This is a genomic window from Gemmobacter nanjingensis, assembly GCF_014652195.1.
In the GTDB taxonomy this organism is placed as follows: domain Bacteria; phylum Pseudomonadota; class Alphaproteobacteria; order Rhodobacterales; family Rhodobacteraceae; genus Gemmobacter; species Gemmobacter caeni.
The window spans coordinates 1-56,354 of the sequence record NZ_BMYI01000020.1 but is presented as its reverse complement, the minus strand read 5'-3'; the positions used below and the strand labels follow the sequence as shown (position 1 = coordinate 56,354).

At 64.6% G+C, this 56,354-nt stretch carries 56 protein-coding genes, 1 tRNA gene and 1 pseudogene (1 of these 58 running past the window's edge); 45 read left to right on the top strand and 13 right to left on the bottom strand.

The features are described from left to right. The 3 genes from IE126_RS21575 to IE126_RS21565 all read left to right on the top strand — a co-directional run. A protein-coding gene (locus IE126_RS21575; protein WP_155065521.1) for a trans-sulfuration enzyme family protein crosses the window boundary here: on the top strand, positions 1–104 show its final stretch. It extends 1,081 nt beyond the left edge of the window; 104 of the gene's 1,185 nt are visible here — the last part of the coding sequence; its start codon lies off the left edge, out of view; the stop codon is at positions 102–104. A 14-nt stretch (positions 105–118) separates the two neighbouring features. Then, positions 119–781, top strand: coding sequence for a pyridoxamine 5'-phosphate oxidase family protein (locus IE126_RS21570; protein WP_155065522.1), 663 nt, complete (start codon positions 119–121; stop codon positions 779–781). Positions 782–993: 212 nt separating this feature from the next. Next, complete coding sequence (locus tag IE126_RS21565; protein WP_229825773.1) at positions 994–2,094, top strand: Fic family protein; 1,101 nt, start codon at positions 994–996, stop codon at positions 2,092–2,094. 447 nt (positions 2,095–2,541) lie between these two features. Here the strand turns inward: IE126_RS21565 and IE126_RS21560 are convergent, their stop codons facing one another. The 3 genes from IE126_RS21560 to IE126_RS21550 are packed head-to-tail and all read right to left on the bottom strand — an operon-like array spanning position 2,542 to position 6,290. Then, on the bottom strand, positions 2,542–4,749 hold the full coding sequence (locus tag IE126_RS21560) for a hypothetical protein (protein ID WP_189382210.1): 2,208 nt from the start codon (positions 4,747–4,749) through the stop codon (positions 2,542–2,544). Further along, the gene (locus tag IE126_RS21555; protein ID WP_189382209.1) at positions 4,742–5,803 is read right to left on the bottom strand and encodes a hypothetical protein; all 1,062 of its coding nucleotides are present in this window, start codon (positions 5,801–5,803) and stop codon (positions 4,742–4,744) included. The genes IE126_RS21560 and IE126_RS21555 overlap by 8 nt, the downstream gene beginning before the upstream one ends. Beyond that, positions 5,784–6,290 carry a hypothetical protein gene (locus tag IE126_RS21550; protein WP_189382208.1) on the bottom strand — a complete coding sequence of 169 codons (507 nt, stop codon included), beginning with the start codon at positions 6,288–6,290 and terminating at the stop codon, positions 5,784–5,786. The genes IE126_RS21555 and IE126_RS21550 overlap by 20 nt, the downstream gene beginning before the upstream one ends. 1,020 nt (positions 6,291–7,310) lie before the next feature. Between IE126_RS21550 and IE126_RS21545 the strand changes: the two genes are divergently transcribed. Beyond that, entirely contained in the window at positions 7,311–7,910 is a 600-nt protein-coding gene (locus tag IE126_RS21545) for a hypothetical protein (protein ID WP_189382207.1), read from the top strand. 25 nt (positions 7,911–7,935) lie between these two features. On the opposite strand, the gene IE126_RS21540 is transcribed toward IE126_RS21545, so the two are convergent. After that, the gene (locus IE126_RS21540) at positions 7,936–9,201 is read right to left on the bottom strand and encodes a tyrosine-type recombinase/integrase (protein WP_189382206.1); all 1,266 of its coding nucleotides are present in this window, start codon (positions 9,199–9,201) and stop codon (positions 7,936–7,938) included. A 573-nt stretch (positions 9,202–9,774) separates the two neighbouring features. Here IE126_RS21540 and IE126_RS21535 point away from each other — a divergent pair. From IE126_RS21535 to IE126_RS21470, 15 genes and pseudogenes are all read left to right on the top strand, one after another. Next, a complete protein-coding gene (locus tag IE126_RS21535) occupies positions 9,775–10,035 on the top strand; it encodes a helix-turn-helix transcriptional regulator (RefSeq protein WP_189382205.1) in 261 nt (86 codons plus the stop codon). Beyond that, positions 10,032–10,271 (top strand): hypothetical protein, encoded by a 240-nt coding sequence (locus IE126_RS21530; RefSeq protein ID WP_189382204.1) that lies wholly within the window; start codon positions 10,032–10,034, stop codon positions 10,269–10,271. The genes IE126_RS21535 and IE126_RS21530 overlap by 4 nt, the downstream gene beginning before the upstream one ends. After that, the gene (locus IE126_RS21525; protein ID WP_189382203.1) at positions 10,268–10,663 is read left to right on the top strand and encodes a VRR-NUC domain-containing protein; all 396 of its coding nucleotides are present in this window, start codon (positions 10,268–10,270) and stop codon (positions 10,661–10,663) included. Before IE126_RS21530 ends, IE126_RS21525 begins: the two co-directional genes overlap by 4 nt. Next, positions 10,660–11,667 carry a helix-turn-helix domain-containing protein gene (locus IE126_RS21520; RefSeq protein ID WP_189382202.1) on the top strand — a complete coding sequence of 336 codons (1,008 nt, stop codon included), beginning with the start codon at positions 10,660–10,662 and terminating at the stop codon, positions 11,665–11,667. The genes IE126_RS21525 and IE126_RS21520 overlap by 4 nt, the downstream gene beginning before the upstream one ends. A 5-nt stretch (positions 11,668–11,672) precedes the next feature. After that, positions 11,673–12,131: pseudogene (locus tag IE126_RS26105) on the top strand (DNA cytosine methyltransferase); the annotation flags it as partial. 52 nt (positions 12,132–12,183) lie between these two features. Next, positions 12,184–12,756 carry a DNA methyltransferase gene (locus IE126_RS26100; RefSeq protein WP_229825771.1) on the top strand — a complete coding sequence of 191 codons (573 nt, stop codon included), beginning with the start codon at positions 12,184–12,186 and terminating at the stop codon, positions 12,754–12,756. Continuing rightward, positions 12,753–13,433, top strand: a complete 681-nt coding sequence (locus IE126_RS21510; RefSeq protein WP_189382200.1) for a hypothetical protein — start codon at positions 12,753–12,755, stop codon at positions 13,431–13,433. Before IE126_RS26100 ends, IE126_RS21510 begins: the two co-directional genes overlap by 4 nt. A gap of 66 nt (positions 13,434–13,499) precedes the next feature. After that, complete coding sequence (locus IE126_RS21505) at positions 13,500–15,038, top strand: class I SAM-dependent DNA methyltransferase (protein ID WP_189382199.1); 1,539 nt, start codon at positions 13,500–13,502, stop codon at positions 15,036–15,038. Continuing rightward, the gene (locus IE126_RS21500) at positions 15,035–16,312 is read left to right on the top strand and encodes a restriction endonuclease subunit S (RefSeq protein ID WP_189382198.1); all 1,278 of its coding nucleotides are present in this window, start codon (positions 15,035–15,037) and stop codon (positions 16,310–16,312) included. The genes IE126_RS21505 and IE126_RS21500 overlap by 4 nt, the downstream gene beginning before the upstream one ends. After that, positions 16,312–16,887, top strand: coding sequence for a hypothetical protein (locus IE126_RS21495; protein ID WP_189382197.1), 576 nt, complete (start codon positions 16,312–16,314; stop codon positions 16,885–16,887). The genes IE126_RS21500 and IE126_RS21495 overlap by 1 nt, the downstream gene beginning before the upstream one ends. A 57-nt stretch (positions 16,888–16,944) precedes the next feature. After that, a complete protein-coding gene (locus IE126_RS21490) occupies positions 16,945–17,376 on the top strand; it encodes a hypothetical protein (RefSeq protein WP_189382196.1) in 432 nt (143 codons plus the stop codon). Beyond that, on the top strand, positions 17,373–17,522 hold the full coding sequence (locus IE126_RS21485) for a hypothetical protein (RefSeq protein ID WP_189382195.1): 150 nt from the start codon (positions 17,373–17,375) through the stop codon (positions 17,520–17,522). The genes IE126_RS21490 and IE126_RS21485 overlap by 4 nt, the downstream gene beginning before the upstream one ends. Before the next feature lie 157 nt (positions 17,523–17,679). Next, positions 17,680–18,306, top strand: a complete 627-nt coding sequence (locus IE126_RS21480; RefSeq protein WP_028030966.1) for an NYN domain-containing protein — start codon at positions 17,680–17,682, stop codon at positions 18,304–18,306. A 9-nt stretch (positions 18,307–18,315) separates the two neighbouring features. Next, positions 18,316–21,450 (top strand): type I restriction endonuclease subunit R, encoded by a 3,135-nt coding sequence (locus IE126_RS21475; RefSeq protein WP_189382194.1) that lies wholly within the window; start codon positions 18,316–18,318, stop codon positions 21,448–21,450. Between the two features lie 3 nt (positions 21,451–21,453). Further along, on the top strand, positions 21,454–21,846 hold the full coding sequence (locus IE126_RS21470; protein WP_229825770.1) for a hypothetical protein: 393 nt from the start codon (positions 21,454–21,456) through the stop codon (positions 21,844–21,846). 308 nt (positions 21,847–22,154) lie between these two features. Here the strand turns inward: IE126_RS21470 and IE126_RS21465 are convergent, their stop codons facing one another. Then, positions 22,155–22,775, bottom strand: coding sequence for a helix-turn-helix transcriptional regulator (locus IE126_RS21465; RefSeq protein ID WP_189382193.1), 621 nt, complete (start codon positions 22,773–22,775; stop codon positions 22,155–22,157). A 303-nt stretch (positions 22,776–23,078) separates the two neighbouring features. Here IE126_RS21465 and IE126_RS21460 point away from each other — a divergent pair, with 303 nt between their 5' ends. From IE126_RS21460 to IE126_RS21445, 4 genes are all read left to right on the top strand, one after another. Further along, on the top strand, positions 23,079–24,341 hold the full coding sequence (locus tag IE126_RS21460; protein ID WP_189382192.1) for a site-specific DNA-methyltransferase: 1,263 nt from the start codon (positions 23,079–23,081) through the stop codon (positions 24,339–24,341). Then, complete coding sequence (locus IE126_RS21455) at positions 24,338–25,669, top strand: site-specific DNA-methyltransferase (protein ID WP_189382191.1); 1,332 nt, start codon at positions 24,338–24,340, stop codon at positions 25,667–25,669. The genes IE126_RS21460 and IE126_RS21455 overlap by 4 nt, the downstream gene beginning before the upstream one ends. A gap of 67 nt (positions 25,670–25,736) precedes the next feature. Beyond that, positions 25,737–26,255 (top strand): hypothetical protein, encoded by a 519-nt coding sequence (locus IE126_RS21450; protein WP_189382190.1) that lies wholly within the window; start codon positions 25,737–25,739, stop codon positions 26,253–26,255. Between the two features lie 17 nt (positions 26,256–26,272). Beyond that, positions 26,273–26,470, top strand: a complete 198-nt coding sequence (locus IE126_RS21445; RefSeq protein WP_074556146.1) for a hypothetical protein — start codon at positions 26,273–26,275, stop codon at positions 26,468–26,470. A 51-nt stretch (positions 26,471–26,521) separates the two neighbouring features. Here the strand turns inward: IE126_RS21445 and IE126_RS21440 are convergent, their stop codons facing one another. Both IE126_RS21440 and IE126_RS21435 read right to left on the bottom strand, forming a co-directional pair. Beyond that, complete coding sequence (locus IE126_RS21440; protein WP_189382189.1) at positions 26,522–27,085, bottom strand: DUF3489 domain-containing protein; 564 nt, start codon at positions 27,083–27,085, stop codon at positions 26,522–26,524. 95 nt (positions 27,086–27,180) lie between these two features. Continuing rightward, a complete protein-coding gene (locus IE126_RS21435; RefSeq protein WP_189382188.1) occupies positions 27,181–27,405 on the bottom strand; it encodes a hypothetical protein in 225 nt (74 codons plus the stop codon). A 117-nt stretch (positions 27,406–27,522) separates the two neighbouring features. On the opposite strand from IE126_RS21435, the gene IE126_RS21430 reads away from it, so the two are divergent. Genes IE126_RS21430 through IE126_RS21390 form a run of 9 tightly spaced genes read left to right on the top strand, consistent with a single transcriptional unit; the run spans position 27,523 to position 35,518 of the window. Next, positions 27,523–28,059: a hypothetical protein gene (locus IE126_RS21430; protein WP_189382187.1), complete on the top strand. Its 537-nt coding sequence runs from the start codon at positions 27,523–27,525 to the stop codon at positions 28,057–28,059. Continuing rightward, positions 28,007–30,055: a phage terminase large subunit family protein gene (locus IE126_RS21425; protein ID WP_189382186.1), complete on the top strand. Its 2,049-nt coding sequence runs from the start codon at positions 28,007–28,009 to the stop codon at positions 30,053–30,055. The genes IE126_RS21430 and IE126_RS21425 overlap by 53 nt, the downstream gene beginning before the upstream one ends. Beyond that, positions 30,055–30,267, top strand: coding sequence for a phage head-tail joining protein (locus tag IE126_RS21420; RefSeq protein WP_036706918.1), 213 nt, complete (start codon positions 30,055–30,057; stop codon positions 30,265–30,267). The genes IE126_RS21425 and IE126_RS21420 overlap by 1 nt, the downstream gene beginning before the upstream one ends. Positions 30,268–30,269: 2 nt before the next feature. Then, positions 30,270–31,775, top strand: a complete 1,506-nt coding sequence (locus IE126_RS21415) for a phage portal protein (RefSeq protein WP_189382185.1) — start codon at positions 30,270–30,272, stop codon at positions 31,773–31,775. Next, positions 31,775–33,073, top strand: a complete 1,299-nt coding sequence (locus IE126_RS21410) for a S49 family peptidase (RefSeq protein ID WP_189382214.1) — start codon at positions 31,775–31,777, stop codon at positions 33,071–33,073. The genes IE126_RS21415 and IE126_RS21410 overlap by 1 nt, the downstream gene beginning before the upstream one ends. Before the next feature lie 53 nt (positions 33,074–33,126). Then, on the top strand, positions 33,127–33,507 hold the full coding sequence (locus IE126_RS21405) for a head decoration protein (RefSeq protein ID WP_189382184.1): 381 nt from the start codon (positions 33,127–33,129) through the stop codon (positions 33,505–33,507). A gap of 27 nt (positions 33,508–33,534) precedes the next feature. Continuing rightward, positions 33,535–34,560 carry a major capsid protein gene (locus IE126_RS21400; RefSeq protein WP_189382183.1) on the top strand — a complete coding sequence of 342 codons (1,026 nt, stop codon included), beginning with the start codon at positions 33,535–33,537 and terminating at the stop codon, positions 34,558–34,560. Between the two features lie 11 nt (positions 34,561–34,571). Continuing rightward, on the top strand, positions 34,572–34,886 hold the full coding sequence (locus IE126_RS21395) for a head-tail joining protein (protein WP_189382182.1): 315 nt from the start codon (positions 34,572–34,574) through the stop codon (positions 34,884–34,886). Continuing rightward, entirely contained in the window at positions 34,883–35,518 is a 636-nt protein-coding gene (locus IE126_RS21390) for a DUF6441 family protein (RefSeq protein WP_189382181.1), read from the top strand. The genes IE126_RS21395 and IE126_RS21390 overlap by 4 nt, the downstream gene beginning before the upstream one ends. Before the next feature lie 25 nt (positions 35,519–35,543). On the opposite strand, the gene IE126_RS21385 is transcribed toward IE126_RS21390, so the two are convergent. From IE126_RS21385 to IE126_RS21375, 3 genes are read right to left on the bottom strand one after another with little or no spacing between them, the layout of a single operon-like run. Continuing rightward, on the bottom strand, positions 35,544–36,038 hold the full coding sequence (locus IE126_RS21385; RefSeq protein WP_189382180.1) for a hypothetical protein: 495 nt from the start codon (positions 36,036–36,038) through the stop codon (positions 35,544–35,546). 12 nt (positions 36,039–36,050) lie between these two features. Then, a complete protein-coding gene (locus IE126_RS21380; protein ID WP_189382179.1) occupies positions 36,051–37,196 on the bottom strand; it encodes a HigA family addiction module antitoxin in 1,146 nt (381 codons plus the stop codon). Next, entirely contained in the window at positions 37,196–37,492 is a 297-nt protein-coding gene (locus IE126_RS21375; RefSeq protein ID WP_189382178.1) for a type II toxin-antitoxin system RelE/ParE family toxin, read from the bottom strand. The genes IE126_RS21380 and IE126_RS21375 overlap by 1 nt, the downstream gene beginning before the upstream one ends. Before the next feature lie 104 nt (positions 37,493–37,596). Here IE126_RS21375 and IE126_RS21370 point away from each other — a divergent pair, with 104 nt between their 5' ends. The 13 genes from IE126_RS21370 to IE126_RS21310 all read left to right on the top strand — a co-directional run bounded on the left by IE126_RS21370 (position 37,597) and on the right by IE126_RS21310 (position 51,325). Next, complete coding sequence (locus IE126_RS21370; RefSeq protein WP_189382177.1) at positions 37,597–38,019, top strand: acyl-CoA transferase; 423 nt, start codon at positions 37,597–37,599, stop codon at positions 38,017–38,019. 23 nt (positions 38,020–38,042) lie between these two features. Then, positions 38,043–38,981, top strand: coding sequence for a phage tail tube protein (locus IE126_RS21365; RefSeq protein ID WP_189382176.1), 939 nt, complete (start codon positions 38,043–38,045; stop codon positions 38,979–38,981). Between the two features lie 2 nt (positions 38,982–38,983). Then, positions 38,984–39,415, top strand: coding sequence for a hypothetical protein (locus tag IE126_RS21360; RefSeq protein ID WP_189382175.1), 432 nt, complete (start codon positions 38,984–38,986; stop codon positions 39,413–39,415). Next, a complete protein-coding gene (locus tag IE126_RS26570; protein WP_456071388.1) occupies positions 39,331–39,651 on the top strand; it encodes a DUF7697 family protein in 321 nt (106 codons plus the stop codon). The genes IE126_RS21360 and IE126_RS26570 overlap by 85 nt, the downstream gene beginning before the upstream one ends. Beyond that, positions 39,644–42,106, top strand: coding sequence for a phage tail tape measure C-terminal domain-containing protein (locus tag IE126_RS21350; protein ID WP_189382174.1), 2,463 nt, complete (start codon positions 39,644–39,646; stop codon positions 42,104–42,106). Before IE126_RS26570 ends, IE126_RS21350 begins: the two co-directional genes overlap by 8 nt. Continuing rightward, entirely contained in the window at positions 42,106–42,732 is a 627-nt protein-coding gene (locus tag IE126_RS21345; RefSeq protein WP_189382173.1) for a DUF2460 domain-containing protein, read from the top strand. The genes IE126_RS21350 and IE126_RS21345 overlap by 1 nt, the downstream gene beginning before the upstream one ends. Then, positions 42,729–43,613: a DUF2163 domain-containing protein gene (locus tag IE126_RS21340; RefSeq protein ID WP_189382172.1), complete on the top strand. Its 885-nt coding sequence runs from the start codon at positions 42,729–42,731 to the stop codon at positions 43,611–43,613. The genes IE126_RS21345 and IE126_RS21340 overlap by 4 nt, the downstream gene beginning before the upstream one ends. Continuing rightward, positions 43,610–44,044, top strand: a complete 435-nt coding sequence (locus IE126_RS21335) for an NlpC/P60 family protein (protein ID WP_189382171.1) — start codon at positions 43,610–43,612, stop codon at positions 44,042–44,044. Before IE126_RS21340 ends, IE126_RS21335 begins: the two co-directional genes overlap by 4 nt. A 9-nt stretch (positions 44,045–44,053) precedes the next feature. Then, positions 44,054–48,052 carry a baseplate multidomain protein megatron gene (locus IE126_RS21330; RefSeq protein ID WP_189382170.1) on the top strand — a complete coding sequence of 1,333 codons (3,999 nt, stop codon included), beginning with the start codon at positions 44,054–44,056 and terminating at the stop codon, positions 48,050–48,052. 21 nt (positions 48,053–48,073) lie between these two features. Then, positions 48,074–49,999, top strand: a complete 1,926-nt coding sequence (locus IE126_RS21325; protein WP_189382169.1) for a DUF2793 domain-containing protein — start codon at positions 48,074–48,076, stop codon at positions 49,997–49,999. Between the two features lie 32 nt (positions 50,000–50,031). Then, a complete protein-coding gene (locus IE126_RS21320) occupies positions 50,032–50,340 on the top strand; it encodes a hypothetical protein (protein WP_189382212.1) in 309 nt (102 codons plus the stop codon). A 68-nt stretch (positions 50,341–50,408) separates the two neighbouring features. Continuing rightward, entirely contained in the window at positions 50,409–51,083 is a 675-nt protein-coding gene (locus tag IE126_RS21315) for a YcbK family protein (protein ID WP_189382168.1), read from the top strand. Beyond that, on the top strand, positions 51,080–51,325 hold the full coding sequence (locus tag IE126_RS21310) for a hypothetical protein (protein ID WP_189382167.1): 246 nt from the start codon (positions 51,080–51,082) through the stop codon (positions 51,323–51,325). The genes IE126_RS21315 and IE126_RS21310 overlap by 4 nt, the downstream gene beginning before the upstream one ends. A 353-nt stretch (positions 51,326–51,678) precedes the next feature. On the opposite strand, the gene IE126_RS21305 is transcribed toward IE126_RS21310, so the two are convergent. The 3 genes from IE126_RS21305 to IE126_RS21295 form a co-directional block, all read right to left on the bottom strand. Continuing rightward, a complete protein-coding gene (locus IE126_RS21305) occupies positions 51,679–52,995 on the bottom strand; it encodes an McrC family protein (protein ID WP_189382166.1) in 1,317 nt (438 codons plus the stop codon). Continuing rightward, positions 52,995–55,973: an McrB family protein gene (locus IE126_RS26095; protein ID WP_229825767.1), complete on the bottom strand. Its 2,979-nt coding sequence runs from the start codon at positions 55,971–55,973 to the stop codon at positions 52,995–52,997. Before IE126_RS26095 ends, IE126_RS21305 begins: the two co-directional genes overlap by 1 nt. A 280-nt stretch (positions 55,974–56,253) precedes the next feature. Next, positions 56,254–56,330: transfer RNA gene (locus IE126_RS21295), tRNA-Met, on the bottom strand. Between the last annotated feature and the right edge of the window lie 24 nt (positions 56,331–56,354).

The following is a 56,354-nucleotide window of genomic DNA, read 5'->3' as shown; positions in this document are numbered from 1 at the left end:
CCGAGGCGCGGTTCCGTGCGCTTACGGGGCGGGGCATCTTCCGCCTGTCGGTCGGGCTGGAACACCCCGACGACATCTGCGCCGATCTGGCCCGCTGCCTGTGACCGGAGCGCTGAAGATGACCGAAACTCTCCCCCTGACCGACCGCAGCCGCCTCCGCCGTATGCATGACCTCGGCAGGTTCGACGTCGCCACCATCCACGCCATCCTCGATGCCCAACCGCTCTGCACCGTGGCCTACGTCCGCGACGGCAAGCCCTACCTCACCCCGACGCTGCAATGGCGCGAGGGGGATCGGGTCTACTGGCACGGCTCTTCCGCCAGCCACGCCCTGCGCGCAGGGAAGGGGCAGGATGTCTGTATGAACGTGACGATCCTCGACGGCTTCGTCCTCGCCCGTTCCGGCTTCAACCATTCGGTCAATACGCGCTCCGTCACGCTGTTCGGCATTGCCGAGGTGGTGCCAGAGGAGGAAAAGGCCGCGCACCTCACCGCGATGATCGAGGGCCTCTGGCCGGGCCGCAGCGCGCTCTTGCGTCCGATGTTGCCGCAGGAGGTGAAGGCTACAACGATCCTCTCGCTGCCCATCACCGAAGGCAGCGCCAAGATCCGATCTGGCCCGCCCACGGACGAACCCGACGACTACGATCTGCCGATCTGGGCCGGTGTCTTGCCCGCATCTGTCACGCTGGGTGCTCCCATCGCCGACCCACGCAACAAGGATGGTGCCGATACGCCGGACCATGCAAAGGGAGTTGCTCGCATAGCCGGGCAAGCCTGAGCGCGACCGGCGGTTTTATTTACCTGAACGTCCGCTTTGGGCCGAGAGAAGTCGTTGCAGCGCGACGGGCCAATGGCCGCGCCTGGCGTCAGGTCCCCGACTTATCAAGCTCATGCGGAGATTAGCGTCCATATTCTCCGCAAGTTCTGCGTCGCTTAGTCTTGCATATGCGGAGAATGCAGCCCACAATCGCCGCACCTAGCGCGGAGAATATGATGTACATCTGGGAGCAACCAGACTGGCCAAGGCTGACCTGGCAGGATGGCAGCATCGCCGCGCCCCTAGCTGCCGTGCGTCACGACCAGGGGCGACTGATCGGCCGGATGGAAGCGCTGGGCTTCAAGCTGCGCGAAGAGGCGGTCCTTCAGACGCTGACCCAGGATGTCGTCAAGACGAGCGAGATCGAGGGCGAGCAGCTGGACGCCACACAGGTGCGGTCATCCCTCGCGCGAAGGCTTGGCATAGACATCGGCGCCCTGCCCCCCACAGATCGCAATGTGGAAGGCATCGTCGAGGTGATGCTGGACGCGACGCGGAACTATCAGGCCGCGCTTACAGCCGAGCGCCTTTTCGGGTGGCATGCGGCGTTGTTCCCGACCGGCCGCAGCGGCATGACGAAGATCATCGTCGGGGACTGGCGCGATGACAGTACCGGCCCGATGCAGGTAGTGTCTGGGCCCTACGGCCGAGAGAAGGTTCATTACTCGGCGCCCCCGGCTCCGCGGGTCGCGGCGGAGATGGAAGCCTTTCTCGCCTGGTTCAACGCGCCCTTGACCACCGATCCGGTGGTCAAGGCGGCACTGGCACATTTTTGGTTCGTCACGATCCACCCCTTCGAGGACGGCAATGGCCGCATCGCTCGCGCCATCGCCGACCTGGCACTTGCCCGGTCGGAGGGGAGCTCGCAGCGGTTCTACAGCATGTCCGCGCAGATCCGGACCGAGCGGAACGCCTATTACGACCAGCTTGAGCGCACCCAGAAGGGTGCCACGGACGTGACGTCGTGGATCCTATGGTTCCTCGACTGCCTCGGCAGAGCCATCCACGGCGCAGATGGCGTTCTGGCGGCGGTGGTCGCCAAGGGACAGTTCTGGGAGCGCGCTGCGGCGCTGGCGCTGAACGAACGCCAGATCAAGGTACTGAACCGCCTTCTCGACGGGTTCGAAGGCAAGATGACATCATCGAAGTGGGCGGTGATTGCCAAGTGCTCACAGGACACGGCGAACCGTGACATCGCGGCACTGCTGGACCTCGGGCTGCTGCGGAAAGGCGATGGTGGCGGCCGCAGCACGCATTATGAGCTGGTGCTGTGACGCCGATGGCCACGATTGTCTGCCCCCTCGAAGGGGGGCTCGCAAAACGTTGACCAGGTGTTGACAAGAATTTGGAATCGCGAAAGCCGAGGGTTATGCTCGGCTTTGAAGTCTTTGATACTATTGGATATTCTGGTTGCGGGGGCAGGATTTGAACCTGCGACCTTCAGGTTATGAGCCCATGGACGGGAAAAACCGAAACGCTAGAGAAATCGGCAACTTACGAGGCAAGCCTTTGTGATGGCGTGCTTTTCGACGTCGCCTTCATCCGAATTCACGCGGATCAAACCGCAAACCCGCCGCTAAACCCGCAGTCGCAGGTTGATGTGGCGTTGATGTAAACTGAAACACCCCCAACATGATCACAACCTACCAGTCCGCAAAGCTCCGGCAGCTTCGTTTCATTGACAACACCAAACCAATCAGAATGCAAGAAAACCCATTTCATCATAGATGGCTGAAGATATCATTGATCTTCCAAGGGTCGAACCGAAACTCCGAACGGTCGGCTATTTTCTTTCCTTGGTCAGTCAGGCGATCCTTCAGCCCCTGTGTCACCCTCTCTGCCTCATCCGCACCACAATAATCAGCCAGAAAACTTGTGAATGTAAAATATTCCGACGAAAGCTGATGACCGCGATCCGGTGAGTCCTGTATGGCCTCAGCCACATAGACCAGGCCAGCACGGAAGACCGAGAATTCTCTATGCTCCGAAATTAGACCAATTCGATTCCCATTCAGAAGGGCGCGAAGCACTAGAGTAGAGATGCCATTGACCGAGACCTGTTTGAGCAAGCTCAAATCAACAATGCGATCAGTCTCAAGTTCCGCCTCCGAAACTTGTAACGCTTCGCCGTCCCTCACCAAAGATTCCAGCATGCCATCTAGCGAAACGGATGAGAGGCCAGTTTCAGCCTCATTCCACCCCTCATCAGGAAAGTAGCGGAGCAAGTAACGCCTGGTAATTTCCAACGAAATCAATTCGACGGAGAAACGTAGATCGGATCTACCTTCATACCTTCTCGAGAACCTAGCCTTCGCCTCATCAAGGCTCCTGACAATGCTGCCGATCTCACTTGCGCGGTCAAGGCGATGGCGTGCCGTGACGGCGGTGGCATAGAATGCCTCGTGCCCATATATCGGATCCGACTCATCTCCTAGTTCTGCCAGCAGAACGGCCATTCGCGCGAGCGAATCTGCGGCTCGCCAATCTCCCATCGCAGCATGAAGCTGGCAGGAAACCAAATGCATATTGTATTTCTGCCGAGTGCCGTCACGGTCTTGGATTTTTGCTATACGTTTGGTCTCTATCGCTTTCTGAAGTTGCTGACTGAACAATAGGCGATCATTCTCATCGCGATAACGGATCGCAAGCGGCATGCGTGTCTTGAAGGCCCGATCGGAAGCAGTGGCTTGTTTGCTCGTGAACAGACTAGTCACCAAGGCAGTAGTGTTTATGTTGGTGAGTTCTGCTATCTGCCACCTGCGCAGAAGTTCCTCAGTGTCCGAGCTTTGACCATCGAGTATCTTTTGCCCGAGATTTGCAAAAGTCGGGATATCGTCAAGTATATCTCGCGCCGCAGCGTTCATTTTAAGCCGAACAAACCTACGGAACCTACTGGGCAATGAATCCACCGTTCCGCCGTGAATTCTCTCAATTGTAGTCCGGATCAGCACATTTGCCGAACGGTTACTCTGTTCGCTAGTGTCCGCAAAACTCAGGAAGTCGCGAACTCGTTTCGGATCGAGCTTTCCACCTTTGCTGAAAGGAGACAATACAATTCGAAGCCAGTCTTCAAGACCAATGCCATCCTGGCTAACAACGACCCCTCCGAAGATGGAGAACTCTTCCCGAAAGAACAGGTAGCGAGGATCCACCACAAAACCACTGCCGGGAAGTTCAAGTTCGGAACTAATCTCATGGATGTGAGGGTCTGAAGTCAAAAGGAGGACTGGGCGATCACTGGTGAGGTTCAAGAAATGCAAATGTGCAAGGGCAACTGCATCACTCTGTATTAGATGTGCTGCGCGCCGCTTGGACTTCTTGGCCTTCAGTGCATCGAACCAAACCTGCGCCAGCTTGTCGACTTCGTCATCTTCAGTGTTCACCTTGGGCATCAAGCCCGCGCGCTCGGCCGAAACAGAATCGGCAATCTGGGTCTCGCGAATAAAATTTCGCAAAAGTGTAAACTTGGCGTCAGCGGTCGAGAGAGCCTTCCGCACTAGCCGCAACTTGATGAAGCTCTCTTCACCGTTACTCGGATGGGTCTCGCTTAACTCAGGAAAGACTGACTGGATGCCCTTTCTGGCGCCTGATGCGGCGCGCACCATTGAACTGTAAATTGATTGGAAATCAGCCTCTTGGCCATAAAGGAAAATAGATCTGTTTCTTGCCTCGTTCCTGCACTGGGCTCCGAGTAAGAATGCAAAATCGGAGAGAGTCTCTTCATCAAGCAATCCAAGCAAGTCGGGCCGGTCCTTGGTCTCAGCAGGCGCCACGAACAACATTGCTACTGAAGGATCAATGGCCCAGATGGGGTCTTCGAGTTTTCCATCTGCATCCAGTTCGCGACCGGCTTGAAACCGCAACCAAAGGCTTGCAGCCTCTCTAACGATCGTTATCCAACTTGGCTTTCCCGCTTTGAGATCAGACATCGATCGGCATCCTTTCGTCTTGCCAACGAACCTGGTCGCCCGGCTGATTGCGTCGCTGGAATTCTCTTCGTTTGTTCAACATTTTGGCAGAGCGGTAATCCCGAGGCACGACTGCCTTGATCAATGCTTGCGTCGCGGTTGTCGCGACATGCCACAACTTGCCCTTCACGTCGTTTAGCAAATCCGATGCGTCGATTGCCACGATTTCATGATTTGGCGAGTCAGCCGTCGACGATTGATCCTTTTGTTCAAAGTCGATCTTCAGCTTCTCCGCGAAAACAAGGGCAATACCCCCGGTGATACGTTTATCCCCGGGCAGAGTTGCCATCTCGAAAATTTCTTCGGCGTTCATCGCTTCCACGATCTTTGAAGGGTCGGCATAAGATTGCACTAATTCCGCAATGACCTTCGTACATCCGTCGATGATGGAGGAGACTCTTGCCTCATCTGCCACTGAATCAACAAATGCTGACAAAAGCCGGAGCGACGCGACGACGCTGGCGGGGTCTTTCTGAAGCATTGCCGCAAGAATGGATGGCGTCCAATCCGGGTTGAAGTGCCTCGAAGCGAGCATGCGCGTTTTCAGTAGCTCTTGAACTTCGTCCGAAGAACTCAACTTTTCCGCGCAGAGAAAGGCTCGCGCGAACAGCTCTTGCTTCTGTTCCGAATGTGCACGATCAAGAAACCCCGGTGACGCGAGACGGTTCCACATCGCTTCAATAAGGGAAGGTTCGTGCAGCTCGATCGTCAGATTCTGTAGATGGTGGAAGACGCGAAACCCAGTTTCACTTGGAGGGACATCGCCCAGCAGCCCGGCTATGGCAGGGACAACCTTGGATCGAAAGCGCACTGATTTTGAACATAGACGCCCGATTTCGGTTTCCGGACTTTCCAGAACCGAGAAGTAGTCGCCTAGCGGAAAGAATGCCGGGATGTCATCACTGCGGAGGTGGTAGCGCGAGAACCCATGCCACAGCCATGTCTTCGCGTGCGAACTCGTCCACTCGCTGGTCTTGGTCGGAACTGCTTCGAGGTCAGGAGGTAGGTAGCGCATCTTCGAAGCCTTTGTAAACCTGAGACATTTTTTTGTCCGAGCACCGAATCCAGTCGATGAGAGTCAACATTTCTGAAGCACGGGTGGACGACACGTCGAGGGGACCGACGACTGTCACATCGCCCTCGATGGTCTCAGCGACTCTACTGGTAGACAGGTCCACAATGAACTCGATCCCTCCGTCAATCAACTCCTGCCGACCCTCCACCCCGGCCAGGTCGAGAGTTCGGGCGAACTCTGGGATGTACGACGACGTCGATGTGGGCGCAGGAAGAGGAAGTGCACGGTTGAACTTCTCGCCCATGGAAACCGCTAGATAGGCAGGGTTGGAATCGCCATCGATGGCGGTTGGACGCTTTCCGTCCGATGCTAGAGAAGCGCAATTCATATGCACAAAGCACACTTCTTCGGGATTTCCCCAAAAATGGATCAGGCCAAGTCGTGCGACGACTGCTTCTGCGCTGAATAAGTCGGGGTCGGCCGACAATCGGTTTCGGAAAATGAGGTCATGATCCTGAGTAAGCCACTGGGCACGTACGTCGCCAGCCGTGAAGGGCGGCGGAATGTAACCTGGTAGTCTAGCCGCGGTAAGGTGTGCTCTAACGTACTTCTCGAAATCCTTTCGCTTGTAAACTCGAACTAGAGTGCAATGTGAGATTGGGTCTGGCCTGATCGCTCCCACAGAGAGCACTGAAATAGACTGGGATAGGTTCCTGAATCGGTGGATAAGCGCACGAGCTTCTTCGTAGGCGATATCCACACCGTCATCGTAGTCATCGAACCCTGCGGACGGTCGATGCGTTGCCTCGCCCAACACGCTCGCTATCTCTGCTGCAGGAAGGTGCCCGACAGAGCAGTGTTCAAAAAGGTTCACAAGATAAATACGGCTCAGCGGGTGCCCACCAAACGTCGACTGAAGATCTTCCGCTAACCCCATTCCTGCCCCAATCTCGTTTTAGTTCACCGAGGCAAGCACTGCCCTTACATGTCTGTCAAGTGTCGTCGATGGATAGTCGATCCAGTGGCTTAACGACGCGGTCCAAGTGCGGGGAGGTAGAGGAGATCATGGGATTGGTCGCCGTGAGAGCGGCACCAGAGTGTTCGTTGCGCAACAGTGTCAACATGGCCGCTTCCAAGCGGTAGCCATGGTTGGAAGCCTATGGCGCAGCCGACCACTTCTACGGTGTGACATGCCCTCGGTGTCCATGCACCGGAAAGCCTCGGCATATCGGGTGGGGCCGCCATCGATGCTTTGAGGTTGTCCACAGCGTCGTGGTCCCCACCCCCTTGCTCCGAATCGAAGCCCGCGTCAGGGTGCATCCTTGAGGAGAGCAGCCCTCAACCAGAAGCATAACAGGTCTATCGGTACACCAGTCGCTCTGACCGAAGGCGCCCCGGCGCCTCTCGTGTCGTTGCGCCCGATCTCTTGACCCCGTGCCGCCCCCCGGCACGGGCTGCAGGCGGTATGAGTTCGGCCCGTCCTCGGTTCATGTGAGGATGATCTGTCATGGCTTTGCCGCCCCGCGTTTACTACACCATTCAGGAAGTCACGGCCCGTTGGGGCTGCAACATCGCCGACGTCGCAGGCTGGGCCGCGACGGGCAAGTTCCACATCATGACCGGCATCGGCCTGGTGCGTTGCGGTGAGGAGATCGTCGCCGGTCGGGTGGTCCTCTCGCCGATGGACCTGATGCCGTTGTTCCGGCGCTGCGGGACCGGCCCGACCGAGGGCGTGGTGCGCCGGATCATGACGGGCGAGAAGGGCCAGTGGCAGATCATCACCGATCCTGTCGGCGGGGTCACGGTGGCGGTCGCGGACATGATGGTCATGGCCGATGAGGTACATGCCTTCGAGGAAGAGAACGACATGGTGCGGCGGGTGGCGGCGGGGCCAGGTGCTGCTACGCCATACGATTGGGAAGGCATGAACATCGCCCTGATCGTGCGGATCCATGATCACGGTTTGCCCGCCACTCAAGCCGAGCTGGTTGCCGAGATGCAAGACTGGTTCGCGGATCGGTCGGACGGCAAGAAGATGCCCGACAGCCGCTCGATCCGGCGGAGGATCACGCCGATATGGAGGGCGTTGCGGCGGGAGGAAGCGTGATGACGAGGGTCCGCGCTGGCCCGGATCAGGCGGTCTTCCGGCCGTCGTGATCGTCAGCGTAATGGATCAGGCGGGGCTTTGGCCGGAAGGCGCTGGCCACGGCGTCGACCCCGGCGCGCAGGGGTGAGTCCATCAGGTGGGCATAGCGCAGGGTCGTCTGCATCTGGCTGTGCCCCAGCAGCTTGCCGATCATTTCCAATGAGGCGCCGCCGCTAACCAAGAGCGATGCGAAGGTGTGGCGCAGGTCATGGATCCGGACATCCTGCAGCCCGCACTGCTTCTGGACCTGCGCCCAAAAGCGGCGCACCTCCTGCACCGGCTGGCCGGGCGTGTCGCCGGGGAATAGCCACGGTGACCCCTTCGGTACCAGCAGCTGCCGCTGGCGCACAATGGCGGCCGTCTCGTCCGAGATCGGCACGCGGTGGGCGCGGCGCTGTTTCGTCATCATGGGCGGCTTCGACCAGCTCATGTGTTCGAGGTTGAACTGTTCAAACCGGGACTGGCGCACCTCGCCCAGCCGCGCGCCGGTCAGCATGCACATGCGGATGATGTCGGCCGCGCGCCGGTCCTCGGCCGCGTCCAGCGCGGCAGCCAGCTTGGCGATTTCCTCTTTGGACAGGAAGCGTTCGCGCGGCGTCTCGGTGCGGCGGTGGAAGCGCTGGGCGGGGTTGTCCTCGCACCAGCCCCACTGGACCGCCAGCGTGAACATCTTGCGCAGCACCTCCCCGATCCGGTTGGCGCGCACCGGCGTAGGCTTCGCGCCTTGCAACTTGCGCGCCCGGTTGTTGGGCTTTTCCTTGTGCGGCCGCGCCCTGCCCTCGGCGATCTTGGTCAGCAGCTTGTCGACGTCGGTCGGCGTGATCTCCGTCACCAGCTTTCGTCCCCAGACGGGTGCCACCATCTTGGCCAGAGCCGACCGCTGATCGGCCGCGCTGCGGGCAGAGAGTTTCGGGAGATGCTCGGCGCAGTAGCGTTCGATCAGGTCGGTCACGCGCGGGGCTTCGCGCTTCGCCTCGCGCTGGCCTAGGGGGTCGGCCCCGGCGTCGATCTCGCGTCGCAGTTCCTTGGCCCGTTCCCGGGCGGCCGATACCGACCATTCAGGCCAGCGCCCGAAGGTCATCCGGCGCTGCCGCCCGGCGTGGCGGTAGTCCAGCGTGAAGGCCCGCCCTCCGCCGCGGTAGATGCAGGCGGCAAAGCCCCGGACGTCGGTATCGAAGATCTGGTAGTCCCGCCCCGGCACCGGCTCAGCGTCGCGCAGCACTTTCTCGGTCAGCTTGATGCGTTCGGGCATGGCTTCGGTCCTTCTTGCATCCGACATGAGGCGTGGTTTCGCCTGACTATCAAGGCAAGCATGGCAGGTCGGGTGGCGGGGAGGCGGAGGGTGGCGCAAAGGGCGCCACAGCAGTGCCACCCCTTGTTTTCTTGGGTTTTCGGCGCTGGGCGGATCGATGCGCGACTGGTGTCGACGCGCGCAACCGGACGACTGAGACCGCAGGCGCAGTCATCACGCTGCAAATCAGGCCGCTGAAGATCCGCGCAGCAACAAATCCTCAAGGAATTCAATGGGTGGCAGGGGTGCCGTGCCGGGTGCCACCCCCTCTTTGCCCTCCGATGCAGGTCAAAGCCGGTCAATCCGGGTGTTCGCTGGTGTTTGCGGCCTTGGCGTCCGTTTCGCCCATCCGGCAGGACCGGCCGAAATGTACCCCGCCACCCGATCACCATCGCAAACCCCAATAAAACAAGGGGTGGCACAAAGGTGGCGTCCTTTCTGCCACCCTCCGCCTCGCCGCCACCCCTCGGGCTCTGCGCTCACTGGTCCCTGCAAGACGTCCCCGATGTTCGGGGCGAGGACCAGGAGACCCCGATGCCGCATCTCGGATCGATGCCAGACCGACAAGACAAACCCCGCACCCTGCTGGTCGGCTGGATCAGCCGCCTCGACCTTGCGCTGGAACTCGGCCTTTCGGTCGACACCCTGCGCCGCTGGGAAGCGATGCGGACGGGCCCACCCTGCGTTCGGGCCGGGCGTAAGGTCTACTACCGCCGCGCCGCCGTCGAGGAATGGCTGGAGGAGCAGGAACAGGCCGCCCCGCGCCGTCGCCGTGCCGGAGGGCGTCGGTCATGACCATCCAGCCCCACAGTTCCGCCTGGCCCGCCGACCGCGTGGCCGAGGCGCGTGCCGTCATCGCCGATGTCGCGCATCACAGCGACCTCCTGATCCGGCTCGCCTGTAACGTGCTTGCCCAGCATGGTGAGACCCCGGGCGAGCGTGCGGATGCCCAGCGCCTGCTGGTGGTGATCGACGCGCGGCGACCGGTCAGCCGCGCCCAGCGCGAAGATCAGGGGAGGGCCGCGCGATGATGCGTCGTGGCACCCCCGAGGCTGATCTGCAGCGCGCGGTTGTACAGGCGCTGCGCGTCGCCCTGCACCGCTCGGCCATCATCCATCATTGCGCCAACGAAGTCACTGAGGCCGGGCCCCGCGGGGCCAAGCGCCAGGCGATCCTCGTCGGCATGGGCGTCCATGCCGGGTTCACCGATCTGATGGTGATCTGCGACGGCCGTGTCCTTTTCCTCGAGCTGAAAGCTCCGAAGGGGCGCCTGCGGCCTGAGCAGGAGGCGTTCCGCGATGCGGTGCAGGCGCAGGGCTTTGGCTGGGCGCTGGTGCGCAGCCTCGATGATGCGCTGGGCGCGCTGGCCGATCACGGCTTCACCACGCGCATCGCCCCTGCCCCGCGGAGGCCCGCGCCATGAGCCACGAGGCCACCAACTGGGCCATCAAGCAGCGCGGGTTGAAGCCGACGACCAAGATCGTGCTCTGGCACCTCTGCGACCGGTTCAACCCGGACTACGGCTGCTTCCCCTCGCAGGATCGGCTGGCGCATGACTGCGAAATCAGCCGGTCGACGTTGAACGATCATCTTGGTCAGCTGGAGGCCGTGGGCCTGCTGCGGCGGGTGCCGCGGCTCGATCCCGTGACCAAGCGCCAGCTGCCGACCCGCTACATCCTGGGGTTCGAGCCGGGCTTCACACCCGTGGCTGTGGTGCCGTGTCCGGAAATCAGACACGGGAACGACGGCTGCGCGGAAAGCCTCGACGATGCCGATGGTTGTGATGTCGATGGAATGGCGGATGCCTTGCCGTGTCCGGATTTCGGACATGGGATCGGCGCGCGAGCCGTGTCCGAATTTCCAGCCGAGCCGTGTCCGGAAAATGCCGAAAGCCGTGTCCGGAATTCGGACACTAACCCTGTAAGGGAACCTCTAAGTAAACCAGTAAAGGAGGAGGAGGGCGCGCAGGCGCGCGAGGCGATTTCCGATGAGGTTTTCGGAGACCTGCTGGACGCGCTGGGCCTCGACCCCGACGCCCTGCCCGGCTGGTGGCAAGGATGGCCACCGCGGCTGCACGTCCAGCGCTGGCGCGACGAACTGGGCCTGACCGAGGCGGAGATCATCGCGACGGCCGAAGCCAGCCGCCAGGAACGCCCCGAACCGCCCGATGGGCCGAAGGCACTGGACCGCGCCATGCAGCGCGCCGCCCAGCGCAAGGTCGAGGATGCCGTGCGGAAACGGCGCAAGCCCAAGTCGGCCCCCGCCCCGACGTCGAAGCCGATCACTGACCTCCCCGCTTTCTATGCCGATTTGGTCAACTCCGACCGGTATCTGCCGGTCAGCGCGATCAGCAACACGATGCGCGACGCCATGCTGGCCCGGGGGCTGGTCACGCCGGAACGCCTGCGTGAGCGCGGGGTGCGGTGACTGGCATGGTATCACGTCCCCGACACGGATTGTCCCTCTGCGCGGGCGGCGGAGGCCTTGATCTGGGCCTCATGCTCGCCGAACCCGGCTATCACACCCGCGCCTTCGTCGAATGGGAGGACTGGCCAAGGGCGGTGCTCATCGCGGCGCAAGCAGCCGGATACTTCGCCCCGGCCCCAATCTGGACCGACCTGCGCAGCTTCGACGCCCGCCCCTTTCGCGGCGCGTTCGACGCCGTCCTTGCCGGTTACCCCTGCCAGCCCTTCAGCGCGGCCGGAAAACGCGGTGGCGCCGACGATCCCCGCCACCTCTGGCCCGACGTCGCCCGCGTCATTGGCGAATGTCGCCCGGAATGGGTCTTCCTCGAAAACGTCGCCGGGCACGTCACCCTCGGCCTTGAAACCGTCCTGCGAGAGCTTTGGGGCATGGGCTACACGCCTGCGGCGGGCCTGTTCTCGGCGGCAGAGGTCGGCGCGCCGCATGAGCGGCTGCGGATCTTCATCCTGGCCCACACCGATGAGCCTGCACCCCGGCACGGGCCGCTACAACCCGGCCGGGAACAGCGACTTCACGCGAAAGGCGGAAGCGCTGGCGCTGGGCATCGCGAAGGCCCTGCCGAACCACTGGCCGACTCCGGCGGCGCAGAACTGGAAGGGCAGCAGCGAGGCCAGCATCACCCGCACGGATGGCAAGTCCCGGATGGACCTTCTGCACTACCGGGCAGAGCAGGGCTTCATCCGCCCGGCCCCGGCGACCTTGCCGGATGGGCCACGGTCCTCGCCGCACGCCCCGATCTCGCGCCCGCTCTGGGCTTCGATGATTGCCTCGCATGGGCGCGTCACCTCGCGGCGGATCCTGAAGGGCCGGTCGCGGCGGCGGCTGAACCCGCTCTTCGTCGGATGGCTGATGGGCTGGCCCATCGGGCACGCGCTCTGCGCCTGCTCGGCAACGGAGTTCACCCTCTGGCAGCAGCACATGCGTGGCGCTCTCTCGCAGCTGCCCATGGCCTCGGGCCCGTGGATCTGGCGGCCGACCGATGCGGTCCAGCGCCCGGCGCAGATGGATTTCCTTGAAGGATTGCAGCCATGAGTTTCCACGGCCGCGTCAGCGGCACCAGGATCAAGCGCGCGCTGGGCGTGCAGGCCGCGCTGGAATGGGCGTTCCGGATCGAGCAGGCGCAGCTGGAACTACCCCTCCCCGCAGACGTCACCGAGGAAGGTTTCGGCTTCGGCCTAGAATACGTCCTGCTCCAGCGTGCCGTGCTGGGCTGCAACATCGACGGCGGCCAGCACAAGATCGGCGGCTACACCCACGAGGACGCCGAGGTGATCGCCGCCACCGTCGCCGGGATCCCCGACAGCCTCGGAGGCAAGCGCATGGCGATCCGCGTCGCCGAGCTGGCCCGCGCCGGGCTGACCCCGGACTGGATGCCAGGCGCCGTCCCGCGCTGTGTGCCGAAAATCGTGAAGCAGAACCAGCATGGCACACATGCAGGGGCCATCGTCGTCGGCACCGAGCGCATCCGCGTGCGTGGACCGGGCGCCCGTGGCACATGGAAAACCATCGACATCCTTGCCTGCCCCGTCACCTTCTCGCCCCACCCCCATCAGATCGAGGCCGCCCGGCGCGGCTATGAAGAATGGTGGCAGGCGCTGAACTGGGTCAGGGACGGTCTGATCGAATGCGGGATGCTGCGCGAGGTTGAGCTGACGAGGGCGATGCCGAAGGCAAAGCCGTGGGAAAGAACCCCGCCAAGCCGCTGTTAGCGGCTGGATTTCGCCCTCCGGCTGAAATACCGTCTAGAAAAGACTTACCGGGGGGCGGATTTCACAATGGCATCAATCGACAACGGCTCGGACCTCGGCATTGAAGCCGCCCTCTTTAAAGCCGCGGACAAGCTGCGTGGCAACATGGAGCCGTCCGATTACAAGCATGTCGCCCTTGGCCTGATCTTCCTCAAGCACATCTCGGACGGGTTCGAGGCAAAGCGCGCCGAACTTCTGGCCCAATACCCCGAAGGCGCCGAGGATCCCGACGAATACCTTGCCGACAACATCTTCTGGGTGCCGACTGAGGCGCGCTGGTCGCATCTTCAGGCCAGCGCCAAGCAGCCCACCATCGGCCGCTTGATCGACGAGGCGATGATCGCCATCGAGAAGGTGAACCCCTCGCTCAAGGGCGTCCTGCCCAAGGACTATGGCCGCCCCGCGCTCAATGCCGTCATGCTGGGCGAGCTGATCGACCTGATCTCGGGCATCGCGCTGGGCGAGGGCAAGGACAAGGCCCGCGACCTGCTGGGCCGGGTGTACGAATACTTCCTCGGCCAGTTCGCGGGCTCCGAAGGCAAGCGCGGGGGCGAGTTCTACACCCCCCGCTCGGTCGTCCGCACCATGGTCGAGATGTTGGAACCCTACAAAGGCCGCGTCTACGACCCCTGCTGCGGCTCGGGCGGCATGTTCGTGCAGTCGGAAAAGTTCGTCGAGGCCCACGGCGGCCGTCTGGGCGACATCGCCATCTACGGGCAGGAATCGAACTACACCACCTGGCGGCTGTGCAAGATGAACCTCGCCGTGCGCGGAATCGACGCCGACATCAAGTGGAACTCGGCAGGCACCTTCCACAAGAACGAACTTCCCGACCTGCGCGCCGATGTGATCCTGGCCAACCCGCCCTTCAACATCTCGGACTGGGGCGGCGAACGGCTGCGCGAGGATGCGCGCTGGAAGTACGGCATCCCGCCTGCAGGCAATGCCAACTTCGCCTGGCTGCAGCACATCCTGCATCACCTGTCGCCCACCGGCACGGCGGGGGTGGTGCTGGCCAATGGCTCGATGTCCTCCACCCAGTCGGGCGAGGGCGAGATGCGCCGCGCCATGATCGAGGGCGAGGTGGTGGATTGCATGATCGCCCTGCCGGGGCAGCTGTTCTATTCCACCCAGATTCCGGCCTGCCTGTGGTTCTTGGCGCGTGACAAATCGAACGGTATCGCGCGCGACCGCAAGCTGCGCGACCGGCGCGGCGAGGTGCTGTTCATCGACGCCCGCAAGCTGGGGTTCATGGTGGACCGCACGCGGAAAGAGTTTTCCGATGCCGACATTGCCCGGATCGCCGAGACCTACCACGCCTGGCGGCTGGGTGAGGGTTACGCCGACGTGCCGGGTTTCTGCAAATCGGCGAGCCTTGAGGAAATCCGGTCCCACGGCCACGTCCTGACGCCGGGCCGCTATGTGGGCGCCGAGGCGGCAGAGGAGGACGAGACGCCCTTTGCTGAACGCTTCGCGGCTTTGCAGGAGCAACTGGAGGCGCAGTTCGCCGAGGCAGAGGAATTGACGGCGACCATCCGGGCGCGGCTGGCGGGGGTTGGGGTGTGAGTGCGTTTGTTCCCTTGGCTGACCTGTGCAGCAAGATCACAAAAGGCACTACGCCGAATGCGAAAGACGGCGGTTTTGCTGATAGGGGAGTAAACTACATCAAGTCGGAGAGCCTTTCCTATGACGGCTCGATTGATGTAACCAAGTTCGCCTTCATCTCTGAGGAAACGAACCAACGCTTGAAGCGGTCCATCATTCAGGATGGCGACATTCTCTATTCGATTGCAGGCGCGAACCTCGGGAAATGCGGGATTGCGCGTTTGGAACATCTGCCCGCGAACACCAACCAAGCTGTCGCAATCATTCGCGTTGACGAGCGGCGCGCTTCGAGCCGCTTCGTTAGCTTATGCCTGCGAAATCCGAGTTTTGTTCAATCCGTTCTTGGAGGGGTCGCGCAGTCAGCACAGCCAAATGTGAATCTTGCCGACATCGGGCGCTTCAAAATCCCCAACCTAACCCTCCCCGAACAACGCGCCATTGCCGCAACCCTCGGGGCGCTGGATGACAAGATCGAGTTGAACCGGAAGATGAACGCCACGCTCGAGGCCATGGCGCGGGCGCTGTTCCGCGACTGGTTCGTCGATTTCGGCCCTACCCGCGCCAAAATGGAAGCCCGCGCCCCCTACCTCTCCCCCAACCTCTGGTCCCTCTTCCCCACCCGCCTCGACGACGAGGGCAAGCCGGAGGGGTGGGAGGTTTCGCCGCTGGACGCTTTGGCGGAAGTCACCATGGGCATCTCACCGGATGGCTCGACCTACAACGACGACGGCCAAGGAACGCCGCTTTGCAATGGCCCGGTTGAATACGGCGACTTTTTTCTTCGACAGATCAAGTGGACCACAGCCCCAAGCAAGCTGGCGCAACGGGGCGACCTGATCATTTGTGTGCGCGGTTCGACCACTGGCCGGCACGCTTTCGCCGATGCAGAATACTGCCTTGGGCGAGGCGTGGCATCAATTCGCGGAAAGCACGACTGCCAAGAGTTTGTCGAAACTGCGATTCTTTCACAAATGAACCGTTTGCTTGAAAAGACAACGGGTTCGGTATTTCCGAGCTTGTCCACTCAGGACATCAAGAAGTTTGGCTTGGTCGATCCGGGTCTGTCGCTACGGCAGGCATTCTGTAACGCAGTCCGACCAATGCGCGCGAAGATCTGGGCAAAGGTCGAAGAATCCAGCACTCTCGGCCAGATCCGCGACCTCCTGCTACCGCGCCTGATGTCGGGAGAATTGCGGGTGGCCGAGGGCGAGCGCCTCGTTGGCGAGGTGGCATGATGAGCGAGGCAGTTGTCGCCCTGGTGGGTGCCATTGTGGGTTCAGGGATCGTCGTTGTTCGCGAATGGCTGGCCAGTTCGGCCGACAGTCGCAAGCATGCGAAATACCTCGCCGTTCGCGTCGTGATCACGCTGGACAGGTTCGTTGACCAGTGCGCGGTCGTTTCGCTCGACGACGGGTATCTTGAAGGGAACCGCGACGAAGCAACGGCGACCACCGAAGCGCCATCGCCCATCAGCTTTCCCGATGATGTGGACTGGCGCAGTATCGATCACCAACTGGCCTATGATCTTCTCTCGCTCGACAACAAACTACACGACGCCCAGCAGGCGATCAATGCGGCGGCCGACTACGCGTCGCCCCCGGACTACGACGCATATTACGAAACGAGGCGCTACAGGTATGCCCTTCTCGGGCTGGAAGCCGCAAGACTCGCCCGCATCCTTCGGGATACGCATGATCTTCCCAGAAGAACCTTCGGCGAATGGAACCCCGAAAGCAAACTGGAGGAGACACGCAAAGAGATCGAAGCGGAACGGGAAAAGGACAAAGCGCTTTCGTCCGAGCTGCTTTGAAAAGCCGCGTGCCAAGCCATACACTATCAAACTCGCCCACCCTTTAGGTCAAACAGCATGAGCGCAGCCGAGATCGATCTGACCAACCTGAAACGTGCCATCGTCATGCGGCTCGACTGCGAGGCGAAAGAGCATTCCAAGGGCCACCAGAAGAGTTACGCAAACCGCTATTCGATGCGATCCTCCGACGGCGCCCTGATAGAGTTGATGTTCGAGAAGGGCGAGAAGTCCCCTGCCAATCTGTGGGTCAAAGAGGATTTTGTGCGGGACCTTCTGGATGGCCGCATCCCGTTCACGATTTCCTCCGCATCGAAGCTGTACCAGACCGTCGGCAAGACCGGCGAGAAGCAGTACGGACGTCACTCGGCGCTAGAGGACATGATGCAGCTTGGGAAGGCGGACCTCGTCTGTTTCGCCCTTCGGAGCATGGCGGACCTCGACCAGATTCTAGCGGTGCTGGCACAGGTTACGAGACCGGTGCGCGCATGATAACCTTGTCCGAAGTCGAAGCCGCCCCGCTCGATCACGCTGAATGGCAGGGGGATGTCTGCCTGACTGGTGCCGTTTCCGGCCTGAATGATTTCAAACCTGAGCGGGATGTCGCGTCGGAACAGATGGCGGAGGCGGTACGATGACCTGCCCGTGCATCACGCCGCTGCGTTGCGTTTTTCGCAACTGGACTCTTGACCTGGTGGAGAAAATGTCCACTTATGCGTTCATATCTCCCTCGGCGCTTCGGTGCCGGGGCGCGCGGCGGCCCCAGTGGCCGCTGCTGCTTTTTCGGGGGTTCGCATGAGAACCCACGTTTATGTCGACGGTTACAACCTCTACTTTGGTTGCCTCAAGAAGACTCCGCACAAGTGGTTGAATCTGCACGCGCTTTGTAGCGCGCTGATGCCGCAGAACGACATCCGTGCCATCCGCTACTTCACCGCGCAGGTCAGCGGCACCCCGCATGATCCCGACCAGCCGACCCGCCAGCAGACCTATTTCCGGGCCCTGCGCACCCTGCCGCAGGTCAGCATCCACCTCGGCCATTTCCTGACCCACGAGGTCAGCATGCCCGACGCCGCCGACTGGCAGCGCGGAAGATACACCCCGCGGCGGGTGATGAAGACCGAGGAGAAGGGCTCGGACGTCAACATCGCCACGCATCTGTTGATCGACGCCTTCGATGATGCGTTCGACGTGGCAGTGATCGTCAGCAACGACAGTGACCTCAAGGAACCTATCTCGGTGGTTCGCAACCGGTTCGGCAAGACTATCGGGATTCTCAACCCCCAAGCCAAGGTCAGCCGCGCCCTGCAACCGCTGGCGCATTTCATCAAGCCGATCCGGCCAGGCGCCTTGGCGAACGCGCAGTTTCCGGCCGTGATGCAAGACGCCACTGGGCAGTTTCACAAACCGGCGCGTTGGTAGGGGATCGGAATGGCAACATTGACCGAAGCCGAAGTTGAAGCCGTCCTGCTCGATCAGCTCGGAGGGCTGGGTTACGCTCTCCGGAACGACGCGGTTTCCGGCCCTGATGGCAACGCACCCGAGCGGGAGGCGTATTCCGACACCATCCTGGCTGCGCGGCTGCGGGATGCGATGGCCCGGCTGAACCGCCACATCCCCGAGGACGCGCGCGAGGATGCCCTTCGGCGGGTGGTGGCCAGCGACCGACCCTCGCTGATCGAGGAGAACCGCCGCCTGCACCGCTTCATGGTCGAAGGCGTGCCGGTCGAATACCGGGCAGACGATGGTACGATCCGCGGCGATGCGGTGCGGCTGGTGGACCCGGAGGACGGACTGAACGACTGGCTGGCCATCGCGCAGTTTACGGTCATTGAGAACGGCAACAACCGCCGCCCCGACGTGGTGGTGTTCCTGAACGGGCTGCCGGTGGGCGTGATCGAGGTGAAGAAGCCGGGGGCCGAGACAGCGACACTAGGTGCGGCCTTCAACCAGCTGCAGACCTACAAGGCGCAGATCCCTTCACTGTTCCGGGCCAATGCGGTGCTGGTGACGACCGACGGTATCCAGGCCCGCATCGGCTCGCTGACTGCCGATCTGGAACGCTTCATGCCTTGGCGCACCACAGATGGCGCCGATGTGGCGCCCAAGGGCGCGCCGGAAATGTCGGTGCTGATCGACGGGGTCTTCGCGCGGCCGCGCCTCTTGTCGCTGATGCAGGATTTCACAGTCTTTGGCGACGCGGCCGGTGGCATTGCCAAGATCATCGCGGGCTATCACCAGTTCCACGCCGTGAAGCGAGCCGTGGCCAGCACGGTGGAAGCCAGCCGTTCTGGGGGCGACCGCAAGGTTGGGGTGATCTGGCACACGCAGGGGTCGGGCAAGAGCCTGCTGATGGCCTTCTATGCCGGGCAGCTGGTGCGCGAACCGGCAATGGAAAACCCGACCATTGTCGTCATCACCGACCGCAACGACCTGGACGACCAGCTCTTCGGCACGTTCTCCATGTGCCGCGACCTGATCCGCCAGACGCCGGTTCAGGCCGACAGCCGCGAGGATCTTCAAAAGGCACTGTCGCGCGCCTCTGGCGGTGTGGTGTTCACCACGATCCAGAAATTCGCGCCGGAGAAGGGCGAGGCCTATCCGCTGCTGACGGATCGGCGGAACGTGGTGGTGATCGCAGACGAGGCGCACCGCAGCCAATACGGCTTCAAGGCCCGGATCGAGAAGACCGGCGAGATCGCCTATGGCTTCGCCAAACACCTGCGCGACGCGCTGCCGAATGCGTCCTTCATCGGTTTCACCGGCACGCCGATCGAGCAGGACGACGTGAACACCCCCGCGGTGTTTGGCCACTACATCGACGTCTACGACATTAGCCGCGCCGTTGAGGATGGGGCGACGGTGCCGATCTACTACGAAAGCCGCCTAGCCAGGATCGAGCTTCCTGAGGAGGAAAAGCCGAAGGTCGATGCCGAGATCGAGGAACTGACCGAGGACGAAGCCGTCAGCGAACAGGAACGGCTGAAGCGGAAGTGGTCCACCGTCGAGGCGCTTGTCGGGGCAGAGAAGCGGCTGCGCATGGTTGCCGAGGACCTCGTCGCCCATTTCGAGGCGCGCGTGCAGGCGATGGACGGCAAGGCCATGGTGGTCTGCATGAGCCGCCGCATCTGCGTCGACCTCTACAACCAGATCGTCGCCCTGCGGCCCGACTGGCATTCCGACGACGACAATGCCGGGCTGGTGAAGATCGTGATGACCGGATCAGCCTCGGACCCGGAAGCCTGGCAGCCCCATATCGGGGGAAAGGCGCGCCGCGATCTGCTGGCCAAGCGGGCAAAGGATCCGAAGGATGCGCTGAAGCTGGTGATCGTGCGGGACATGTGGCTCACCGGCTTCGACAGCCCATCCATGCATACGATGTACATCGACAAGCCGATGCGCGGCCACGGGCTGATGCAGGCGATTGCCCGCGTCAACCGCGTGTTCCGCGACAAGCCTGCAGGGTTGATCGTCGATTACATCGGCATCGCCCAGAACCTGAAGTCCGCGCTGGGCCAGTATTCCAAGGCGGACCAGGAACAAGCGGGGATTGACGAGGCAGAGGCCGTTGCCGTGCTGCTGGAGCGGCTGGATGTCGTGCGCTCCATGTTCCACGGGTTCGACTACTCGGCTGGATTGACCGGCACCCCGCACCAACGGCTCGTCGCACTGGCAGAGGCGTTGAACTGGATCCTCGCCAGGCAGGACGAAGCCGCCCAGCGCGAAACCGACAAGGAGGCGAAGAAGGCTTCGCACCGCCGATACCAGGACGCAGTGCTGGCGCTCTCCAAGGCCTTCGCCCTTTGCTCCGCCAGCGATACGGCCCGCGATGTCCGCGACGAGGTGGGCTTCTTCCAGACCGTGCGAGCCGCGATGGTCAAGGCGGCCGACAGTTCAGGTACGTCGGCAGCCGACCGCGACCTCGCAATCCGCCAAATCGTCAATGCTGCCGTCGCTTCGACCGAGATCGTCGACATTCTGTCGGCGGCAGGGCTGTCATCGCCGGACATCTCCATCCTGTCGGATGAGTTCCTCGCTGAAGTCGGCCAGATGGAAAAGAAGAACCTGGCTCTGGAAGCCCTGAGGAAACTGCTAAACGACGAAATCCGATCACGCAGCAAGAGCAATGTGATCGAGACCCGGAAGTTCTCGGAGCGGCTCGAAGAAGCCATCGCGCGCTACCACACCAATGCCATCAGCACGGTCGAGGTGCTGCAGGAGCTGATCGCGCTAGCCAAAGAAGTTCGCGATGCACGAAGCCGCGGTGAAGAGACCGGGCTGACACCAGAAGAGGTCGCATTTTACGATGCGCTGGCCGACAACCAGAGTGCGATTGACGTGCTCGGCAATGATCAGCTGAAGATCATCGCCCATGAACTGCTCAAAGGGCTCAAGGCCAATGTCAGCATAGATTGGGCCCATCGCGACAGCGCTAGGGCAAGATTGCGAGTGCTCGTGAAGCGCATCTTGAGGAAGTATGGTTATCCGCCGGACCTCGAGGATGCCGCAGTGCGCGGTGTCCTGGCGCAGGCGGAGGCGATGCTGTCGGAAATGTCGGGGTCATAAATCGTGGCAACCAAGCTGATGCGAGTTCTTCTATCACTTCTGGCCCTTGCGGCTGCTTCTCCTGTGCTGGGACAGAGCTTCTCCTGTCGAATTGGCACGCAGCCCGCATGCCTGGACTACGGCGACAAGGTCTGCTCGAGCAGCGGCATGTGCGTCGACCGTAACGCTGCTTGCTTCGATCAGTATCAGTGTAACTACGAGGGGTTCACCTGCAAATCAAACGTCACCGAATGCGTCGAAGCACATGATTCCCTGCTGCGAAAACACAATGAGCTGGTCGACGATTTCAATGAGAACCTTGAGATTGCCAAGAGGATGGCAGCGCGCTTGGATGACATCGAAAGCTGCCTGATCAATGCCAGCACCCTCGATGAGGCAAAGCGATGCGCGCAATAATCCCCCCTCCTCTGGTTCCTCCCCGGCCCTGAACGTATGCGGGGGGGCGCAGCGCGGCGGTTCGCTAGCGTGGGGCATTTTCACCGGGGAAGCCAGGCGGAAGCCACCTTGCGACCCGGAGCCGGAATTCGCGAGTCAGATCAGCGGCTTGCGGAATCACGATCTGGCCGGGGTGGATTCCCGGCGGGAAGCCAGGGAATCCACACTCAGGGAAGCCACCGGTTCGGAAGCCAACTCGTCTCGCGGCTACGCGGCAACTCTTTGTCGGGCCGCCGCTGCAAGCCGCGCCGCGGCAGCGGCCGGAGGCGTCAGGCCCGCCCGGCTTCCTTCTCCAGAAGACCTTGCAGCAGCGCCAGACGATCTTCGCTGAAGTTGCCGGGGCGCGGGGTGAGACCGCTGACGGCACGGACGAAGAACTGGCGGAAGTCCTCGCGCTCCGCGCACCAGGCGAGCAGCTTCACCCCCTGCGGCGGATGCACCAGCGCCAGCGGCAAGACCGTCCGCGCAGTCTCGTTCCCCGACAGGTCGGTGTAGCCGAACGACACGGGCTGGCAGGCCCGGATGGCGGCGTGCAGCGTGGCGAGGTCGGCGGCGGCCGCCTCGGGCACGTCTTCCGGCCAGTACTGCGCCGGGCGCACGTCGAGCATCTGGTAGAGGCGTGCCAGGAGCGCGCCCTCGGGGTCGGTCTGGGACAGGCGCTCGATGGTCGCATTCGCTGCGGCGGCCGTGACGGGGTCGCCGCGGTAACCTGCAAGCGCCAGGCCACGCAATGCCGCGTCGCGCAGATCGGGGTCGAGGACAGGCGCCGGGGTCGCCATGGTGCTGGCCGCAGCGCCATTCCCGAAGCCGATCGCAGCGGCAGCACCGGCAAGCCGGGTGCCGAGAGCGCGGCGTGTCAGGGTCAGGGGCTGTGTGCGACCGGGTCGCATGGCGATTCCTCCTTGGGACTGAAAAGGCGTCCCTGATCGCACGGCGCGGCCCTTTCGGTCCAGCAATTTGAAGCCCCGCGCGTCATTCCAATCCGGCGTGTTTCACCTGTGCCATGCCTGTGTGCGACACCTTCCCTGACCTTCTGAACCAATTTGAAAGGAAGCCGTTGAATCCGCTTCACTTTTCGGGTTGACAGACCTGCCCCCATTGACCTACCCCTTGATCATCGAAGAATTGCGCCCGGAGGAAACCCCTCACGGGCGCTTTTCATTTCCCCTCCCCCACATCCCGAGCCCCATCCCATGGACCTCGTCTTCGCGCCGAGCCAGGTTGAATCCTGGCCGATTGCCCGGCTGCGCCCCTATGCCCGCAATGCCAAGATGCATGGCGACGAGCAGGTGGCAAAGATCGCCGCCAGCATGGCCAAGTTCGGCTGGACTGTCCCTTGCATGGTGGCCGACGACGGCGAGCTGATCGCCGGCCATGGGCGCGTGCTGGCGGCCACGATGCTCGGCCTGACCGAGGTGCCGGTGATCCGGCTGAGCCATCTCGACGAGGCCGAGCGCCGCGCCTACCGGATCGCCGACAACAAGCTGACCGAACTGGGCGAATGGGACGAGGCCATGCTCCGCGACGAGATCGCAGGGCTGCTGGCCGAGGATTTCGACCTGACACTCCTTGGCATCAGCGATGATGAGCTCGACGCGCTGCTGCGGGATCCGGAGGCGCTGGGCGGCGATGGTCCGGTCGAGGGCGAGGACGATGTTCCGGAAATGCCGGTCACGCCGGTGTCGCTGCCGGGCGATCTCTGGCAACTGGGCGCGCACCGGCTGATCTGCGGCGACAGCACCGCGGCCGATGTCGTTGGGCGCCTGCTGGGTGATGTGCGCCCCCTTCTGATGGTCACCGACCCGCCCTATGGCGTGGAGTACGATCCCTGCTGGCGCAATCAGGCGGGCGCGGCCAAGACCAAGCGCACCGGCAAGGTGCTGAATGACGACCGGGCCGACTGGCGCGAGGCATGGGCGCTGTTCCCCGGCGACGTCGCCTATGTCTGGCACGGTGCGTTGCATGCCGGGACCGTGGTCGACAGCCTTGTGGCCGCGGGCTTTGCCATCCGGTCGCAGATCATCTGGGCGAAGGACCGGCTGGTCCTCAGCCGGGGCGATTATCACTGGCAGCACGAACCCTGCTGGTATGCGGTGCGCGCCAAGGGCAAGGGGCACTGGGCCGGGGACCGCAAGCAGACGACGCTGTGGCAGATCGCCAACAGGGATCAGGATGCGGCCACCGTGCACGGCACGCAGAAACCGGTCGAATGCATGCGACGGCCGATCCTGAACAACTCCAGCCCCGGCCAGGCGGTCTACGAGCCGTTCATGGGATCCGGCACAACGCTGATCGCAGCCGAAACCACGGGCCGGGTCTGCTTCGGTGTCGAGTTGAACCCGGCCTATGTCGATGTCGCCATCGAGCGCTGGCAGTCCTTCACCGGTCAGGCGGCCATGCTGGTAGATACCGGCGAGACCTTCGACGCGCTCAAGGCGAAGCGGCTCGCGGCATGAACGCGCCCCTTCTGCCCGGCCGGATCGAACGCTGGCCCTTGGCCCGTCTCCGGCCCTACGCCCGGAATGCCAAGACCCACGATGCCGACCAGGTGGCGAAGATCGCTGCCAGCATGGCCGAGTTCGGCTGGACCGTACCCTGCCTGGTTGCCGCCGATGGCGAGCTGATCGCTGGCCATGGCCGCGTCCTGGCCGCAGCCCAGCTGGGTCTGGTGGAGGCCCCGGTGATCGTGCTGGGCCATCTGACCGAGGCGCAGCGCCGGGCCTATCGCATCGCCGACAACAAGCTGACCGAACTGGGCGGGTGGGACGAGGCGCTGCTGCTCGAGGAACTGCGCGGGCTGATGGCCGAGGACTTCGACCTCGGGCTGATCGGCATCCCCGAGGACGAACTGGACGCGCTGCTGCACGATGCCGACGACCGCGCGCCCATCGACGATGACGCGGCCGACACCATCCCTGAGGCCCCGACCGATCCGATCACCCGGCCCGGTGACATCTGGGCGCTGGGCGACCATCGCCTGGTCTGCGGCGATGCGACCGACCCGGCCGTGGTGGCGCCGCTGATGGACGGGGCGCAGGCGTCGCTGATGTTCACGTCCCCCCCCTATGCCCAGCAGCGCGACTATGGGGTGGCGAAGGAAAAGGTTGGCGACTGGGATGCGCTGATGCAGGGCGTCTTCGCCGCGGCGCCCGTCACCGCCGATGCGCAACTGCTGGTCAACCTCGGCCTCGTTCACCGCGATGGCGAATGGATCCCGTATTGGGAGGGCTGGGTCGGCTGGATGCGCGCGCAGGGCTGGCGGCGCTTCGGCTGGTATGTCTGGGACCAGGGGCCCGGCCTGCCGGGCGACTGGAACGGGCGGCTGGCACCGTCGCACGAGTTCATCTTCCACTTCAACCGCCAACCCCGGAAGCCGAACAAGACGGTCGAGAGCAAGCACGCGGGCGAAACCCTGGGCGGCGGCGGCCTGCGCGGGGCCGACGGCACGGTCCATCGAAAGACCGGCTACGGCAACGCGATCCAGAGCCACCGCATCCCGGACAGCGTGTTCCGGATAATGCGTCACAAGGGCGGGCTGGGCGCCGCCGGATCGCATCCTGCGGTGTTCCCCGTGGCGCTGGTGGAGGCGGTGCTGAAAGCCTTCACCGATCCCGGCGACCTGGTGTTCGAACCCTTCTGCGGCTCAGGCACCCAGCTGATCGCCGCCGAACGCACCGGGCGGCGCTGCTGCGCGGTGGAACTGGACCCGGTCTATTGCGACGTCGCGGTTCGGCGGTGGGAGTCGGCGACGGGGCGCAAAGCGAACCTCACAGGAAGCGATTAGCTTTCAACTTTCGAGGGCTTGGCCCATAAAGCACTTCGTACAAACGGAATTCTAAGCTGACCTACAAATGGAAGATGACCCCGCCATCAGTCCCGTCTCGTTCGTGGAAATGAAGGCGAGCGTCGGCTCTCTACTTTTTCTTTGGTCGTCCATTGAACGTGAGATCACCAAGCGCATCGAACAACTGGACGACGGGACAAGCAGGGTCGCGCCGCATACCTTGGCGCAGAAGATCGCGCGTTGGGAAAGCCTGCAAGCCGCCGTCTGTGACGAGCGCCCCGAACATCGCGAACTTCTCACCGAGGTGCGCGCCCGCCTCGTGATGGCGCTGGAACTGAGGAACCGCGTCACCCACGGCCTGGTCGGCATCACGGCCGACCCATTTGGCAATCGTGGGGACGCACATCTGGAGACGGAATTGAACGGCGAGACGCGCAAGCACGCCCATTCCGACCTAGAGCAGGTGATGCGCATCCTCTCCCATATGGTCTGGGCCATTGGGGCGTTGAGCGATGCGGCCAGGCAAAAGGATCCCCGCAAGGCCGAAAGCGCCTATGTCGGGATCCGGTTGAACCATCTGCCTTGACCGCCTAGCCCTGTCTCATGTCCGAAGGCTGGCAGCACATCGAAATCAACGATCACGGGACCATCGTCGTCCTGCGCCCGATCTCGGACGAGGGCCGCGCGTGGTTCGAGGACAATGTGGGCGAGCCGGAACCGGGTGGGATCTACACCTGCGAGCCGCGGATGGCGCAGGACATCCTGCAGGCTGCGGCGCGCGATCTTCTGTCGTGGCAATAAAGGACCGCCGCCCGTGCCGGGCAGCGGGGCTGCGGTGCAGACGTTCAAGGCTCAGGCGGGCAACTTATAGACAGTCCCCCTGCCCTCGACCTTCTCGGCGCGGATGGGCAGGCCCAGCTTCTTCTTCAGCGCGCCCGAGATCGAACCGCGGACTGTGTGCGATTGCCAAGACGTCGCCTCCACCATCTCCGCGATGGTGGCACCCTCGGGGCGTTGAAGCATGGCGATGATCTGCGCCTGCTTGGTGCCAGCGCGGATGGCGACGGGTTTCGCGGTGCCGGTGTCTTCGGGCGTTTGCACCGGTTCCTGCTTCGGCTTCGCCTTCCGCGCACTTGCGACAGTGTTGGCCACGAGCGGCTCGATCCCGATGGCCTCCAGCCCGGCCTCGGTGGCGATCAGCGTGGTGCCATGGCCGTCGCCGGTCTCGCGCCACAGAGGCTCGCCGCGGCGCAGGTTGGCCTCGACCTCCTCGAGCCAGCCGCGGGCGATCATCTTGCCGACCACCATCTTGGCGGCGGCGCCGACCAGCCCCTCGGGCAGCGGCAAGGCGAGGTTGCCGGGCCGGGTCGCGGCGCGGGACAGGATCATGGTCTGGGTGTCGGACGGGGTGGTCATCGGGGCCTCCGTGGCTGTGGGCGCGCGGTGTGCGTGCCTTCTACGCAGGCAAGCCCCGTCGTGGGACGGGGCGGCCGTCGCGCGTTGTGGGCGCGTCAGGCGGCGTGTTCGCCTTCCTTGAAGGCGCTGTCGGTGATCTGGCGCAGCAGGCCCGCGTAGTGCTTCAGCGTGCCAACATGCCCCCAATGGATCTCGTCGGGGTGGGTCTCGAAATGGTCGTCGCTGAGGGACTTCAGGCGCTCAAGCATGGTGTCGATCTCGGCTTTGGCGGCGATGAAGGCGTCGAGGGCTTTGGAGTTGTCGGCGGCGCGGCGGGTCATGGCGGTGGCATCCTTCGCTGAGTTGCATCGTTTCCTTGCGATCAGATTCGCTCTGTCGCGTCCTCTAATCAACTAAATACAAAGCGATATCATTAGCTTGATCGGATCATCCGCGCCATGAAAGGCATGAGCGAACGCGAGTATGCGGCGCATTCCGGCCTGTCCCGCGGCGGGGTGCAGAAGGCGCGGAAGAACGGGCGGCTGGTGGTCCATGACGACGGGTCGATCAATGCCGCAGCCTCGGATGTGCGACGGGCAGAGATGACGGACCCGGACCAGCAGCGGCGCAGCTTGGGTGGCGAAAGCCTCGCCAGCGGTGCGGGCGAGACCTCGTCCTACATCAAGGCGCGCACGCTTCTGACGGTCTATGCCGCGCAGGACAAGCAGATCGCGGTCCAGAAGAAAAAGGGCACGCTGGTCGACCGCGCGCGGGCGGAAACGCTGGTGTTTCGTCTCGCGCGGCAGGAACGGGACGTCTGGGTGACCTGGCCCGGACGGGTGGCCGCGCTGATGGCGGCGCAGATCATGGCGGAGGTGGAACGGCAATCCGGGGCATCGGTGACGATCGAGACCGCGATCATGCAAAGGGTGCTGGAAGCCCATGTCCGCGAACAGCTCGACGCCCTCGCCGACCTCCGGGTCTCGCTTGCATGATGAGGACGATGACAACGACCTGACCGCGGGTCTCGACCTCGGCTTTGACGGCGCCGAGGATCTGCTGCGGGTCTGGCGTCAGGGGATGCGGCCCGACCCGAACCTGACGGTGTCGGAATGGGCGGATCAGCATCGCTGGTTGTCGTCGCGGGGCGCGGCCGAGCCGGGGCGCTATCGCACAGCCCGGGCCCCATACCTGCGCGAGATCATGGATGCGCTGTCGCCCGGCCATCCGGCCCAGCGCATCACCTTCATGAAGGCAGCCCAGGTGGGGGCTACCGAGGCCGGGAACAACTGGATCGGCTTCGTGATCCACCACGCGCCGGGGCCGATGCTGGCGGTGCTGCCGAGCCTGGAACTGGCGAAGCGCACCTCGCGGGGCCGTCTTGATCCGCTGATCGCGGACAGCCCTGCGCTCCGAGAACGGGTCAGCCCGGCCCGATCCCGCGATGCCGGGAATTCGATGCTGTCGAAGGAATTCCCGGGCGGTATCCTGGTGCTGACCGGTGCCAATTCTGCGACCGGCCTGCGGTCGATGCCCGCGCGCTATGTCTTCCTCGACGAGGTCGACGCCTATCCGGCCTCGGCCGACGAGGAAGGCGATCCGGTCACGCTGGCCGAAGCGCGAACGACGACCTTCTCGCACCGGCGCAAGGTGTTCATGGTCTCGACGCCCACAATCCGGGGGCTGTCGCGCATCGAGCGGGAATTCGAGGCATCGGACCAGCGGCGCTACTTCGTGCCCTGTCCGCATTGCGGGGCGATGCAGTGGCTGCAATTCGACCGCCTGCGCTGGGCGAAGGGGAAGCCGGAAACCGCCGCCTATCACTGCGAGGGCTGCGAACGACCCATTGCCGAACACCACAAGACCGAGATGCTGGCCCGCGGCGAATGGCGGGCGACGGCGGTTTCAAAGGATCCGAAGGCCATCGGCTTCCACCTCTCGGCGCTCTATTCGCCCTTGGGCTGGAAAAGCTGGTCCGACATCGCGCGGGAATGGCTGGCGGCCCAAGGGTCGGACGAGACGCTGCGCGCCGCGCGCAACACGCTTCTGGGCGAGACATGGGTCGAGAGCGGCGATGCGCCGGAATGGCAGCGGCTGGCGGATCGGCGGGAGGCGTGGAAGCCGGGCACCGTGCCGATGGCCGCTCTGTTCCTGACCGCGGGCGCCGACGTCCAGAGGGACCGTATCGAGGTCGATATCTGGGCCTGGGGACGGGGCCTCGAGTCCTGGCTCGTCGATCACATCGTGATCCCGGGCGGGCCAGACGATCCGGCCGCCTGGGACAAGCTGACCGCCTTGCTCGGCCAATCCTGGCAGCATGCCAACGGCGCATTCATGACCGTGGCGCGGCTTGGCATCGACACAGGCTACGAGGCCGCGGCGGTCTATGGCTGGTCGCGCAAGGTCGGGTTCGAACAGGTGGCACCCCTGAAGGGCCTCGAAGGCTTCAACCGGTCGGCACCTGTCTCGGGCCCGACCTTTGTCGACGCTACCATAGGCGGCAAACGGCTGCGCCGCGGGGCCCGGCTCTGGTCGGTGGCTACGGCGACCTTCAAGGCGGAGACCTACCGCTTCCTGCGGATCGAACGGCCGAGTGATGAGGTCCGCGCCACCGGGATGCTCGACGCGCCCGGTACGATCCATCTGCCGGGCTGGGTCGACACCGAATGGCTGAAGCAGCTGGTGGCGGAACAGCTGGTCACGATCCGCAACAAGCGCGGCTATGCCCATCAGGAATGGCAGAAGATGCGCGAACGGAACGAGGCGCTGGACTGCCGGGTCTATGCCCGCGCCGCAGCGTGGATCCTTGGCGCCGACCGATGGGACGAAGCCACCTGGCGGCGGCTCGAGGCGCAGGCTGGCGTGGAAACGCGCATGCCGGTGGCCGTGGCGGCCGAAACCACACAAGACCCGGCCCAACCCAAGGCCGGAACCCTGACCACGCCACGCCGGAAACGGCGGGCCTACACCCCAAACTTCATGAGGGACTGATGGACCTGGAACGCATGCAGGCCCTGCTCACGGCACTGCAGGAGGCCCGCTTCGCCGGGCTGCGCAGCGTCAGCTACGATGGCAAGACAGTGACCTATGGCTCGGATGCCGAATTGGCCGCGGCAATCCGGGATCTGGAGGGACGGATCGCTACCGCCTCTGCCACCCCGCGTCGCCGCCGCTGGGGCACGGTCGCGACCAAGGGTCTGTGACTATGGTGCTCGACGCCTTCCGCGCGCGCCTTGGCTCGATCATCGGCGGGTTCGACGCGGCGCAGTCCCACCGCCGCATGCGCGGGTTTCGGGCCACCCGGGCGCATGTGAACACGCTGATCGCCGCCTCCGGCGAGACCATCACGGCCCGGGCGCGCTGGCTGGTGCGGAACAACGGCTATGCCGCAAACGCGGTCGATGCCTTCGCGAACCATGTCGTCGGCGACGGCATCAAGCCCTCGTCGAACATCGCAGACGCGGCGAAGAAGGAGGAGTTGCAAAAGCTATGGCTGGCCTGGACCGACGAGGCGGATGCCGAGGGGCTGACGGACTTCTTCGGGCTGCAGCGCCGGGCGGCACGCGAGGTGTTTCTGGCGGGTGAGGTGTTCCTGCGCATCCGGACACGGCACCCCGAGGACGGACTGACCGTGCCGATGCAGTTGCAGATGCTGCCCTCGGAAATGCTGCCCCAGGACATGACCCGCGGTCTGCCCGGCGCGGGATCAATCCGGCAGGGCATCGAGTTCGACGGCATCGGGCGACGGGTGGCCTATCACTTCTTGCGCCGCCACCCGGGCGACATGACCGATCCGGGGCTGGCCGGGGAAACCGTCCGGGTTCCTGCCTCCGAGGTCATCCACATCCTGGACCCCGTCGAGGCGGGCCAGTTGCGCGGCGTGTCGCGCTTCGCCGCGGCCGTCGTGAAGCTGTTCACGCTGGATCTCTACGACGACGCGGAACTGGAGCGGAAGAAGACCGCGGCGATGTTCGCGATGTTCATCACCTCCCCCGCGCCAGAAACCGCCCTCGATCCGGCCGAGGACGATCTGGAGGTCGAACCTGGCCAAGTGGTGCGACTGGACCCCGGCGAGGACGTGACCACGCCATCGACGCCGGACTCCGGGTCGACCTACGAGCCCTTCCAGTACCGCACGCTGTTGCAGATCGGCGCGGCGCTGGGCGTGCCCTACGGCTATCTGACCGGCGATACGGCGAAGGGCAACTTCTCGAACACCCGGATAGCCTTGGTCGACTTCCGGCGCCGCATCTCGGCCTTCCAGCATTCGGTGATGGTCTACCAGCTCTGTAGGGCGGTCTGGACGCGCTGGATGGACATGGGGGTGCTGGCGGGGGCCATCGATCTACCGGGCTATGCGACGGAGCGGAGGCAGTACCTCGCCTGCGACTGGCTTCCGACAAAATGGGACTGGATCGACCCCGCGAAGGATGCGTCGGCCGAGATCCTGCAGATCGAGGCGGGCCTGAAATCCCGCACACAGGCCATCGCCGAACGCGGCTACGACGCAGAGCAGGTCGACAGGGAAATCGCGGCAGAACGGAAACGCGAGGCGGACCTAGGGCTCGACTTCCGGCGGCCGGGGTCACCGGCGCAGGCGGCCGGTGGCAGTAGCGCGGATCAGGGCGGCGAAACGGACCCTGACAAGCAGGACCAGCGAGAGAATGACGAGGGTGAGGACCGGGAAACCCGGCCCGCGGAGGACGAATGATGCACCACACCCAGATCGCCCAGCGCGTGTTCAACACGCCCTTGATGGTCGATCCCGCCAAGGCGTTGGCCTTCCTGACCGGGCTTGGTCCTCGGATCGCAGGACGGGAGATCAGTGTCGATGGTCTGGAGGTCACGGCCGAGGACCAAGCCAGCGCCACCGTTCCCGCCCGCGCCTCGCTCTTTGGCGACGACCTGACCGCCCGACAGACGCGAAACGGCGGCCAGCCCTTCGCTGTGGTGGACGGGATCGCCGTCATCGAAATCGCTGGCACGTTGGTGCATCGCGGGGCGTGGATCGGGCAATCCTCCGGCCTGACCTCCTACGAGGGAATTGCAGCGCAGCTGCAGGCGGCCGTCACCGATCCCGTCATCCGCGGCATCGCGCTCGACATCGACAGCTTCGGTGGCGAGGTGGCCGGGGCCTTTGACCTCGCCGACCGCATCCGCGCGGCGCGTCAGGTCAAGCCCGTGCAGGCCTTCGTCGCCGACCACGCCCTCTCGGCCGCCTATGCGCTGGCGTCCCAGGCCGACCGGATCATCCTGCCCCGCACCGGCGCTGTCGGCAGCATCGGCGTCGTGGCTATGCACAGCGACATGAGCGGGGCGCTGGACCAGAAAGGCATCGCCGTCACGCTTATCCATGCAGGCGCGCGCAAGGTCGATGCCAACCTGTATCAGCCGCTTCCCGAGGCCGTCCGCGCCCGGATCGCGGGCGAGTTGGAAGACCTCCGCCAGCTCTTCGCCGAAACCGTCGCCGAAGGGCGCGGACGGCGCCTCGACACCCTTCAGGCGCTAAGCACCGAGGCCGCTGTCTTCCGCGGTGAGGCGGCCGTCTTCGCCGGTCTTGCCGACGAGGTGGCCGATCCCGTCACCGCCTTCCGCGCTTTCGCCGCCGCACCCCGCGGCACAATAACCCCAAAAGGAAAGGGCCCGATGATGACCACCGCTCCCGAAGATCATGCGCAGCCTGCTGCCACCACCCCGCCGGAACCGGCCCCGCCCGCGGCAATCGCGCTGCCACAAACCACGGCGACCGCGATGTCGCCCGAAGCGATCCGCGCGGAGGCGGCGGAGGTTGCACAGGTCTGCGCACAGGCCGCGCGCCTCGGCATCCAGATTGATGCTGCCGATGCTGTGGCCAAGGGCGTGAAGCCGGAAGCGCTGCGCGCCAAGGTGCTGGCCGATCTCGCGGCCCGCAGCGATGCCGCGGGCATCATCGCCACCGCCCCGGCAGCGGGTGCGAAGGAAAGCCCCATCGTCGCGGCCGCGAAGAAGTCGGCCGCCACCGCGCGCTGACAGCCTCGCCCATTCTGGGCCCACCCATCCCCCAACATCATGGAGACTGAACCATGCCCGTCCTGACGGAACCGCCCAGCATGGGCGACGTCCTCAAGTATGAGGTCAACCCGAACTACACCCGCGAGGTGGTGACGCTGCTGATCGGCACCAACTACCCCTCCGGTGCCGTCCTCGGCCGCGTCACCGCCAGCGGCAAATACACCCTCTCGCCCGCGACCGGTGCCGACGGTTCGCAAACGGCCGTCGCCGTGCTGCTCTACCCGGTGAACGCCGCGCTGGCAGACGCCGTTGGCATCGTGGTCACTCGCGGCCCCGCCATCGTCTCGCGCGCCGCCCTCGCCTACGAGGCCACCGTCAACGACGCGGCCAAGATCGCCGCCAAGATCACCCAGCTGGCCGCCGTCGGCATCATCGCCCGCGACGGCGTCTGATCCCCCTCATTCCCCCGGAGCACCCCCATGACCCTCGTCCGCAATCCCTTCGACGCTGGCGGCTATTCGTTGGCCGAGATGACGCAGGCCATCAACATCCTGCCCAACCTCTACACCCGCCTCGCCCAGATCGGCCTCTTCCGCTTCGAAGGCGTCAGCCAGCGCTCGGTCATCATCGAGCAATACGAAGGCGTGCTGAGCCTTCTTCCCTCCGTCCCCCTTGGCGGCCCAGCCACCGTCGGCACCCGCGAGGGCCGGTCCATGCGGTCCTTCGCCCTGCCGTGGATCCCGCATGACGATGTGGTTCTGCCCGCCGACATCCAAGGCGCCCCCGCGCTGGGCGGCGCGTTCGATGCGGCCGATCCCCTGGTCGAGGTGATGAACCGCAAGCTGCTGCTGATGCGCCGGAAGCACGCCCAGACGCGGGAATACATGGAGATGAACGCGCTCCGCGGCATCGTGAAGGATGGGGCCGGGACTACCCTCTACAACTACTTCACCGAATTCGGCCTGGCGCAGATCTCGGTCGACTTCGTGCTGGGCACGGCCGGAACCAACGTGCAGGGCAAGGTGCGCGAGGTACTGCGCGCCATCGAGGATAATCTTCTGGGCGAGGCCATGACCAGCGTGCATGCCCTCGTCAGCCGCGAGTTTTTCGACAAGCTGATCGCGCACCCGAAGACGGAAGAGGCCTACAAGTTCTACGCCTCGACCGGCGCCCAGCCCCTGCGTGAAGATGTGCGGCGCAACTTCCCCTTCGGCGGGATCCTGTTCGAGGAATACTCCGGCACCGTCACCCTCTCGACCAAGGCCACCGAGCGGCTGGTCCCCGCGAACGACGGCATCGCTTTCCCGCTCGGCACGATGGACACCTTCACCACCTATGGCGGTCCGGCGAACCTGCTGGAAACCGCCAACACCATCGGCCTGCCCCTCTACGCCCGCCAGCATCTCGACGAGAAAGGCCGCTGGATCGACGTGATGACCGAAGCCTCGATCCTGCCAGTGAACAAGCGGCCGCGCCTCGCCGTCCGGATCCACAGCTCGAACTGACGGGCCCGCCCATGTCCGTCTTCTCTGCCGCCATGGACCGCATCTTCACTCATGCGTCCATGGCGGCCCCGGCCCTCTGGATCTCGGCCACCACATCCGAGGAACGGCCCATCCGCATCATCCGCCGCGCGCCCGACCGCGTGACCGACTTCGGCGCGGGGCGCTTCGTCAGCGACACGACGGTGGTGGATGTGCGCGTGGCTGACCTGCCCGCCCCGCGTCCGGGCGATGTCATCGTCATCGGCGCCGACAGCCATGTGATCCAGGGAGAGCCGCTGCGCGACCGCGAACGGCTGATCTGGACCCTCGATCTGAGGCCAGCATGAAACTGAAGGTGGAAATCAGCCCGGACCTGGCCGCCATGATGCAGGCGGAAATCGCTGCGGGCGAGAAGGCGGTCACGACCGCCATGCGCGAGGCGGGCGCGGGCCTCAAATCTGCCTGGCGCGGCCAGATCACCGGTGCCGGATTTGGCACCCGGCTCGGCAACTCGATCCGGCTCGCGACTTATCCCAAGGGCGGCGAGAGCCTGAACGCCGCGGCACTGGTCTGGTCGAACGCCCCGGTGATCGTCGGCGCACATGACACGGGGCCGCTGATCCGGTCGCGAAACGGGTTCTGGCTGGCCATCCCCACCCCGGCCGCAGGCAAATCCACTCGGGGAGGTCGCATTACCCCCGGCGAATGGGAACGCCGTACCGGGCTGCGATTGCGGTTCGTCTACCGGCGCCGCGGGCCCAGCCTGCTGGTGGCCGAGGGGCGGTTGAACAGCAAGGGACGCGCGGTAGCGTCCCGCGCCAAGACCGGCCGCGGGCTGACCACCGTGCCGATCTTCCTCCTCGTGCCGCAGGTCAAGCTGCGCAAGCGGCTCGATCTGGCGCGGGATGCCGAGCGGGCCATCGACGGCGTGCCGGGGCGGATCGTGGCGGGATGGGCGCCAATAGGCTCGTCACCGTAAAGGGCTTGCGGCTCCAATCCTGGCGCTACGCTGCATCGTCCTCATCATGTTCCACGCTTTCGGCAATGCGCAGTTCGGCAACATCGTCGGTGAAATCGGTGAAGAAGTTCAGCTGTGGGTCGTCGCGATGAACTTTGTTCATTCTATCGACATCACACACCGCCCTGTAGACATCGCTGGCAATCGCATCGCGCCTCTGTTTGACAGACTTCTGGCGAAGCGATGGTGAGCCACCCGTATCGGTGTCGAAGTAGTGTTTAATGGCCTCACCGCCCTCAAACAGCGTGGCCGACTGAAATGCCCGATACGTGAAGCGTCCGTCTTCGTCCCATCGCTTTGCCTGACGCAAAGACTGGGTCACCTGCCGTCGTAGCATCTGCTTTACATCGACCGGGTTCGGTACGAGCCGACGGTTCGACAAAGCCCAGTCGACGAATTCACCCGGATCCGCCGACTCGTAGCCCGTTTCAGCAACCCACTCTTCCCAAAGGTTCACAACCTGCTCGCTGAAGTTTGCCATGTTTCGGCCTCCTCAAAGTTCCACGCGGGCGACTTCGTCCCACCCGTCGACAGCTTCCCACTCTTTCAGGAAAGCTCGAATGCTTGTCTGATACTTGCGCAACCAGTTGTGGCGGTTCGTCTTGTGCTGGATCTGCCCAATGACGATTGCCGGATGGATCTGGGCCCTTGCTGCAAAGGCGCGGACGTCTTTTTCGGAGATATACGGGCTCTTTCTGAGGATGAAGGACTGCAACATCGCTTGGTCGACACAGAAATCAGCAGCCGCAGCATTCGCGAGCTTTTCACATTCCGGCAGATCGGGGTTGCCTGAACCCAGATTTCCATCAAAATCGTCAATTGGCGCGAACGTATCTTCTCGGCCATCGCCGCGAAGAACGTGCTCGATTTCATGGCGCAAAACAAAGCAGAGGTTATCGATCCGATCGAGCCGGTTGGTGAGACCGATCACCGGCTGATCATCGAGCCAAGTGCAAACGCCATCAATCTTCGATCCGGCGATCTGTTCGACTAGGACCAGCCTTACGCCGCACTTCTTCAACAGGGTTGGAATTCTTGGCAGATCATCGGGATCGATAAAATGCGACCGAAGAGTTGAAAGAACACCGCGCAGGGCATCCTCAGAATACTTCGGGCAATCGATTGTTTGCGCAACACTTCGCACACGATGAAGCCACACATACTGGCCCGGAAGAATCTCCGAATATGAGGTTTTCCGAGCAGCGTGAGCAATGACTGGAGCTTCACTGACGAACGGAACCTCATCACGGCGGTTCTTGCCAAAAAATCGCACCATCTGCACATCAAGCAGGCTGCTCTCGGTATCTTCGATCCAGCCGCGCTTAATCATCTCGCGAACTGGAAACACCGCAGCCCAAGATGCTCGTGTCCGCACGCCGGGATCCGCTTTCTTTGCGCGACCCAAATCGTACTGTTTCTGCAGATTCATGAAGAATTCTGCAGGCATGTCGAAGGCGTCTCCCAGCATGTTCGCGGAGTCAGGCGTAACGTCCGTCTTACCCTTGATAAGACGATTCAACTGGCTGACATCCCATCCCAATACGAATGCCAAGTCAGCCTGCGACCAGCCCCTCGCTTCAAGTTCTTCGGCGATGAACTCCCCAGGATGCTCCGAAGGTAGGATTTCAAGACTGGCCATCAGTGATAGTCCTCAATGCTCAATATCGTGATCGTCGGCGGTTTGGTCCCTTCTTCCAGGGTGAAAACCAGTCTGAATTGGTCGTTCAGACGCACAGACCGCTGACCATCTCGTCCCCCTCTAAGCTTCTCGTAGTGCAGACTCTTCCAGTTCCGCAGCGACCTCTCATCTGGTGCGGCACGAAGCACTGTGAGCTTTCGTCGCGCAGACTTGATGATTGCCACCGAAAGACGCGTGGTCCCGGCTTGATCGGTCTCGATGAGTGCAAGTGTGGCATCAGCGAATACTACTTCCATTGCCATCTTCTACCGCTCCGCGGACCGCCATGCAACGTCAAATTGACTAGATGAGTCAATTTGGTTTTTATGTAGCGTATACTAAGGGTTAGGATAACTTTGCGATGCCAACCACCCGCGAACTCGTCCTCGGCGCGCTGTATGCGCGGCTGCAACCGCTTGCCGCCCCGGCCCTGCGTGACGAGGTGCTGCCCGAGCGGATCCCAACTGCCGGTCTGATCATCCTGCGCGACGGCCAGCCGGGCGAGCCGGAAGTGACACTGTCGCCCCTGCGGTATCACTACCAGCACCGGGCCGAGCTGGAGGTCGTCGTCCAGGCGGGCACCGGCCGGGCAAGCGCCTTCGACGACCTGATCGCCGCCATTGGCGCGGCACTTGAGGCGGACCGCACGCTGGGCGGCCTCTGCGACTGGATCGAACCCGAGGCCCCGGCCTCGGTCGACCTGCCGATCGAGGGCGCCGCTGCGCTGAAGGCGACGGTGATCACGCTCAATCTGCACTACTCCACGACCGGCCCTCTGGCCTGACACCCCTCACATAGGAGACCCCCATGGCACGCGCTCACGGCGCGCGGGCGCAGATGGCGCTTGCGTTCGAGACGGTTTACGGCACCCCGCCCGCCAGCGGCTATCGGCTGATGCCCTTTGCTCGCACCACGCTGGGCGCGGAGCAGCCGCTTCTGAATTCGGAGCTTCTCGGCTACGGCCGCGATCCCCTGGTACCAATCAAGGATGCCGTCACCGCCGATGGCGAGGTGGTGGTGCCAATCGATGTGGAGGCCTTCGGCTTCTGGCTGAAGGCCGCTTTCGGCGCGCCGACCACGACAGGAACCACGCCCAAGACCCACACCTTCCAGTCGGGCAACTGGACCCTGCCCTCGATGGCCATCGAGGTGGCCATGCCCGAGGTGCCGCGCTTCGCGATGTATGCGGGCTGCGTGATGGACCAGCTCAGCTGGCAGATGAACCGCTCGGGCCTGCTGACTGCGACTGCACGGCTGATCGCGCAAGGCGAGGCGATTGCGGCCACCACGGCCGCGGGGACGCCCACGGCCCTGGGCCTGCAGCGCTTCGGCCATTTCAACGGGGTGGTGAAGCGCAACGGCACGGCGCTGGGCAACGTCGTCTCGGCCGAGATCACCTATGCCAACGGTCTCGACCGGATCGAGACCATCCGCAACGACGGCAAGATCGAGGGCGCCGATCCCGGCATGGCCGCGCTGACTGGTCGGATCGAGGTGCGGTTCGCAGACTCTGCGTTGGTGACACAGGCCATCGACGGCACGCCTTGCGAGCTCGAGTTCGCCTACAGCCTCGGCGCGAATGCCAGCTTCACCTTCACGGCCCACGCCGTCTACCTGCCCGTCCCGCGGATCGAGATCCCCGGGCCCCAGGGCATCCAGGCCACCTTCGACTGGCAGGCGGCCCGCGCCACCAGCCCCACCCGCATGTGCACCGCCGTCCTCGTCAACACCGTCACGGGATACTGACCATGATCCGACTGAACCTTTCGAACCGACCCGAATGGCTGGACCTACTGCCCGGCCTTCGCGTGCTGGTGGCCCCTCTCACCACCGCGCTGATGGTCTCGGCGCGCGCCGATCCCTTGATCGACAATTTGTCGGAGGCATCAAGCCAGGAGGACTTAGCGCTGGCCATGGCCAAGGCCGTCGCCCGCCGCGCGCTGCTGGATTGGGAAGGCGTCGGCGACGATGACGGCAACCTCGTGCCCGTCAGCCCGGCCGGGATCGACGCCCTTCTCGAAATCTGGCCCGTCTTCGAGGCCTTCCAGGCGCAATACGTCGCCCGCGGCCTGATGCTGGATCAGGAAAAAAACGCATCCGCGCCCTCGCCGAATGGTCCTTCGGTGGGGGCGACGGCTATTGCGCGGCCTGCACGGGCCCCTGCCCGGACTGCCCCGTAAGGCTGAACCGGCCGCTGACGGTCGAGGGCTGGCAGGTCTGGGACCTGACCCAGCGCCTTGGCGGCCAGCTGCGCATCGCGCCCGGCGCCGTCATCGGATGGGACATGGGCGCGGCGCTTTCGCTGGCAGAGGCGCTGGGCGTCAATGCGCTGATCGCCGCCGAACTGCTGCCCGAGATCGAGGCGGTGATGGTGCGCAAACTGAACGAGCAGATGGAAGGACGCCGGAATGGCTGAGAAGAAGGTCTCCGTCCGCCTCGTGGCGGAGGGCGGACGCCGCGTGCGCGCCGAACTGGAGGGGGTGGGCGAGGCCGGGGCACGCGGCTTCGGTCGGCTCAGCCGCGAGATGGAACTGGCGAACACCCGGCTGGCCGCTTTCGCGCGCAGGGCGGGCCTTGCCCTCGGGGCCGCCGCTGCCGCCGCGACTGCCTCGCTCGGCCTGATTGTCCGCTCCACGGCCGAGAGCGCCGCGCAGATCCGGCAGTTCGCGCAGGTTGCCAATGCCACGCCCGAGGCCCTGCAGCGCTGGTCGGCTGGGGCGCGGACGGTGGGCATCGAACAGGAGAAGCTCGCCGACATCCTGAAGGATGTGAACGACAGGGTCGGAGATTTCCTGCAGACCGGCGGCGGGCCGATGGCGGATTTCTTCGAGAATGTCGCCCCGCGTGTGGGCGTGACGGCCGACCAGTTCGCCCGCCTATCGGGGCCGGAAGCCCTGCAGCTTTACGTCGACACCCTGGAGCGCGCCGGTCTGAGCCAGCAGGAGATGACCTTCTATCTCGAGGCCATGGCCTCGGACGCCACACGCCTGCTGCCGCTTTTGCGCAACGGCGGTGCGGAGATGGCCCGACTTGGGGATCAGGCCTCGGATCTCGGCGCCGTTCTGGACGGTGATGCTCTCGAAGCCCTGCGCCGCACGCAGCTGGCGCTGGGTACCGTATCCCTCGTGTTCGATGGCCTGCGCAACCGGATCGCCGTCGCCGTGGCGCCGACCATCGAGGTGCTGGCCAATGCCTTCGTCGCTCTGGCCTCCGACGGCGGCATCCTGCGTTCGGCCATCGACACACTGATCGGCAACCTCGGACGCTTGGCGTCCTATGCCGCGACCTTCGCCGCCGTCATGGCCGGGCGCTGGGTGGCGGGTCTCGCCACCGCAGCCCTCTCCGTGCGCGGGCTCGCGACGGCGCTCGTGGTCCTGCGCGGCGCCCTCATCCGCACCGGCGTCGGCGCCCTGATCGTTGGCACGGGCGAGCTGGTCTATCAGTTCTCACAGCTTGTCGCCCGGGTTGGTGGCGTGGGCGAGGCCTTCCGGCTTCTGGGCGATCTGGCCCGCGAGGTATGGTCGCGCATCGGCATGGCGTTGGACGCGGCCCTCGCGCGGATGGCGGTTGGATGGGAGGGCTTGAAGGCGGCAGGGCTCTCGGCCCTCGAGGGCACCATCGCGGGCGTGGTCAGCTTCGGCGACCGGACGGCGGCGATCTTCCAAGGCGCCTATGACGCGGCGGTGGCGATCTGGGGCAGTCTGCCCGGCGCCATCGGCGACTTCGCCTTCCAGGCCGCGAACGGGCTGATCTCGGGCGTCGAGGCGATGCTGAACGGCGTCGTCACCCGCATCAACAGCTTCATCGAGACCCTCAACGCGGCGCTGGCGCTGCTGCCCGAATGGGCCACGGGCGAAGGCGGCGTGCGGATCGGCATTCTCGATCCGGTGGAACTCGGCCGCATCGGCAATCCATTCGAAGGCGCGGCAACGGCCGCAGGGGCTGCGGCCGCGGATGCCTTCTCGGCGGCACTCGCGCGCACCTACCTCGAGCCGCCCGACCTCGGGCTTGGCACGATGGCCGAGGACGCCCGCGCCCGGGCCGACGGCTATCGCGAGGCCGCAGGCATGCTGGCTGACGCTGCCGGTCGGCCCCTGGCCAGCTGGCAGGCGCTGAAGGATGCCGTCACCGGCACGGGGACCGAGGCCGAGTCCGCACTGGCGGATGCGACTGGTGCGGCCGATGACCTAACTGCCGGTCTGAACGACACCGCCACCGCGGCCGATGGCGCAGGCGAAGCCGCGCGCAATGCAGGCGAAGCGGCCGCCGAGGGTGCAGACACGGCCCTCACCGGCTGGCAAGCCGTCACGGCAGCACTCGCTGACTACGCCGCAAAGGCGCGCGACATCGGCGGGGATATCGGCAGCGCGCTGGTCGGGGCCTTCCAGAGCGCGGAAAACGCCATCGGCGACTTTGTGAAGACCGGCAAGCTCGACTTCCGCGATCTGGTCACCTCGATGATCGCTGACCTCGCAAAGCTCGCGGCCCGTCGTTTCATCCTCGGCCCCATCGCTAATGCACTCTCCGGCGCGCTGGGCGGCGCGGGTGGGATTTTCGCGAACATCCTGCATGCGGGCGGGATGGTCGGCGCACCCGGTCCCGGCCGGATGGTCCCGGCATTGGCCTTTGCCGGTGCGCCGCGCATGCACAATGGCGGCTGGGCTGGGCTGCGGCCCGACGAGGTTCCAGCGATCCTGCAACGCGGCGAACGGGTTCTCTCCCGGCGCGAGGCGGCCGGTTACGGCCAGGCCAGTCCCTCGACCGTCAACGTCACGATCAACGCCCGCGACGCCGAGAGCTTCCGCCAGTCCCGAACGCAGGTCGCCAGCGACATCGCCCGCGCCGTGTCGCTGGGCCGGAGGGGGATGTGATGGCCTTCCACGAGGTTCGGTTTTCGGACAACATCAGCCGCGGTGCGCGCGGCGGCCCTGAGCGGCGCACCCAGATCGTCGAACTGGCCTCGGGCGCCGAGGAGCGCAATGCCAGCTGGGCCAACAGCCGCCGCCGCTATGATGTCGCCTACGGCATCCGCCGCGCCGACGATCTTGCGGAAATCGTCGCTTTCTTCGAGGCCCGCAACGGGCGCCTGCATGGCTTCCGCTTCAAGGACTGGGCCGACTTCAAGTCCTGCTTGCCGTCGCAGACGCCGGGGCCGAATGACCAGCCCATCGGCACAGGCAACGGGTCGGCCACGCAGTTTCAGCTGGTCAAAGGCTACACCTCGGGCGCGCAGTCCTGGACACGGTCCATCACCAAGCCCGTCGCCGGAACGGTGACCATCGCCCTGAACGGCACGCCGACAGCCTCCGGCTGGTCGGTCTCGACCGCAACCGGCCTGATCACCTTCATCACCGCTCCGGCCGCGGGCGTGGCGATCACCGCGGGCTTCGAATTCGACGTCCCCGTCCGCTTCGACACCGACGCCCTCGACGTCACCCTCGACCTCGAACGCCTCGGCTCGATCACCTCGATCCCGCTTCTGGAAATCCGCACATGAAGGCCCTGAACCCGACGCTGCAGGCCCACCTCGACGAGGGTACGACCACGCTTGCCTGGTGCTGGCGGATCACCCGCGCCGATGGTGTGACCTTTGGCTTCACAGACCACGACCGAACTCTCATCTTCGACGGCACCGCGTTCGAGCTGGAAAGCGGACTGACAGCGTCTGAGGTGCGGTCGGGGTCCGACCTCTCGGTCGATGCGCAAGACGCGCAAGGCGTGCTGTCGTCTGACCGGATCACCGAGACCGACATCCTCGATGGCCGATGGGACAACGCGACGGTCGAGGTCTGGCGGGTGAACTGGTCGGCCCCGGCGCAGCGCGTGCTCTTGCGCCGTGGGGCCATCGGCCAGATCCGGCGCGGGCGGTTGGCCTTCGTGGCAGAGGTGCGCAGCCTTGCCCATGTTCTCGGCCAGACAGTCGGGCGGACGTTTCAGGCCAGTTGCGACGCCGCGCTGGGCGATGCGCGCTGCGGCGTGAATCTCGAGGTCGCAGCCTTCAAGGGGGCCGGCGCGGTCATCGATGTGCTACGCGACCGCGCCTTCACGGCCTCCGGCCTCGGCCCCTTCGCGGCGAGCTGGTTCGCCTTCGGATTGGTCGAATGGACCAGCGGCGCGAATGTCGGGCGGCGGGTCGAGGTGCTTTCGCATGACCTCGTCGATGGAGTCGCCATCCTCACCCTGCTGGAAGCGCCGGTGCGCCCGATCACGGCGACGGATGTTTTTGTGGTCCGGGCGGGCTGCGACAAGCGGATCGCGACCTGCGGGACAAAGTTCGCCAACGTCGCCAACTTTCGCGGCTTCCCCCACATCCCAGGTCAAGACGCGGTCCTACGCTATGCGACGAAGGACGGTGGGCACGAGGGGGCGGTGTTATGAAGACCGCCGATCCCGCCCTTGTCATTGCCGTCGCGCGGTCGTGGCTCGGTACGCCCTATCACGACCAGGCCAGCCTGCGCGGGGTCGGCTGCGATTGCCTCGGCCTTGCACGCGGCGTCTGGCGCGAAGTCGTCGGGCCGGAGCCATTTCCCATCCCGCCTTACAGCCGGGACTGGGGCGAGACCGGCCCGCGTGAGGTGCTGGGTGACGGCGCGCGGTCGATGATGCCCGAGATCGCTCCGGCCGACGCCCCACCCGGTGCGTTGATCCTGTTCCGCATGATGCCGCGCGCCATCGCCAAGCATGTCGGGATCCTCACCGGCCCCGACACCTTCCTCCACGCCTATGAACGCCTCGGCGTGATCGAAGAACCGCTGACACCTTCATGGCGACGCCGCATCGCCTTCGCTTTCCTCTTCCCCACACGCTGAGATTTTACCATGGCCACGCTTGTCCTCGGCGCTGTCGGTTCCGCCATCGGCGGAGCCTTCGGCGGCGCGATCCTCGGCTTTTCGGGCGCCGCTATCGGCGGTTTCATCGGCTCGACCATCGGGTCGGTGGTCGACAGCTGGATTGTGTCCTCGCTGGCCCCGGCGCAGAAGATCGAGGGCCAGCGCCTCGACAGTCTTCGGATCACCTCCGCGACCGAGGGGGCGATCATCCCGCGCCTCTACGGCCGCATGCGCATCGGCGGCAACATCATCTGGGCCACGGATTTCCGCGAGGAGACGAAGACCACGACGCAGGGTGGCGGCAAGGGCGGTGGCGGTGGCCGGGTCCAGACGACCGAGTATCTGTACTACGCCAGCTTCGCCGTGGCGCTCTGCGAGGGGCCGATCACCGGCATCGGCCGCATCTGGGCCGACGGCAAGCCGCTCGACATGAGCGGCATCACCTGGCGCTGGTATCCCGGCGACGAGGCGCAGACGCCTGACCCGTTCATCGCGGCAACGATGGGAGCGGCCAACACCCCCGCCTATCGCGGGACAGCCTATGTGGTCTTCGAGGAACTGGCGCTCGCGACCTACGGCAACCGCCTGCCTCAACTGTCGTTCGAGGTCTTCCGCCCGCTCGCGGATCCCGACACGGCCGAGGGGCTGGTCAAGGCGGTCACCATGATCCCGGCCTCTGGCGAGTTCTCCTATGCGACGGAGGCTGTCCGCAAGACGGTCGGGGCCACGACCACGGTCTTCGGCCAGACGACAGGCGGAAGCACCTCGGCCGAGAACCTGAACGCGCTGCCCGACGAGACCGACATCGTCGTGGCCCTCGATCGGCTACAGGCCATGGCACCGGCCGTGGAAAGCGTCAGCCTGGTCGTCGCCTGGTTCGGCGATGATCTGCGCGCGGGCAACTGCACCATCAAGCCCGGCGTGGAGGTGGTGACCAAGGTTACAAGCCCCAAGGTCTGGACGGTCAACGGGGTTGCCCGCGCTGCCGCCCACTTAGTTAGCCGTGACGCCGAGGATCGGCCGGTCTATGGCGGCACGCCTGCCGACTTCGCGGTGGTGCAGGCGATCCGCGAGATGAAGGCGCGCGGGTTGCGGGTCACCTTCTATCCGTTCCTGCTGATGGATGTGCCACCCGGCAACACCCTGCCGAACCCCTACAGCGCGAATGCAGCCATGCCGGGCCAGCCCAGCTTCCCCTGGCGCGGGCGGATCACCTGTTCCCCGGCGGCGGGCTATGCCGGGACTGCGGACAAGACCGCCGCTGCGGCGACGCAGGTCTCCAGCTTCTTCGGCGCGGCGACCCCGGCGCAATTCGCCGTTTCCGGCGACACCGTCAGCTGGACCGGCCCCTTGGGCGATTGGGGCTTGCGGCGGATGATCCTGCACTACGCCCATCTCTGCGCGGTGGCAGGCGGTGTCGATGCCTTCCTGATCGGCACCGAGATGCGCGGTCTGACCACGATCCGGTCGAGCGCCAGCGCCTATCCGTCCGTTACCGCCTTCAAGGCGCTGGCGGCGGATGTGAAGACGATCCTCGGGCCGGGCACCAAGGTGGGCTACGCTTCCGACTGGTCGGAATATTTCGGGCATCAGCCCGGCGACGGGACCGGAGATGTGTTCTTTCACCTCGACCCTCTCTGGTCGGACGCCAACATCGACTTCGTCGGCATCGACAACTACATGCCGCTCTCCGACTGGCGCGACGGGTTCGACCACGCCGATGCGCTTGAAGGCTGGCCTGCGATCCATGACCGGGGCTATTTGCAGGCCAACATCGCAGGCGGCGAGGGCTTCGACTGGTTCTATGCCAGCGCCGCCGACCGGTCCGCGCAACTACGGACGCCCATCACCGATGGCAGCGCGGGCAAGCCTTGGGTGTTCCGCTACAAGGATCTGCGCGCCTGGTGGTTGAACCCGCATTTCAACCGGCCGGGCGGCATCGAGAGCGGCACACCGACGGCATGGGTGCCGCAGTCCAAGCCGATCTGGTTCACCGAACTGGGGTGCCCGGCCATCGACCGGGGCACGAACCAGCCGAACGTCTTCTTCGACCCGAAGTCCTCGGAGAGCTTCACGCCCTGGTTCTCGCGCGGCTGGCGCGACGATGCCATCCAGCGTGCCTATCTCGAGGCGAGCTATCTGTGGTGGGGTCAGAGCGCGAACAACCCGACCTCGTCCGTCTACGGGGGCCGCATGGTCCACGTTCCCGAATGTGCCGCCTGGACCTGGGACGCGCGGCCCTATCCGTTCTTCCCCGAACTGACCGGGATCTGGACGGACGCCCCGAACTGGCGGCTCGGTCACTGGCTGACCGGACGGCTCGGCGCGGTGTCGCTGGCGGCCCTCGTGCGCCATCTCTGCCTGCGCGCTGGGCTGGCCGAAAGCCTGATCGACGTCTCTGGCCTCCGGGGCGCGGTCGAGGGCTATGTGATTGGGGCGCTGGAAAGCCCTCGGGCATCGATTTCCACGCTGGCCCGCCACTTCGGCTTCGACGCCATCGAGACCGAAGGCGTGATCCGCTTTGTTATGCGCGGCCCGGCATCGCTCGCCACGCTGTCCATCGACGATCTGGTGGCCAGTCGTGAGGGCGAGGCCATCGAACTGATCCGCGGTCAGGAGACCGAACTGCCGCAGGCGCTGAAGTGGCAGGTCGCGCGGGCGGATGAGGACTATGATGCCGCGCTAGTAGAAGCGCGAAGGATCACAGTCGACACCACCCGGATCGCCTCCGAGTCCTTCCCGATGGCGATCCCGCCCGAGGAGGCCGAGCGCCGCTGCCGCCGCGCACTGATGGAGGCGTGGATCGGAAGGGAGAGCGCCACCTTCCGCCTGCCGCCCTCGCGTCTTGCTCTCGACCCCGCCGACGTGATCCGGCTCGCGCACGACGGCCGCGAGGTAGAATTCCGGCTGGTGTCCGTGTCCGACTCGGAAGCACGAGGGATCGAAGCTGTCCGCCAAGACCGTGCCGCCTACGATCTTCCACCCGGCGATCCCCGCCCGGCCTCGCTCACCAGCCCCGTCGTCTTCGGTACGCCGGAAGTGGTGATGCTGGACCTCCCGCAGATTTCGGAGGACCAGCCCGCCCATCGCCCCCTGATCGCCGCCCATGCCAGCCCTTGGCCGGGCGAGATCGCCGTCTTCCGCAGCGCCTCGACGAATGGGTTCAACCTCCTGACCACCTTCGGCAGTCGGGCGCGGATCGGCACGCTGGCCTTCGACTTCTTTCCCGGCCCCACCTCACGCTTCGATCTCGGCAACGCGCTGGTGGTCGATCTGTTGTCCGGAACGCTGGAAAGCGTGACCGACGTCACCTTGTTCGGCGGGGCAAATGCACTGGCGATCGAGAGCGCTGCTGACCAATGGGAGATCGTCCAGGCAGGCGCGGCCGAACTGATCGCCTCCGGGCGCTATCGCCTGACCCGGCTCTTGCGCGGCCTGCGCGGAACGGAACAGGCCATGGGCAACTCGGCCCCCGCCGGGGCGCGGGTTGTGGTGCTGGATGCGACGCTAGCCCAGCTACCCATCGCCGAGGCTGACCTCGGCCTGCCTTGGAACTGGCGTGTCGGCCCGGCCGCGCGCGCGGTCACTGATGACCGCTATGCCGCGCTGGGCTTCACCCCGACTGGCCGGGGGCTTGTCCCCTTCGCGCCGGTCCATGTCGAGCAGCCATGGCGAATAGCCCGCAACCCGGGCGATCTGACCATCCGTTGGACGCGGCGGTCCCGGGCGCTGGTCGCGGATGCCTGGGAACAGGTCGAGGTGCCATTGGCTGAGGACGTTGAGTCCTACGATGTGCAGATCCTCGACGGGACGACCGTCAAGCGCACTCTGACCAGCAGTACGACCTCCGTCCTCTACACCGCCGCCCAGCAGACCGCCGATTGGGGCGCCCCGCTTGGCCCCGGCCAGACGCTGGCGATCCGCATCTACCAGCTTTCGAACCGCCTCGGGCGCGGCACGCCCGCCGCGGTCACGCTGCAATTCTGAGCCCAACCCACGGGAAGCCAAATGTCCGACACCTCGACCCATCTGGGCCTGCCCTACCTTCTGGCCGCGCAGGCGCAGAAGCATGTCACGCACAACGAGGCGCTGCGCCTGCTCGACGCGATAGTGCAGCTCTCGGTCCTCGACCGCACGCGGACTGCCCCGCCCGCAAGCCCCGCCGATGGGAACCGGTATCTTGTGGCCTCGGGCGCCACCGGCCTCTGGGCTGGGTGGGACTTGAACGTGGCCTTCTGGGTTGACGGCGCGTGGATCCGGCTGGTGCCGCGCACTGGCTGGCTGGTGTGGGTCGCAGCCGAGGGCCTGTTACTCGTCTGGAGCGGCAGCGTCTGGGAGGTGGTGGGCGAGCCGCGCGACGTCTCGGACGCCGTGTTCAGCCTGGTGAACGATGCCGATCCAACGAAGAAGGCCACTTTCTCGCTGGCGGGGATCAGCGCCGGGACGACGCGGAGTTTCACGCTGCCGAATACTTCGTCGGAGCTGGCGATCCTCGCGGGAACGCAAACCTTCACCGGGAACAAGACCTTCTCGGGGACGCTGACGGCGTCCGGGACCGTCACCGTCTCGGCGGCCAGCGCCAGCATCGGCACGGCCACGACGACCGCCACCTATGGCATGGGCACCGGGACGACGACCACCGGCGTCACCAAGACCGTGAACATCGGCACTGGCGGCGCTTCCGGGTCGACCACGGTCGTGAACATCGGCTCTGCGACGGCTGGCGCAGGCGGTACGACGGTGGTGAACACGCCCACGGTCACCTTTGCCAATGCCGTGACGCAGGTCGGCATGCCGCAGGCCAACCTGACAGCGCAGCTCTTGGGCCTCGGCGGGGCGACGGCCGACAGCTACAACCGGATGTCGGTCAACACCCCGGCCGTGCTGCTGAACAACGCAGGCGCGGGGATCGAGGCGACCGTGAACAAGGCCGCCCCGGCGAACGACGCCGCCTTTGCCTTCAAGACCGGGTTTTCGGCGCGGGCACTGATCGGCCTCCTAGGCAACGATGACTTCAGCTTCAAGGTCAGTCCGGACGGGTCCGCCTTCTTCGATGCCTTCAGGGTCGACCGCACCAACGGCCGCGTCGAACTGGCCGAGCCGATCGTCTTGCCCGCCCATGATGCCGTCCCCTCGCCACCACCCGCAGGCAAACTCGCGCTTTATGCCCGTGACCGCGCGGGGATGGGCTGGCTCGATGTCGAACGCCCCTCGGGCCGCCACTTCCCGCTCCAGCCGCATTTCGGGGTCAACCGGATCGCGACCTGGGCGCCATCGACCAGCACCACGATCAACACCAACGGCATGCCGCGCACGGCCGTCGGCACAGCAGCCACACCGACGCTGGCCACGACCAACCTCTCCACCTCCATGCGCCGCTGGCGGATGACATCGGCGGCCACGGCCGGGGCGGCGGCTGAGGAACGCTCGGCGGGATGGGTCTGCTGGCGCGGCAATGCCGAGGGCCTCGGCGGTTTCACCTATGTGAACCGTCTGTCGCTGGTCACGCTGCAGGCAACGGGCATGGGGTTCTTCGGCCTGATCGGGTCGGTCGCGGCGCTGTCCACCACCCTGACCCTCTCGGCCGTCGTCAACGCGCTGGGCATCGGGTTCGAGCGCGGCACGCATGCCAACTGGCAGATCGTCCACAACGACGGCGCGGGCGCGCCGACCCTGATCGACCTCGGCGCGGGCTTCCCCGTGGCCAGCACGACGAAGGTGCTGACCCTCTACATCGCGGCGGCCCCGAACGACAGCGCGGTCGGCATTCGGGTCGTCGAGGAGGTCTCGGGCGCGGTGGCCGAAGCCACGATCACCACCGACATGCCCGCAGCAGCCCAGCTCCTGAGCCCGCGCAACTACCTCAACAACGGCAGCACCGCCGCGGCCGTCGCCTATGACTGCTCCGGCGTCTACGTCGAGACCGATTACTGAAGCGCCACATCGTGTGGCCGGAAAGGACAATGATGAACGACCAGACCACTCTCGCCGACGCAGTCGCGCGGGCCTTTCGGGACCACGGGATCACCGCCGCGCTCACCGCCCTGATCGGCGGCACCATGGCCCTGATCGCGGCGATCACGCGCAAGGCCTTCACCAACGAGGCCCTGCTGGATCGCCTTGATCGCGAACTCATCGCTGATCGGGACCGGATCGACCGTCAGCGCAGCGAGGATCGCAAGGCCGACAGCGACCGCCTCGACCGTATCGAAACCGACATCCGCTCCATGCGGGATATGCTGTTCGACGCCTTCCAGCGCGGCCGATCCGACTGACCCATCCGAACCTCGCCGACCGACACCCCACCCGCCCCGGAGGCGGGTTTTTTCATCTGGAGGATCCCATGCCCACCCTGACCTACCCCCACTGGCGCGATGTGCCCGCGAGCGCCTGGCGCTGGCCGAACTTCTCGGCGGCCGAAATTGCCTGTCGCGGTACCGGCGCGATCAAGATCAACACCGAGGCGATGGACAAGCTCCAAGCCCTGCGCGACCGCCTCAGCAAGCCGCTGATCGTCCGCTCCGCCTATCGCAGCCCCGAACACAATCGCGCTGTCGGCGGGGCCCCAGCCTCGAAACACATGCAGGGCACCGCTTTCGACATCGCCATGGCAAACCACGATCCCGCAGCCTTCGAGGCGGCGGCACGGGCAATCGGGTTCCTCGGTTTCGGCTATTACCCCCGCTCGGGCTTCATGCACATCGACCTTGGCCCCACCCGATCCTGGGGCGATCCCTTCCCGGCGCGATCCGTGCCCTTCGCCCCGGAACTGCCGCCCGTGCGCGAAGTCTTGTCGGAAAGCCGCACCCTGCGCGGTGGGGGCGCTGCGGGTGCGGCGACGGTCGGCGCGGCCGGGGTGGAGGTGCTGCAGGACGTTCTTGCCGAGACCCAGTCCACGATCCAGCCGCTGGTGCCCTACCTCGACACGCTGCGCTGGGTGCTGATCGTCATCGCGCTGATCGGCATCGCCGTCACGATCCACGCCCGGCTCGACGACTGGAAGCGGGGCCAGCGGTGACCCTTTGGCTCTTCACCCATGGCCCGGCGCGGAAAGCGCTGGGCCTCATCCTCGCCGCCGCAGCGATCCTGCTGTTCCTCCTGAACCTGCGCCGCGCCGGGGAACGCGCCGGGCGCGCCGCCGAACGGCTTGATGCCGGAGAGAGAAACGATGCCGTCCACCGCCAAATGCTCGACGCCGCCGCCCGCCGCCCTGCTGATCGTGACGCTCTGGCTGACCGGCTGCGCGATGGGCGGTTCTGACGCTCACCCGCCATGTCCGCCCGTAGTCGAGTATTCCACCTCCGATCAGGCGCGCGCAGCTAACGAGGTCGAGGAGCTGCCGGAAGGTACTATCATCATCAGAATGCTAGGCGACTACGCGGTGCTGCGCGAACAGGCGCGCGCGTGCCGGTGAAAGCCGGGCCGGGCGAAGCCAGCCATGAGGCAACCGCCAGACGCCTCGACCGCAGCGCATCGCCCGGCCCGGTTCATGGATTCACACTGTCAACGAGCGGCAGGGAGTCGCTGCTCGGCGATGATGGCAGATGCGTTCACTCCAGTCTCTTGCCGCGATGGGCACAATTGTGCACCTGCCAGGGGCTGGACGTTCGCCCTCACGGTAGTGAGGGGGACATTTCTTCGAGGCCAGTGAGTATCCGGCCACGAATGCGGTCCACCAGGTTGGCACCGGTTGAGATGTCGAAGCTCGCCGTTTCCAGCAGTGTTTCCTGACCCGTCACCCGGAACCGCGCGCGGATCCCCTCTTTGTCGCCCAAGGCCGCATGGTGGGGATAAAGCAGCGTCAGACGCGGGGCCTTGTAGAGGTGGGCGTAGGCCATCATCTGATAGACGTCCGCCTGGGAGACCCCCTGTTTCGGATCGTCGATCCGGTCGGAAATACGTTTCCACTTGGTGTCGATCACATGGGCGACCAGATCGCCACGCTTGATGAGGATGTCGGGCTTGGTCTGGAAAACCGCCCGATCGTCATCCACCGACGTCAGGCAGAACAAGCGGCCACCCTGCAGCGTCACGCGGAATTCGGACCCCACCAGCGCCCGCGTCACCAGACGGCCGATGTACTCCTCGAAGAGTGCATTCATCTCGAACAGCAGGGCCGATCCCTGCCCTGACCCGGCGCTGGTGGTCTGGTATCGGTTGCGCAGAAACAGTTGCGCCATTCCAAAGAGTTCCTGCCAGGCACTGTTCGTGCGGTCGATGACGACGTCGTCCCACCGCAGGGCGGGCACCTGCACCTCCGCCACATTGGCATAGACGAAGGCCAGTTCCCGCAGGCGCTGCACATTCGTCGCGTTGCGCGACATGCCCGCCAGATGCGCGATGGTCGCTTTCATGATGCGGTTGAGGGCGATATCCTCGGACAACTCGTCATAGCGGCACGCCACGCGGCCCGGGTTTGCGAGATGCCGCGTGAACTGACGCGGGATATCCAGCGATCCCCGCAAGGTCGGCAGGTCATCATCTTGCAGGGTATAGCGACGCGGCATGCCTCGTCGAACCGCCTCGGTCAGCTTGCCGCAAAAGATGCGGATCAGGATTTCCAGCAGCGTTTCGCGCTGCCAGTCGAGGTCGGTCATGCGTCCGGTCTCGATCTTCAGGTCGAGCGCCACCGCCAGCATGTGGACAAGACGCTTGCGGATTTCGCGCGTCTCTTGTGCCGATCCTTCCTTTTCGCCGACATCGATCTTCGGGAGGATTTCCAGCGTACAGCCCGGCACCGCCAGAACGCCGACCACCCCGCGCGCCCGCAGGTCATGGCGCCGATCCTCCAGCACGCCACCGCCGCCACGCCCGGCGAAGGGGGATGCCTTGGCCAGTGCCACAAGGCGCTGGGCAAGATGCGACGGAATACACCCCTCCCCATCGCCATGGGGCACAGCCTCCCATTCGCGGACGGAGAAGGCGGGCATCAGGCCGCGAACTCGGAGAAGTCGAACTGGTCCTTCACCCGCCAGCGCAGCCGCTCGGCCCCGAAATCATCCGCGGCAAGTCCCGGCGGCGCGTCCAGGCGGCGCGCCTCCAGAAACCGGGACGGCCCCTGCGGGCCATCGCCCAGAACAGCGGCGACCTTCGACCAATCCTCGTAGAAGTACTCGGACAGGAGCGGGATGACCTTGTGCCGCATCACGTCCTCGACCTCTTCGGCAGACTTGCAACCGGTGAAATAGGCGTGCCCGATCTGGTGTTCGCGGTCGAAGAGATACTCGATACGGTCGTTGATCGTGGTCAGCAGCTTCTGCAGATTGATCCCGCCGACATTCGGGGACAGGACCGCCGGGTTCGGCATCAATTCCTTGAAGGTGAACCGGCGGCGCAGGGCGGTATCCAGCAGCGCAATCGAGCGGTCGGCCGTGTTCATCGTGCCGATGATGTGCAGGTTCTGCGGCACACCGAATCGCTTCTTCGAATATGGCAAGGTCAGCTGGATTTCGTCGCGCCGCCCGAGGCGCTTATCCGGTTCCAGGAGCGTGATCAGTTCGCCGAAGACCTTCGAGATATTGGCCCGGTTGATCTCGTCGATGATCAGGACATGCGCAGCTGAGGTGTTGTGCTCGACCCGGACTGTGGCGTCCGACGTCTGCGGCCCGCCATGAGTTCGAGGAAACGAGGACGCTTCTACTGCTGCCGCGTCCGCAGGCACCAACCATGCCTGGTCCGGATGACTGGCCCATGTGGGCATGTTGTGTTTCTCCCAACCGCCGGTCGGCTCAATGCCCGTTTCCCGACCGGACCGCACGAGGGCCTCCCGATACTGTTGGAGGGAAAAACCTTGCGGGTGGGCCTGCGCCAACTCTTGCGCGACATCCTGGGCAAGCTTCCGGAAAGTGCCATCGCGCACAGGCGGCAGTTGACCCAAGGTGAACAGGTCATTTTCCAAACCCTGTTGGGGCTGACGATCTCTGTTATCTGAGGACTCTGTCTCAGGCGGCACAGACACAGCGACGTCCGGCTCTGGGGCATCAGGCATCGCTTCATCTGCATCCTGCCCGGTGCTCGCGCCATCCCATACAGTGGCCTCTGCGCGCCGAGCAACTCGCTGGAAGATCCCGGCGACAGGTTCAAGGCGGAAGCCCGCACCATTTTCAGACGGATCGTCCCCGTCGATGCCAGGTCTCAGACCCTCGACGAACTCCTCGTATGACATCGACTGGTGGAAGGTCACGAACTCGATCCGCCCCTCGGACATCAAACGCCGGTATTCCGCCATCAACCGATCACGGTTGCTCTCGCCAGAGAGATCAGCAGCAACGGCGTCGCCCAGACAGAGGCGAACCGCCTCCCACGCCGTCTGGTAGGTCTTGCCGGTGCCGGGAGGTCCGTAGAGGATCAGGTTGGTGGTCGCAGTCTGAACGGCGTGCGGCATGGGTATATCCTTCGCGGCCCCGTCCTGCGCGAGGACGAAGGTGTATTCGGTCGTGGTGCTGCGTTCCGGCCCGGACCGTGTAGGCGCGGGGACCGAGGCAAGCTTCTGGAACATCTCGCCTTCCAGCGCCTGGCAGACGTTCGCCCAGTTCTTCACGAGGCCCGCCATGTCGTGCAGGTCACCTGCACGGATCGTGATAGAAGGCTGCCCGGCCTCGCGCGCAGGTGCGATGAAGTAGTTCAACGCGACCAGACGGGCCCGGTCTGCCCCGCGCATCAGGTGGGCGTATTGCTCTGGAAGGGGAAGCGGCAGGTCGTTCTGATCGACGACGATGTATCCAGCCGCGTGCAGCCGTGCCGCGGCATCATATTGGGTGCTCCAGCCACCGACGAATTTCTGAGCCGACTTGCCGAGCAAATAGCCCACAATCGGCTTCGTCGGAAATCGTCTGTTCTCTCGCGCTTTCGTTGAGCGAACCCAATAAGTCTTCGGCTCATCGAACCCTGAGAAAACATCCGCATGGGCGCCGGATGCCCGAAATTCGTCGAACGCATCCATCGCCGCTTCGATCCGTTCGCGCGAAAACGTCTGATCGGAAGCGTCTTCACTTCCGTGCAGGACACGGTATCCGAGTTTCTCCAACACCGCGTGTGTGCGCGGACCACCCTGGCCGCCGAAGAATTCCTTCATGGGGAGGGCCCTGCCACCTGGCAGATGCCCGAGGGCGGCCGCGACCGTCGCCTTCGCGGGATAGGAACGCCCAGTGGCATCGTCCTGGAACTGAGTCGCGCCATCGGCATAGCCACCGCGCGCAAGGAAGGCCGCCAGACCCATTTCATCGCATTCGCGGATTGCAGCTTCGATTTCTTTGCGGGTGAGGCGATCCAGCAAGGACTGATGATCGGCAACGTCTGACCCCTTGCGCCGGATCTGATATCCCAGAGCTTCAAGCCTTGCGAATGACTGCGCCTCTCCGAAGCCGTTGAAGAATTCCTTCGCCGAGAGGGCCCGGCCATCGGGAAGATGCGCCAAGGCCGCTGCGACGGTCGCCTTCGCCGGATAGGACTGCTCGTTGCCTTCGTCGCCGACCCACACCTGGGGACTGGCAAAGCCCCCACGGGCAAGAAAGGCCTTCAGGCCCAGCTGATCGCACTCCTGCATCGCCGCGTCGATTTCTTTGCGGGTAAGGCGGTCGACCAATGCCCGGTGTTCCGCCTTGTCCGGCACATTGGATTGTTCGGTCAGGAAGGAATGATACAGCTTCAGCGCCTGCTGGAGGCTGGCAAGCCCCGTGCGCAAGACACCGTCGATGGGCACCGGCGATGGGTTCGGGCGTTCCGCGCGTTCATCCTCGGCCGAGTAGGCAAACCGGTTCAGGATGCTGTCCCGATCCTCCTGCGCGAACAGCTCGTCCAGATCGCCCAGATATTGTTCCACGCGCTTTGCGCTGCTCGCCCGTGAGGAGGCGGTTGCCTCCGTCTGGCCCTGCGCCACCAACCATTTACGGAACTCGTCCTGTTGCATCGTTTCGCCCCCTGCCTCGCCGAATGGTGACGTTCCAAGGTCAGGAAGCCGCGGGCAAAATCCGTCGTCGTCAATTCACCGTCTGGAACCATGGGCCGATGATGGCCGGAAGGAAGCAGGTGCGCAACTGCGAGTTGCCCGCCGCTGCGTGCGGATGCGTGATTATCCGTGCTGCTGCGGCCTTTCTGATGTCGTGTTGATGTGGCGTTGATGTAAACCGGAACGCCAAAAACCCGACGGTTTACGTCGGGTTCTAAGCATTTGATATATTTGATAGATTTGGTTGCGGGGGCAGGATTTGAACCTGCGGCCTTCAGGTTATGAGCCTGACGAGCTACCGGGCTGCTCCACCCCGCGTCCGGGTGTTTTTTGTATCGTTGA

Bases quoted from the DNA above. Each gene is read 5' to 3' on its own strand.
- IE126_RS21365 (WP_189382176.1), top strand. From the start codon at position 38,043: ATGGCACGCGCTCACGGCGCGCGGGCGCAGATGGCGCTTGCGTTCGAG.
- IE126_RS21425 (WP_189382186.1), top strand. From the start codon at position 28,007: ATGTCCGCGAACAGCTCGACGCCCTCGCCGACCTCCGGGTCTCGCTTG.
- IE126_RS21420 (WP_036706918.1), top strand. From the start codon at position 30,055: ATGGACCTGGAACGCATGCAGGCCCTGCTCACGGCACTGCAGGAGGCC.
- IE126_RS21405 (WP_189382184.1), top strand. From the start codon at position 33,127: ATGCCCGTCCTGACGGAACCGCCCAGCATGGGCGACGTCCTCAAGTAT.
- IE126_RS21390 (WP_189382181.1), top strand. From the start codon at position 34,883: ATGAAACTGAAGGTGGAAATCAGCCCGGACCTGGCCGCCATGATGCAG.
- IE126_RS21445 (WP_074556146.1), top strand. From the start codon at position 26,273: ATGTCCGAAGGCTGGCAGCACATCGAAATCAACGATCACGGGACCATC.
- IE126_RS21415 (WP_189382185.1), top strand. From the start codon at position 30,270: ATGGTGCTCGACGCCTTCCGCGCGCGCCTTGGCTCGATCATCGGCGGG.
- IE126_RS21435 (WP_189382188.1), bottom strand. From the start codon at position 27,405: ATGACCCGCCGCGCCGCCGACAACTCCAAAGCCCTCGACGCCTTCATC.
- IE126_RS21450 (WP_189382190.1), top strand. From the start codon at position 25,737: ATGGAAGATGACCCCGCCATCAGTCCCGTCTCGTTCGTGGAAATGAAG.
- IE126_RS21545 (WP_189382207.1), top strand. From the start codon at position 7,311: ATGGCTTTGCCGCCCCGCGTTTACTACACCATTCAGGAAGTCACGGCC.
- IE126_RS21495 (WP_189382197.1), top strand. From the start codon at position 16,312: ATGAGCGAGGCAGTTGTCGCCCTGGTGGGTGCCATTGTGGGTTCAGGG.
- IE126_RS21400 (WP_189382183.1), top strand. From the start codon at position 33,535: ATGACCCTCGTCCGCAATCCCTTCGACGCTGGCGGCTATTCGTTGGCC.
- IE126_RS21380 (WP_189382179.1), bottom strand. From the start codon at position 37,196: ATGGCCAGTCTTGAAATCCTACCTTCGGAGCATCCTGGGGAGTTCATC.
- IE126_RS21555 (WP_189382209.1), bottom strand. From the start codon at position 5,803: ATGCGCTACCTACCTCCTGACCTCGAAGCAGTTCCGACCAAGACCAGC.
- IE126_RS21340 (WP_189382172.1), top strand. From the start codon at position 42,729: ATGAAGGCCCTGAACCCGACGCTGCAGGCCCACCTCGACGAGGGTACG.
- IE126_RS21540 (WP_189382206.1), bottom strand. From the start codon at position 9,201: ATGCCCGAACGCATCAAGCTGACCGAGAAAGTGCTGCGCGACGCTGAG.
- IE126_RS21475 (WP_189382194.1), top strand. From the start codon at position 18,316: ATGGCAACATTGACCGAAGCCGAAGTTGAAGCCGTCCTGCTCGATCAG.
- IE126_RS21360 (WP_189382175.1), top strand. From the start codon at position 38,984: ATGATCCGACTGAACCTTTCGAACCGACCCGAATGGCTGGACCTACTG.
- IE126_RS21410 (WP_189382214.1), top strand. From the start codon at position 31,775: ATGCACCACACCCAGATCGCCCAGCGCGTGTTCAACACGCCCTTGATG.
- IE126_RS21505 (WP_189382199.1), top strand. From the start codon at position 13,500: ATGGCATCAATCGACAACGGCTCGGACCTCGGCATTGAAGCCGCCCTC.
- IE126_RS21320 (WP_189382212.1), top strand. From the start codon at position 50,032: ATGAACGACCAGACCACTCTCGCCGACGCAGTCGCGCGGGCCTTTCGG.
- IE126_RS21315 (WP_189382168.1), top strand. From the start codon at position 50,409: ATGCCCACCCTGACCTACCCCCACTGGCGCGATGTGCCCGCGAGCGCC.
- IE126_RS21485 (WP_189382195.1), top strand. From the start codon at position 17,373: ATGATAACCTTGTCCGAAGTCGAAGCCGCCCCGCTCGATCACGCTGAA.
- IE126_RS21385 (WP_189382180.1), bottom strand. From the start codon at position 36,038: ATGGCAAACTTCAGCGAGCAGGTTGTGAACCTTTGGGAAGAGTGGGTT.
- IE126_RS21455 (WP_189382191.1), top strand. From the start codon at position 24,338: ATGAACGCGCCCCTTCTGCCCGGCCGGATCGAACGCTGGCCCTTGGCC.
- IE126_RS21370 (WP_189382177.1), top strand. From the start codon at position 37,597: ATGCCAACCACCCGCGAACTCGTCCTCGGCGCGCTGTATGCGCGGCTG.
- IE126_RS21330 (WP_189382170.1), top strand. From the start codon at position 44,054: ATGGCCACGCTTGTCCTCGGCGCTGTCGGTTCCGCCATCGGCGGAGCC.
- IE126_RS21350 (WP_189382174.1), top strand. From the start codon at position 39,644: ATGGCTGAGAAGAAGGTCTCCGTCCGCCTCGTGGCGGAGGGCGGACGC.
- IE126_RS21305 (WP_189382166.1), bottom strand. From the start codon at position 52,995: ATGCCCGCCTTCTCCGTCCGCGAATGGGAGGCTGTGCCCCATGGCGAT.
- IE126_RS26095 (WP_229825767.1), bottom strand. From the start codon at position 55,973: ATGCAACAGGACGAGTTCCGTAAATGGTTGGTGGCGCAGGGCCAGACG.
- IE126_RS21560 (WP_189382210.1), bottom strand. From the start codon at position 4,749: ATGTCTGATCTCAAAGCGGGAAAGCCAAGTTGGATAACGATCGTTAGA.
- IE126_RS21565 (WP_229825773.1), top strand. From the start codon at position 994: ATGATGTACATCTGGGAGCAACCAGACTGGCCAAGGCTGACCTGGCAG.
- IE126_RS21520 (WP_189382202.1), top strand. From the start codon at position 10,660: ATGAGCCACGAGGCCACCAACTGGGCCATCAAGCAGCGCGGGTTGAAG.
- IE126_RS21375 (WP_189382178.1), bottom strand. From the start codon at position 37,492: ATGGAAGTAGTATTCGCTGATGCCACACTTGCACTCATCGAGACCGAT.
- IE126_RS21510 (WP_189382200.1), top strand. From the start codon at position 12,753: ATGAGTTTCCACGGCCGCGTCAGCGGCACCAGGATCAAGCGCGCGCTG.
- IE126_RS21430 (WP_189382187.1), top strand. From the start codon at position 27,523: ATGAAAGGCATGAGCGAACGCGAGTATGCGGCGCATTCCGGCCTGTCC.
- IE126_RS21480 (WP_028030966.1), top strand. From the start codon at position 17,680: ATGAGAACCCACGTTTATGTCGACGGTTACAACCTCTACTTTGGTTGC.
- IE126_RS21525 (WP_189382203.1), top strand. From the start codon at position 10,268: ATGATGCGTCGTGGCACCCCCGAGGCTGATCTGCAGCGCGCGGTTGTA.
- IE126_RS21395 (WP_189382182.1), top strand. From the start codon at position 34,572: ATGTCCGTCTTCTCTGCCGCCATGGACCGCATCTTCACTCATGCGTCC.
- IE126_RS21570 (WP_155065522.1), top strand. From the start codon at position 119: ATGACCGAAACTCTCCCCCTGACCGACCGCAGCCGCCTCCGCCGTATG.
- IE126_RS21335 (WP_189382171.1), top strand. From the start codon at position 43,610: ATGAAGACCGCCGATCCCGCCCTTGTCATTGCCGTCGCGCGGTCGTGG.
- IE126_RS21490 (WP_189382196.1), top strand. From the start codon at position 16,945: ATGAGCGCAGCCGAGATCGATCTGACCAACCTGAAACGTGCCATCGTC.
- IE126_RS26100 (WP_229825771.1), top strand. From the start codon at position 12,184: ATGAGCCTGCACCCCGGCACGGGCCGCTACAACCCGGCCGGGAACAGC.
- IE126_RS21535 (WP_189382205.1), top strand. From the start codon at position 9,775: ATGCCGCATCTCGGATCGATGCCAGACCGACAAGACAAACCCCGCACC.
- IE126_RS21440 (WP_189382189.1), bottom strand. From the start codon at position 27,085: ATGACCACCCCGTCCGACACCCAGACCATGATCCTGTCCCGCGCCGCG.
- IE126_RS21325 (WP_189382169.1), top strand. From the start codon at position 48,074: ATGTCCGACACCTCGACCCATCTGGGCCTGCCCTACCTTCTGGCCGCG.
- IE126_RS21460 (WP_189382192.1), top strand. From the start codon at position 23,079: ATGGACCTCGTCTTCGCGCCGAGCCAGGTTGAATCCTGGCCGATTGCC.
- IE126_RS21345 (WP_189382173.1), top strand. From the start codon at position 42,106: ATGGCCTTCCACGAGGTTCGGTTTTCGGACAACATCAGCCGCGGTGCG.
- IE126_RS21465 (WP_189382193.1), bottom strand. From the start codon at position 22,775: ATGCGACCCGGTCGCACACAGCCCCTGACCCTGACACGCCGCGCTCTC.
- IE126_RS21530 (WP_189382204.1), top strand. From the start codon at position 10,032: ATGACCATCCAGCCCCACAGTTCCGCCTGGCCCGCCGACCGCGTGGCC.